Annotated in this window: 46 protein-coding genes (1 of these 46 running past the window's edge); 24 read left to right on the top strand and 22 right to left on the bottom strand. The window is 61.6% G+C overall.

The window, feature by feature from the left end; translation table 11 throughout:
• Positions 1-1145 carry the 3' portion of a TonB-dependent siderophore receptor gene (locus HB680_RS28350; protein WP_213941633.1) on the top strand. It extends 1279 nt beyond the left edge of the window, so the window shows 1145 of its 2424 coding nt (coding positions 1280-2424); its start codon lies beyond the left edge, outside the window; its stop codon occupies positions 1143-1145.
• A gap of 93 nt (positions 1146-1238) precedes the next feature.
• Here the strand turns inward: HB680_RS28350 and HB680_RS28345 are convergent, their stop codons facing one another.
• The 3 genes from HB680_RS28345 to HB680_RS28335 all read right to left on the bottom strand — a co-directional run bounded on the left by HB680_RS28345 (position 1239) and on the right by HB680_RS28335 (position 4471).
• Positions 1239-2390, bottom strand: coding sequence for an MFS transporter (locus tag HB680_RS28345; RefSeq protein ID WP_213941632.1), 1152 nt, complete (start codon positions 2388-2390; stop codon positions 1239-1241).
• 108 nt (positions 2391-2498) lie between these two features.
• Positions 2499-4079: a glucan 1,4-alpha-maltotetraohydrolase domain-containing protein gene (locus tag HB680_RS28340; RefSeq protein WP_213941631.1), complete on the bottom strand. Its 1581-nt coding sequence runs from the start codon at positions 4077-4079 to the stop codon at positions 2499-2501.
• 140 nt (positions 4080-4219) lie between these two features.
• Positions 4220-4471 (bottom strand): hypothetical protein, encoded by a 252-nt coding sequence (locus tag HB680_RS28335; RefSeq protein WP_213941630.1) that lies wholly within the window; start codon positions 4469-4471, stop codon positions 4220-4222.
• A gap of 92 nt (positions 4472-4563) precedes the next feature.
• On the opposite strand from HB680_RS28335, the gene HB680_RS28330 reads away from it, so the two are divergent.
• Positions 4564-5343 carry a helix-turn-helix transcriptional regulator gene (locus HB680_RS28330; RefSeq protein WP_213941629.1) on the top strand — a complete coding sequence of 260 codons (780 nt, stop codon included), beginning with the start codon at positions 4564-4566 and terminating at the stop codon, positions 5341-5343.
• Between the two features lie 45 nt (positions 5344-5388).
• Positions 5389-6381: a diaminopimelate epimerase gene (locus tag HB680_RS28325; protein ID WP_213941628.1), complete on the top strand. Its 993-nt coding sequence runs from the start codon at positions 5389-5391 to the stop codon at positions 6379-6381.
• Positions 6382-6512: 131 nt separating this feature from the next.
• Here HB680_RS28325 and codA read toward each other — a convergent pair whose 3' ends face one another.
• From codA to HB680_RS28295, 6 genes are all read right to left on the bottom strand, one after another.
• Positions 6513-7760, bottom strand: a complete 1248-nt coding sequence (gene codA / locus HB680_RS28320; RefSeq protein ID WP_213941627.1) for a cytosine deaminase — start codon at positions 7758-7760, stop codon at positions 6513-6515.
• A 13-nt stretch (positions 7761-7773) separates the two neighbouring features.
• The gene (gene codB, locus HB680_RS28315; protein WP_213941626.1) at positions 7774-9045 is read right to left on the bottom strand and encodes a cytosine permease; all 1272 of its coding nucleotides are present in this window, start codon (positions 9043-9045) and stop codon (positions 7774-7776) included.
• Between the two features lie 240 nt (positions 9046-9285).
• Positions 9286-10110: an alpha/beta hydrolase gene (locus HB680_RS28310; RefSeq protein ID WP_213941625.1), complete on the bottom strand. Its 825-nt coding sequence runs from the start codon at positions 10108-10110 to the stop codon at positions 9286-9288.
• Positions 10111-10297: 187 nt separating this feature from the next.
• Positions 10298-10750, bottom strand: a complete 453-nt coding sequence (locus tag HB680_RS28305; RefSeq protein ID WP_213941624.1) for a GNAT family N-acetyltransferase — start codon at positions 10748-10750, stop codon at positions 10298-10300.
• A 111-nt stretch (positions 10751-10861) separates the two neighbouring features.
• Complete coding sequence (gene queD, locus HB680_RS28300) at positions 10862-11218, bottom strand: 6-carboxytetrahydropterin synthase QueD (protein ID WP_017736453.1); 357 nt, start codon at positions 11216-11218, stop codon at positions 10862-10864.
• A gap of 85 nt (positions 11219-11303) precedes the next feature.
• Entirely contained in the window at positions 11304-12383 is a 1080-nt protein-coding gene (locus HB680_RS28295) for a patatin-like phospholipase family protein (protein ID WP_213941623.1), read from the bottom strand.
• 267 nt (positions 12384-12650) lie between these two features.
• Between HB680_RS28295 and HB680_RS28290 the strand changes: the two genes are divergently transcribed.
• The 4 genes from HB680_RS28290 to HB680_RS28275 are packed head-to-tail and all read left to right on the top strand — an operon-like array spanning position 12651 to position 15246.
• Entirely contained in the window at positions 12651-12959 is a 309-nt protein-coding gene (locus HB680_RS28290; RefSeq protein WP_213941622.1) for a PepSY domain-containing protein, read from the top strand.
• On the top strand, positions 12959-13264 hold the full coding sequence (locus tag HB680_RS28285) for a PepSY domain-containing protein (protein ID WP_213941621.1): 306 nt from the start codon (positions 12959-12961) through the stop codon (positions 13262-13264). Before HB680_RS28290 ends, HB680_RS28285 begins: the two co-directional genes overlap by 1 nt.
• Before the next feature lie 3 nt (positions 13265-13267).
• Positions 13268-13936 (top strand): response regulator transcription factor, encoded by a 669-nt coding sequence (locus HB680_RS28280; protein ID WP_133840332.1) that lies wholly within the window; start codon positions 13268-13270, stop codon positions 13934-13936.
• On the top strand, positions 13933-15246 hold the full coding sequence (locus HB680_RS28275) for an ATP-binding protein (protein ID WP_213941620.1): 1314 nt from the start codon (positions 13933-13935) through the stop codon (positions 15244-15246). The genes HB680_RS28280 and HB680_RS28275 overlap by 4 nt, the downstream gene beginning before the upstream one ends.
• A 129-nt stretch (positions 15247-15375) precedes the next feature.
• Here HB680_RS28275 and HB680_RS28270 read toward each other — a convergent pair whose 3' ends face one another.
• On the bottom strand, positions 15376-17052 hold the full coding sequence (locus HB680_RS28270; protein WP_213941619.1) for an MFS transporter: 1677 nt from the start codon (positions 17050-17052) through the stop codon (positions 15376-15378).
• Positions 17053-17404: 352 nt separating this feature from the next.
• Positions 17405-19552, bottom strand: coding sequence for a methyl-accepting chemotaxis protein (locus tag HB680_RS28265; protein WP_213941618.1), 2148 nt, complete (start codon positions 19550-19552; stop codon positions 17405-17407).
• Positions 19553-19894: 342 nt separating this feature from the next.
• Here HB680_RS28265 and HB680_RS28260 point away from each other — a divergent pair, with 342 nt between their 5' ends.
• Together HB680_RS28260 and HB680_RS28255 are read left to right on the top strand one after the other, a co-directional pair.
• On the top strand, positions 19895-21211 hold the full coding sequence (locus HB680_RS28260; protein ID WP_213941667.1) for a Na+/H+ antiporter NhaC family protein: 1317 nt from the start codon (positions 19895-19897) through the stop codon (positions 21209-21211).
• A 211-nt stretch (positions 21212-21422) separates the two neighbouring features.
• On the top strand, positions 21423-23105 hold the full coding sequence (locus HB680_RS28255) for a methyl-accepting chemotaxis protein (protein ID WP_213941617.1): 1683 nt from the start codon (positions 21423-21425) through the stop codon (positions 23103-23105).
• A 98-nt stretch (positions 23106-23203) separates the two neighbouring features.
• Here the strand turns inward: HB680_RS28255 and HB680_RS28250 are convergent, their stop codons facing one another.
• Complete coding sequence (locus tag HB680_RS28250; RefSeq protein WP_213941616.1) at positions 23204-23473, bottom strand: short-chain dehydrogenase; 270 nt, start codon at positions 23471-23473, stop codon at positions 23204-23206.
• Positions 23470-23754: a DUF3077 domain-containing protein gene (locus HB680_RS28245; protein WP_213941615.1), complete on the bottom strand. Its 285-nt coding sequence runs from the start codon at positions 23752-23754 to the stop codon at positions 23470-23472. The genes HB680_RS28250 and HB680_RS28245 overlap by 4 nt, the downstream gene beginning before the upstream one ends.
• 377 nt (positions 23755-24131) lie before the next feature.
• On the opposite strand from HB680_RS28245, the gene HB680_RS28240 reads away from it, so the two are divergent.
• A complete protein-coding gene (locus tag HB680_RS28240; RefSeq protein ID WP_213941614.1) occupies positions 24132-24608 on the top strand; it encodes a hypothetical protein in 477 nt (158 codons plus the stop codon).
• 23 nt (positions 24609-24631) lie between these two features.
• On the opposite strand, the gene HB680_RS28235 is transcribed toward HB680_RS28240, so the two are convergent.
• Entirely contained in the window at positions 24632-25567 is a 936-nt protein-coding gene (locus HB680_RS28235; protein WP_213941613.1) for a LysR family transcriptional regulator, read from the bottom strand.
• Between the two features lie 234 nt (positions 25568-25801).
• Between HB680_RS28235 and HB680_RS28230 the strand changes: the two genes are divergently transcribed.
• The 3 genes from HB680_RS28230 to HB680_RS28220 all read left to right on the top strand — a co-directional run bounded on the left by HB680_RS28230 (position 25802) and on the right by HB680_RS28220 (position 27079).
• A complete protein-coding gene (locus tag HB680_RS28230; RefSeq protein WP_213941612.1) occupies positions 25802-26296 on the top strand; it encodes a DMT family transporter in 495 nt (164 codons plus the stop codon).
• 2 nt (positions 26297-26298) lie between these two features.
• Positions 26299-26751 carry a DMT family transporter gene (locus HB680_RS28225; protein WP_213941611.1) on the top strand — a complete coding sequence of 151 codons (453 nt, stop codon included), beginning with the start codon at positions 26299-26301 and terminating at the stop codon, positions 26749-26751.
• A 163-nt stretch (positions 26752-26914) separates the two neighbouring features.
• Positions 26915-27079 (top strand): metallothionein, encoded by a 165-nt coding sequence (locus tag HB680_RS28220; RefSeq protein WP_213941610.1) that lies wholly within the window; start codon positions 26915-26917, stop codon positions 27077-27079.
• A gap of 76 nt (positions 27080-27155) precedes the next feature.
• Here the strand turns inward: HB680_RS28220 and HB680_RS28215 are convergent, their stop codons facing one another.
• Positions 27156-27383, bottom strand: coding sequence for a DUF6555 family protein (locus HB680_RS28215; protein ID WP_054051602.1), 228 nt, complete (start codon positions 27381-27383; stop codon positions 27156-27158).
• Positions 27384-27528: 145 nt separating this feature from the next.
• Between HB680_RS28215 and HB680_RS28210 the strand changes: the two genes are divergently transcribed.
• The 3 genes from HB680_RS28210 (at position 27529) to HB680_RS28200 (ending at position 29684) form a co-directional block, all read left to right on the top strand.
• Positions 27529-28311 (top strand): helix-turn-helix transcriptional regulator, encoded by a 783-nt coding sequence (locus HB680_RS28210; protein WP_213941609.1) that lies wholly within the window; start codon positions 27529-27531, stop codon positions 28309-28311.
• A gap of 211 nt (positions 28312-28522) precedes the next feature.
• Positions 28523-28696, top strand: coding sequence for a DUF1427 family protein (locus HB680_RS28205; protein ID WP_082356724.1), 174 nt, complete (start codon positions 28523-28525; stop codon positions 28694-28696).
• A gap of 31 nt (positions 28697-28727) precedes the next feature.
• Positions 28728-29684 carry a zinc-binding alcohol dehydrogenase family protein gene (locus HB680_RS28200; RefSeq protein WP_213941608.1) on the top strand — a complete coding sequence of 319 codons (957 nt, stop codon included), beginning with the start codon at positions 28728-28730 and terminating at the stop codon, positions 29682-29684.
• A 137-nt stretch (positions 29685-29821) separates the two neighbouring features.
• Here the strand turns inward: HB680_RS28200 and HB680_RS28195 are convergent, their stop codons facing one another.
• Together HB680_RS28195 and HB680_RS28190 are read right to left on the bottom strand one after the other, a co-directional pair.
• Positions 29822-30856 (bottom strand): purine nucleoside permease, encoded by a 1035-nt coding sequence (locus HB680_RS28195; protein WP_213941607.1) that lies wholly within the window; start codon positions 30854-30856, stop codon positions 29822-29824.
• Between the two features lie 9 nt (positions 30857-30865).
• A complete protein-coding gene (locus HB680_RS28190; protein WP_213941606.1) occupies positions 30866-31822 on the bottom strand; it encodes a nucleoside-specific channel-forming protein Tsx in 957 nt (318 codons plus the stop codon).
• 482 nt (positions 31823-32304) lie between these two features.
• Here HB680_RS28190 and HB680_RS28185 point away from each other — a divergent pair, with 482 nt between their 5' ends.
• The 3 genes from HB680_RS28185 (at position 32305) to mnmH (ending at position 45214) form a co-directional block, all read left to right on the top strand.
• The gene (locus HB680_RS28185) at positions 32305-42825 is read left to right on the top strand and encodes an autotransporter-associated beta strand repeat-containing protein (protein ID WP_346657421.1); all 10521 of its coding nucleotides are present in this window, start codon (positions 32305-32307) and stop codon (positions 42823-42825) included.
• A 251-nt stretch (positions 42826-43076) separates the two neighbouring features.
• On the top strand, positions 43077-44111 hold the full coding sequence (gene selD / locus HB680_RS28180) for a selenide, water dikinase SelD (RefSeq protein ID WP_213941604.1): 1035 nt from the start codon (positions 43077-43079) through the stop codon (positions 44109-44111).
• Positions 44111-45214, top strand: a complete 1104-nt coding sequence (mnmH, locus tag HB680_RS28175) for a tRNA 2-selenouridine(34) synthase MnmH (RefSeq protein WP_213941603.1) — start codon at positions 44111-44113, stop codon at positions 45212-45214. Before selD ends, mnmH begins: the two co-directional genes overlap by 1 nt.
• A gap of 138 nt (positions 45215-45352) precedes the next feature.
• Here the strand turns inward: mnmH and HB680_RS28170 are convergent, their stop codons facing one another.
• Together HB680_RS28170 and HB680_RS28165 are read right to left on the bottom strand one after the other, a co-directional pair.
• Entirely contained in the window at positions 45353-46408 is a 1056-nt protein-coding gene (locus tag HB680_RS28170) for a permease (RefSeq protein WP_213941602.1), read from the bottom strand.
• Positions 46409-46500: 92 nt separating this feature from the next.
• Positions 46501-47175, bottom strand: a complete 675-nt coding sequence (locus tag HB680_RS28165; protein ID WP_213941601.1) for a histidine phosphatase family protein — start codon at positions 47173-47175, stop codon at positions 46501-46503.
• Between the two features lie 304 nt (positions 47176-47479).
• Here HB680_RS28165 and HB680_RS28160 point away from each other — a divergent pair, with 304 nt between their 5' ends.
• The 3 genes from HB680_RS28160 (at position 47480) to hemB (ending at position 50373) form a co-directional block, all read left to right on the top strand.
• Positions 47480-48178 (top strand): glutathione binding-like protein, encoded by a 699-nt coding sequence (locus HB680_RS28160; RefSeq protein ID WP_213941600.1) that lies wholly within the window; start codon positions 47480-47482, stop codon positions 48176-48178.
• A 24-nt stretch (positions 48179-48202) separates the two neighbouring features.
• Positions 48203-49045 (top strand): PhzF family phenazine biosynthesis protein, encoded by an 843-nt coding sequence (locus HB680_RS28155; protein WP_213941599.1) that lies wholly within the window; start codon positions 48203-48205, stop codon positions 49043-49045.
• Between the two features lie 353 nt (positions 49046-49398).
• Complete coding sequence (gene hemB / locus HB680_RS28150; protein WP_213941598.1) at positions 49399-50373, top strand: porphobilinogen synthase; 975 nt, start codon at positions 49399-49401, stop codon at positions 50371-50373.
• 266 nt (positions 50374-50639) lie between these two features.
• On the opposite strand, the gene HB680_RS28145 is transcribed toward hemB, so the two are convergent.
• Both HB680_RS28145 and HB680_RS28140 read right to left on the bottom strand, forming a co-directional pair.
• Positions 50640-52169: an FAD-dependent oxidoreductase gene (locus HB680_RS28145; RefSeq protein ID WP_213941597.1), complete on the bottom strand. Its 1530-nt coding sequence runs from the start codon at positions 52167-52169 to the stop codon at positions 50640-50642.
• 255 nt (positions 52170-52424) lie between these two features.
• A complete protein-coding gene (locus tag HB680_RS28140) occupies positions 52425-54638 on the bottom strand; it encodes a TonB-dependent siderophore receptor (protein WP_213941596.1) in 2214 nt (737 codons plus the stop codon).
• Between the two features lie 358 nt (positions 54639-54996).
• On the opposite strand from HB680_RS28140, the gene HB680_RS28135 reads away from it, so the two are divergent.
• Positions 54997-56088: a DUF1615 domain-containing protein gene (locus HB680_RS28135; protein ID WP_213941595.1), complete on the top strand. Its 1092-nt coding sequence runs from the start codon at positions 54997-54999 to the stop codon at positions 56086-56088.
• A gap of 188 nt (positions 56089-56276) precedes the next feature.
• Here HB680_RS28135 and HB680_RS28130 read toward each other — a convergent pair whose 3' ends face one another.
• Positions 56277-56675, bottom strand: a complete 399-nt coding sequence (locus HB680_RS28130; RefSeq protein WP_213941594.1) for a hypothetical protein — start codon at positions 56673-56675, stop codon at positions 56277-56279.
• A 226-nt stretch (positions 56676-56901) separates the two neighbouring features.
• Between HB680_RS28130 and HB680_RS28125 the strand changes: the two genes are divergently transcribed.
• Positions 56902-57522: an isochorismatase family cysteine hydrolase gene (locus tag HB680_RS28125; protein ID WP_213941593.1), complete on the top strand. Its 621-nt coding sequence runs from the start codon at positions 56902-56904 to the stop codon at positions 57520-57522.
• The last annotated feature ends 149 nt before the right edge of the window (positions 57523-57671 follow it).

The raw sequence follows: 57671 nt of genomic DNA, 5'->3' as shown, positions 1-57671 counted from the left end.
AACCGCGCGTATCCCATGTGTTCGATGTCGGTCCGACCACCCAGGAAGTCAGTGTCGGTTATCGCTACCTCAAGGAAGCCATGCACGAACAGGCCAGCCGCCTGGCGCTGGTCAACAACGAGCCGGTCGCGCTTCCGGGTTCGGACGGGCATGTGTATCAGGACCGCACCGGCGGTACTGAAGCCAACGCGGTGTACCTCGACAACAAAATCGACGTCGGCAACTGGACTGTGACCCCGGGCATTCGCTTCGAACACATCAGCACCGACTGGCATGACCGCCGCGTTCTCGACACCGCCGGCAAACCGGTGCCGGAGAAGGATCGCAGCATCGAAAGCAACGAACCGCTGCCGGCGCTGAGCGTGATGTATCACCTGTCCGATGCCTGGAAGCTGTTTGCCAACTACGAAACTTCGTTCGGCAGCCTGCAATATTTCCAGCTCGGCCAGGGTGGTTCGGGTGACAGCACCGCCAATGGTTTGAGCCCGGAAAAGGCCAAGACTTACGAGATCGGCACGCGTTACAACGACGATGTGTGGGGCGGGGAAGTGACGCTGTTCTACATCGACTTTGATGACGAACTGCAATACATCAGCAACGATGTGGGCTGGACCAACCTCGGTGCGACCAAGCACCAGGGCCTTGAAGCGTCGGTGCATTACGATATGTCGGCACTTGATCCACGGCTCGACGGGCTGACCGCCAACGCCGGTTTCACCTACACCCGCGCTACGTATGAAGGCGAAATTCCGGGCTTCAAGGGCCGTGACTTGCCGTTCTATTCCCGTCAGGTGGCCACCGTCGGCCTGCGCTACGACGTGAATCGCTGGACCTACAACATCGACGGTTTCGCCCAGTCCAAACAGCATTCGCCGGGTACTGGCGTGAACGCGGATGGCAGCTTCACCGGCAACTACATCACCGATGGCAGCGCCGACGGCCAGTACGGCAACATTCCGGGCTACGTGACGTGGAACGTGCGCGGGGGCTATGACTTCGGTGCGCAGCTGTCGAACCTGAAACTCGGGGCCGGGGTGAAAAACGTGTTCGACCATCAGTACTTCACCCGCTCCAGCGACAACAACTCGGGCATCTATGTCGGCGCACCGCGCACATTCTTTGTGCAGGCCAGCGTCGGTTTTTAACGCCTAGGATCAAAAGATCGCAGCCTTCGGCAGCTCCTACATTCGGTGGTGTATACCCTGTAGGAGCTGCCGAAGGCTGCGATCTTTTCGCTTTTAGACTTTCAACACCTTCCCGCCAATGGCCACGGCCACCAGCAACACCGCCATCAACCCGAACGCAAAGCTCAAGCTGCTGGCATGGGCGACGAACCCGATCAGTGCGGGCCCGGCGAGGATGCCGGCGTAGCCGAGGGTGGTGATGGCCGGCACGGCAATGCTTTGCGGCATGACGGTCTGTTTGCCCACGGCGGTGTACAGCACCGGCACGATATTCGAGCAACCCGCGCCGACCAGCGCATAACCCACCAACGCGACCTCCCAGTTCGGTGCGAATGTCGCCAACGCCAGGCCCACTGCGGCTGTCAGCCCACCGAACACCATCACTTTGGTCGCGCCCAGGCGCCGCACAATGGCATCCCCGGTCAAACGCCCGGCGGTCATGGTCAGGGCAAATGCCGCATAACCCAGCCCGGCATACGCCGTGTCGATCCCGCGCTCGGACGCCAGGAACACCGCGCTCCAGTCGAGCACCGCGCCTTCAGTCAGGAACACGATGAAACACATCATGCCGATAAACAGCACGATGCCATGGGGCACGGCAAAGGCTGGGCCGGAGCTCTCACTGCCGTAAGGCAACAGATGCGGCACCGCTTTCAGCAATGCGGCGATCAGCACCACAATCACCACCAGCGTCGCGCCGAGTGGCGAAATACCCAGGCCGAGCAGGGCGCTGACACCCGCCGCGCCGACGATCCCACCGAGGCTGAACAAGCCATGGAACCCCGACATCATGGTCTTGCCGCTGGCCCGTTCGACAATCACCGCTTGCAGGTTCACCGTCGAATCCACCGTGCCCAGCCCCGCGCCAAACATGAACAGCGTCGCAATCAACGCCGGAATCGACGACACCGTCGCCAGCAGCGGCAGGGCCATGCAAATCAACAGAACCCCGGCGGCCACCACCCGGCGACAGCCGAAACGTGTGGCCAGCAGCCCCGCAATCGGCATCGCCAGAATCGATCCGACCCCCAGGCACAACAGCAACAAACCGAGCGTCCCTTCATCCAGCCCGGCCCGCGCTTTGGCGTATGGCACCAGCGGCGCCCACGCCGCGATACCGAGGCCGGCGATAAAAAAGGCGATGCGGGTGGACATCTGTTCCAGGCGTCCGGGAACAAATGAGGTGGGGGTGTTGAAGGCAGTCATGAAAAATCCTTGGTGTTGCGGTTTGCTGACGTTATGCAGGGCAACATCCTTGCATATCAACCTGCAGGCCGCGACCCTGGTTTTTTCATGAGTGCTGATGTCCCCCTTTTAAAAGCTTCCCGAAGTCTCACCGCCTGCACTGCTGGTGAAGTTGACATTGGGGTCCGGTTGCCAGCGTACGACCGCGGACGAATCGTTATCGCGCACGATGCATTTCCATTCGACGACGTGTTGCGCGGGCACATCGACCGTGCCTGTCCAGCGATTACCTTGCAATGAGTTGCCCAGACGAATGGCATGGGCGGGGTCCCAGGCGCCCAGTTCCAGCGACGAACCCACCGCATAGACACTTTGCCCCGGCTGGGTGCTGGCGTTGTTACACGTGAAACGAACACTCACGGGCGCAGGTTCGGCCGAAACGCTCCAGATCCGGATTTTGCCGTCGTCCCACGTCAGTACTGGTTGGGCCAGCTCCGGGGGCAACTTTGTCAGGTCGGAGTCCAGGGCGATCACCAGGCTTTTGCGGGCACCGGTGCTCGTGGCGACCAGCCCCGAAAACTGGGTGTGGAACCGAATCGGTGAATCTGCCTTGATCCCCGCGCCCTTACGAAGACTGATCAACTGGCGAATCAGATCGCCCCGTTGCCAGTCATACATGTCGGGCCAGTACACCGACGGGGTGCCGGGACTGCTCAGGATGTAGGCGTAGGCCTGGTTACGGCGTGATTCAACGAGCGGCCAATGATGTTGGCCTTGATTGAGTCCGGGCGAATAGCCGGTGTCATGGTTGTCAACGAAGGTGACAGCGACCTTGCGCCACTGCGGATCGGGATTCCCGTTCAACCCGTCTCGCCACTGGGCAATCGACCCATTCTGCATGCGCTCCTTGAGGGCGAAGTCGAAAACCATACAGTGCGAACGGTCCGACCAGTCCTTGAGCGCATCTTGCCAACTGGCCTGGCGATGCCAGTCGCCCTCGGGGTATTCACCGGGGCCCTTCCACATTTCGCCGACACACAATTGCTGGTTGCCGAACCCCGTCATCCAGCGGTCAACCGTTTCCGGTGCATAGCCTCGGACGAAATCGAAGCGCAGGCCCTTGGCCCCGTAGTGGTCGCGCAGATTAATGAACTCGTTTTTGAAGCGGTCGAATACTTCGGCATTGGCGGTATTCAGATCAGCGCTGCCATCCATGAAGGGATCGCCCTCATCGCACTCGCCACAATCGTGACGCCACTCGTTGCTCCGTCGGGGGAACATGGAGTGGACCGCAGCGCTGTCGTCCATATGGTTCGGCACTACGTCATACACAACTTTCACCCCTGCACTGTCCAGCTCGCCAGCGGCTTGTTTGAGTTGATCGTCGCTGCCGTACTGGCCGTTTTTCTCGAAGTCGCGCCAGAAGTACCCCTCGCCGCCGCCGGAGGCCGTGCTGCTCTGCCAACTGGACGTGTCCCGCCAGGGAGGCGGCATCCAGATCGCAGTGAATCCGTCCTGACCGATTTGCCCGGCCATGCGCGTCAGTACCGCATACCATTTTTCAGACCCATTGCGACTGGCGTTCCAGTGGAAACCCTGCAGCAGGATTTCTTCGCCTGTGCCATTGCGCACGAGGGCTGTTTCACTGGCGTGTATAGCACCGACGAATGTCAGGGTAATCAACAGACCCAGGAGTGTCTTCCTGTTCATGATCGCGCTCCGAGCGAATGAGTTCAGGGACACTCTGAGCCTGGGAAGAAGACCTGTCTGCTGTCATTAATGACAGGTTTTATCGATCAATTGGCAATAAAAAGGTACGGGGCAATAACTTGGGATGCGGTTGTCTCACGCTATTCCCCGGCACAGAGCGCCCGAAGTGTCGGGTCACGCACCTCCAGTACTTCAAACACGCCAAGCGCTCGAAGCGCCGGTAATGCCTGGAGAATGTCCTGACGTGCAATCGTGCGCAGATGTTCGGGTGAGTGGGCGTCACTCAACACCCGTGCATTGATCAGAAACGCCCCGACCGTGCCTTTGCGCACCGTGGTGCCATTGAATTGGCCTTGATTGATATCGTCGGGAAGCAGGTCTTCGGCGCGCATATCGGTGACTCCTGTGAAATGAGTGCTCAGCCTAAAGCGTCGTTCATGGCTAAACTGCCTCATTCCGGTCATTCGATAACGTGAAACGGCCAATGACTAAACCCCTGATATCCACCGAACTGGCGCAGTCGTCCACCGCTGCGCGAGTGATCGCCGTCACTCTGGACAGCCCGGTCGAGCGCCAAAGTGCCTTGCATCAGCACGCTCGCGGTCAATTGCTGGGGGCGCGGCGCGGATTGTTGTCGGTGGACGCGGCGGACCATCATTGGGTGGTGCCGGCCACCCACGCGGTGTGGATTGCGCCGGACTGCCTGCACGGCTTGCGCTCCCACGGCCCGTTCCATGGCTGGAGCGTCTATGTGGCGGCGCCGGATTGCGTCGAGTTACCGAAACAGCCGTGCATCATCGCCACCTCGGGGTTACTGCGCGAAGCCGTAGATCGCGCCGCGACCTGGGGCGAAGGCGCACTGGATCAGCGTCAGGAACGGGTGGCTCAAGTCATCCTCGATGAAATCGCGGCGCTGCCCAGCGAGCCTTTCGGCCTGCCGCTGCCCCAGGACCCGCGATTACACCGGATCACCCGGGCGTTGACCGATGACCTGGCCGACAACCGCTCGCTGGAACAATGGGCGCAGTGGGGCGGCGTGTCGGCACGCACCCTGGCCCGACGCTTCGTCAGCGAAACCGGCTTCACCTTCAGCCAATGGCGCCAACGCGCGCGGTTGTTGCGAGCGTTGGAATTGCTGGCGGCAGGGGAGGCGGTGACGACGATTGCGCTGGAACTGGGGTATGAGAATGTCAGCGCGTTTATTGCGATGTTTCGGCGCACGTTTGGGGTGACGCCGGGACGGTATTTCATCGCCGGGCTTTGACGCCTACAGTACAGGCACTTTTTACACTGACTTCAGGACCGATCCATGACGCCGTTCTACGATGCCCGGGGGAATATTTACGCGGTTGTGAGGCCCGACGCTGTACGACGCCTCGGTATCCCTGTGCCGGAGCAGGCCCGCGACGCCGCACAAACCCGCGAAAACTGGGCGTTGTCGGCTATCGAAGCGTTCTGCGGCTGGGCTCCCGGAACCCGGCCACCCGGCAGCAAGGACCATCGCTGCGACGGCTTGCTGGTCGGCCCGTTTCAAGCCGCGCCACCCTTTGATCTGTTGATCGTCAACACCGACGGCACCCTGGCCGAGCGCAGTGGTAACGGCTTGACGATTTTCTCTCAGGTGCTCAGTGAACAAGGGCTGCTGCCGGCGGATAACGGTTGTTTGTTGAGGGTTCATCACGACAAAACGGATACGTCATCGCCCGTGGAAACGTCGATCAAACCGGCCGAAGTCGATGGCGTGCAAGGCTTTTGGCTGGACTTGGGCAAGCCGTTATTCGGGCCACAAGCGGTGGGTGCAACAGGAGTTGAAAGCGTGATATTGAACGACCGCGACGTCAGCCATGTGCAACCGTTGTCAGCGCTTGACCCGGCGTGGTGCCGCAGCCAGTTTGTGCGGATCGGCAATCCCCATTGCGTGACGTTGGTCACCGGTGTCGAAGCATTGCCGAGCAATCAGCAGATGCGCGAACCGGGGTTGTCCGAAGGGCTGAAGCGCATCGCCTACGCGACACCGAGCGGGGCCGGGCGGCCCTGTGCCGCCGGGGTGAATTTGCAATGGGCGATGCTTGAGTCTGAAGGGCGGGTCGTGGCGCGGGTGTTTGAACGTGGGGAAGGGCCGACGGCGTCATCGGGCACCAGCGCCAGTGCGGTGGCTTGCGCGGCTTGGCGAGTGGGTTGGGTGACGGCGGGTGAGGTGAAGGTAGTGATGCCCGGCGGCACGGCGCCGATTTTGCTGGAAGAGCAGGGCGGTCAATTGAGTCGGGTGAGGTTATTCGGCACGGCGCGGTTGATGGGGTGATTGTTAGACCGCCATCGCGAGCAAGCTCGCTCCCACATTGGATCTGTGTCGAACACAGAATCTGTGTCCACTGAAGCTCAATTGTGGGAGCGAGCTTGCTCGCGATGGCGTCAGATCAAGCAGCCAAAACCTCAGCTCAAATCACCTCTGAACTCCACCACCGGCATCTGCCGCTTCATCAACACTTCACCCCCGCGAATCGAATACAGCGGCAAGCCCTGGCTACGAATCACTTCGTAATCACTGTCCGCCGACAGTATCAGCAAATTCGCCGGCCGACCGCGCTCCAGTCCATAACGATCCCCCAGGGCCATGGCTTTGGCGCTGTTATCCGTCACCAGATCCAGCGCACTTTGCAGGTTGCGATAACCGAGCATGTGGCAAATATGCAGGCCCGCTTCGAGCACCCGCAGGATGTTGCCGTTGCCCAGCGGATACCACGGATCAACGATCGAATCCTGGCCGAAACACACGTTCATCCCGGCTTCCAGCAGCTCATTGACCCGGGTCACGCCACGGCGTTTCGGGAAGTTGTCGAAGCGTCCTTGCAGGTGAATGCTTTCGGTCGGGCACGAGACAAAACTGATCCCGGAATGCCCGAGCAAGCGGAACAGCTTGGCGCAATAAGCGTTGTCGTAGGAGCCCATCGCTGTGGTGTGACTGGCGGTGACGCGCGAACCCATGTCGCGGCTGCGGGCTTCTTCGGCCAGCACTTCGAGGAAGCGCGAATGCGGGTCGTCGGTTTCATCGCAGTGCACGTCCACCAGGCAACCGGTACGTTCGGCCAGGTCCATCAGGAACTTCACCGAACTCACGCCCTGGTCCCGGGTGTACTCGAAATGCGGGATGCCGCCGATCACATCGGCGCCCATGCGAATGGCTTCTTCCATCAATTCCCGGCCGTTACGGTACGACTCGATGCCTTCCTGAGGGAATGCGACGATTTGCAGGTCGATCAGGTGACGGCTTTCCTCGCGCACTTCGAGCATGGCTTTGAGCGCGGTCAAGGTCGGGTCGGTGACATCGACGTGGGTGCGCACATGCTGGATGCCGTGGGCGGCCAGGGTCTGGATGGTTTTCTTGGCGCGGGTCTTGGTGTCTTCCAGTGTGATGGTGGCCTTGCGCTCGCCCCAGCATTCGATGCCTTCGAACAGCGTGCCGCTCATGTTCCAGCGCGGTTCGCCGGCGGTGAGGGTGGCGTCGAGGTGAATGTGCGGCTCGACGAAGGGCGGCACTACCAGGTTGCCGCCGGCGTCCAGATCATTGGGGCCCAGGGTCGGGGCTTCGGTCTGCCGGGCAATGTTGCCGATCAGGCCGTTTTCCAGGTGCAACTCATGCAGGCCTTCTTGGTTGCGCAGGCGGGCGTTGATGATGTGCATCAGGCGAATCCTTTTAGAGATCTTGTAGTGGTGCATCGGCAGTGCGGACACCCAGCACGCCGGTCAATATCACATACGTTAGCGCGGCAGCGGCGATACCTACCAGCGGTGCAACCCACGGTGAGCCGAACGCGGCGACCGTGCCGACCGCATAAGCACTCAGCCCGGGCCAGTTGAACGCCGGCAGCCGCGCATCGGCCAATCGTGGATATTGACCGCGATAACGGAAGAAAAAGTCCGCCATGATCACCCCGCCGATCGGCGGAATCACCGTGCCGAGCAAAATCAGGTAGGGCACGAGCATGTCGTACATGCCCAGCAGGGCCAGCAAGGTGCCGATCACGGCGCCGGCCAGGGTCACGGTTTTGCGTCGGCCGGTGCGCAGCAGGTTACAACCGGCCACGGCGAAGTTGTAGATGGTGTTGTCCTGGGTGCTCCAGATATTGAGCAGCAACATCGCCATCGCCGCCATGGCAAAGCCCTGCAGCAACAGCACTTCGACCACGTCCGGCTGCTGATAGACGATGGCCCCGTAGGCGCCGATCAACACCATCAGGCCATTGCCGATGAAGAAACCGATCAGGCTCGCCAGTACCGCGACCCGCGCCGAACGCGAGAACCGCGTCCAGTTGGTCGCTTGGGTGGCGCCGCTGACGAAGGTGCCGAACACCAGGGTAATCGCCGTCGACCAATCCAGCGTGCCGGTCGGCACCACGGCGAGCAAACCGTCGAGCCCGCCGACCTTGACCGTGGCCACCCACATCGACAGCGTCAGCAGCAACATCATTGCCGGCACCGCGACGTACGACAAAATCTCCAGCCCGCGATAACCGACATACGCCGTGGCGCAAAACACCAGGCCGAACAGCACCATCAGCCCGAGCACCGTGGCTTGCTCCAATTCGAAATACTTGCCCAGCACCACGGCGGCCGTGGCCGTGCCCCAGGCGTACCAGCCGATCTGAGTGAAGCCGAGGATCAAGTCACTGAGCTTGCTGCCCACTTCACCGAAACAGAACCGGCCCATCAACACCGAATTGAGGCCGCTCTTGAAGGCGATATAACCGAGCCCTGCGGCGTAGATCCCCAGCAGCAGATTGCCGACGATAATCACCGCCATCATCTCGCCAAAACTGAACGCCACCCCGAGCTTGCCGCCGGCAAACATGGTCGCGGTAAAGAAGGTGAAACCCAGCAGCACCATGGCCGTGGAGGCCAGGCCTTTGCGGGCATGCATCGGGACTTCGCTGAGAGGGTAATCGTTACCCGGATCGTTCTGCGTCATGGGGCGTTCCTTGCTGGATGAGAGACGCGGGGAGGGTTGCAGTGGTCGTGCCAAGCGTGGGGTGGTGGGGTTATTTATAGACGAGGCGGGGGATTGGGGCGCGAAAGCGGTGCAACTGGCGGAACGCAAGACCCATGTGGGAGCGGGCTTGCTCGCGAAGAGGCCGTGTCAGCCGATGATGATGTCGACTGACACGACGCCTTCGCGAGCAAGCCCGCTCCCACAGGAGATTGGGTTTCTTCAGGGAGATTGCGGTAGAAACCGCAGCAGTGCAGCGACGATCGCTTCCGGCGCATCTTCCTGTACCAAATGCCCGGCATTGGGGATGGCATGGAAACGGGAGCCAGGAATCATTGCATGCAAGGCGCGACCGCGCTCGATGGGAATCCACTGATCATCCTCACCCCACAAAATCTGCACCGGGCAACGGATCGTCGGGTACAGCTTTTCGGCCTCTTGGGTGTAGCGCTCGTCCATCTGCGCGATCTGCCGATAGAACGCCGCTTGCCCCGGCTCCCCCAGCCACGGTTGTACGTAGGGCGCCAGTTCATGGTCGGGAATCTCGCGCTTGATCGCCCCGCGAATATAGGTCGGCACGATGGCGCGCTGGATGTAGTCGGGCAAGCCGCTGAACGCCGTTTCATGCTGGCGCACATGCTGCACGAATGGCGAGCCCCAGGGCGTCAGCGCCACCGGGTCGATCAGGGTCAGGCTGCGGTAGTTTTTGCCGTTCAGCAGATGCGTGCGCAGGGCGGTGGCGCCGCCGAAATCGTGGGCCACCACGTCGGGTTGCTCCAGGCCCCAGTGGTCCAGCAACTGGGTCAGCAGCTCGTTTTGCACACCGAGGGACACATCGCCCGGGATTTTCTCGGATTGCCCATACCCCAGCAGATCAAAGTAATGCACCCGATGCGTGGCGATGAAGTGCGGCGCAATCCGGTGCCACACGTAGGAAGAAAAGGGCGTGCCATGCACAAACACCAACGGCGGGCCGTCGCCACGTACGGCGTAGCGAACCGAGTGCCCGTTGAAGCGATAGGTTTGAGGCAGAGGCCAGTCAGTCATGGGGGTGTCCTCTTGGCGTGGGGGAGCCAAAAAGCATAAGCAAAAGGTGGCTGATACAGCAACTGACGAAACGCATTTCCCCTTGTGGGAGCGAGCCTGCTCGCGAAGGCTTTGGCACATGCAGCATCAATGTGACTGACAGACCGCTTGCGCGAGCAGGTTCGCTCCCACAGGTGTTGAGCAGGTTTCAGCCCAGCACTTTACTCATATGCACCCGACGCAAGCCGTTCTCTTCTACCCGATGGGTTTCGACATACCCGCGGCGGGTGTACAGCGCGATGTTTTCGCTCATGGCTTCGTTGGTGTAGAGCCGGATCGTCGGGTAACCCGCTTCCCGCGCGTGGCGTTCGGCGAATTCCAGTAACTGCCGGCCAAGGCCTTGCCCCTTGACCGCCGGGCTGACCGCGATGTTGTCCAGCAGCAAATACTCTTCGGTGTCGATCAACACCACAAAGCCGAAGAGTGCCTGTTCGTGCGCGAGCACATGCACGCGCCTGGCCAGCACCTGGCTGGCGTAGTCATCCAGCATCGGCGCCGGTTTACGGCCGATACGTTCGATGTAAGGCGAGTAAGCCGCCTCGACGATGGCCTCGATCTGCGCGATATCCTCAAACGTAGCGGGACGAATAAGCGGTGACATGAGACGGGCTCCTTTGGGCCAAGGATGGGGCCTGACTGTACTCGGCGCGGGGGCGAAACGACAGGCATAAAAAAACCACCGTCGCCGGTGGTTCTTCTGAATCGGGTGTTTTTATTCGCCGCGATAGATGCAGCCGCTGGTGCACGTCTCGTGGATACGAATTGCGCTGAGTTCCGGCAGCAGTGGCTTCAGCTCAGTCCAGATCCACTTGGCCAACACTTCACTGGTCGGGTTTTCAAGGCCAGGAATGTCGTTCAGATAGTTGTGGTCCAGACGCTCATACAGCGGCTTGAAGATCGCCTTGATTTCCGAGAAATCGCGAATCCAGCCAGTATGCGGATCAAGGTCGCCGCTCAGATGGATCGCCACTTTGAACGAGTGACCGTGCAGGCGACCGCACTTGTGGCCGTCCGGTACGTGGGGCAGGCGGTGGGCGGATTCGAATGTAAACTCTTTGAAGATTTCCACAGTGATTTTCAGCTCTGTCAGGTGGCGATCGCCGCGGCGATGTGGGCAGGCGGCGAGTTTACCAGAGCGCCGGGCAAAACACTGACTAAAGGGTCAGCAAGCGCTCGCCGAGGCGACCACTGGCGGCCAGTTCGAGGAACTCGTCGCCCATGCGGCGGCTTTCTTCCATCGCCGCACGCCAGTATTTCTGCCGGCTCGGCGCATCGCCCATGAAGCGCTTGAAGTCGTTCCGGTCCGGCAACTTGCCGTAGGGCAGGCGCGACAGGTAATCCTTCGACGGCGCCAGCAGCAGGACATCCTGCAAACGCGTCGGACAGGCGCGGCGCCACGGCAAGGACTTGTCAAACCAGCCGGGAATGATCCGGTCGGTGAAGTGCGGGTAGAGCACGATGTCTTGGCCGCTGTAGGGCAGGTCCAGGTGATAGTCCAGCAGACCGCCGTCGCGGAACGTTCCGGTGCCAGCCCCCGGCAAGTCACGCACGCCTTCCATGACCATCGGGATCGAGCCCGACGCCAGCAACGCCTGGCGCAGATTGCCGGCATTCAGGGCGACGAAGCGTGACGGGAAATCATTCAGTGCGTTAACCGGCGGTGCGAGGCGCGGGTCGTGGATGATCAATCGTTCGAAATGCCGTGACAGCCGCGCGCGACCCCGCAGGTTGTCGGCGATCACCGATGACAGCCCCAGCCCCAGGCGACCGCGATGGTCATGGGCGAGCAGGCCGTGACTCTTGACCACCATGATGTTGAGTCGGTAATGGGCGTTGTCCAGAATCGTGGCGTCGCGTCCGTCCAGCAGCTCATCGAGCATGCGCCGGGAGCTCTGGCTGATCTGCGCCATGGTTACGCCCTTGTCGAAATTCTGCTCGGTGTACAGATGACCGAGGCGCCGAATGCCTTCGGCGGCGTCCGGCAGGCACGCACTTGCGAAGCGCCAGGAACCCACCGAAGCCCCGATCAACGAACGCTCGCGAGGCGCCGCCGGCAGCCATTCGCCGAACAGCGCCAGGTCCAGACCTTGAATCCCCAACGCCTTGGGTCCACCGGCCGCGCCTGGCAGCGTGCCGACGTCGGCGGCGCTCAGCCCGTTTTCACGAATGCGCGCAAAGGCCCGGGGGCCGGCCTTGAGGGTCAGGGCAGGGAACTTGATGTGGATAGCGGTCATACCGGTCTCGATGTCGGGCAAGCGAGGGATTATAGACGCCCCGCAGCCGATCATTGTAGGAGCTGCCGAAGGCTGCGATCTTTTGATCTTGATCTTTGACGGCCATGAAGCCGCCGAAGATCAAAAGATCGCAGCCTTCGGCAGCTCCTACAGGGTTTGGTGTCAGTCGGTGTTGTCATGACCAATGATGGCAATTCAGTTTCAGTTAAGTTCGCCCCGTTAAGGTGCACCCCGTACGCAACACATAAAAAAATACGGAGACACTCCATGAAAACCCTGACTGCCCTGTTCACCGCCGCCATCATCGCCATGACCGCCAGCCTCGCCCACGCCCGTGACCTGGGCCCTGACGAAGCCCTGAGACTGCGCGACGCTGGTACCATTGTGTCTTTCGAGAAGCTCAACGCCACCGCACTCACCAAACACCCCGGTTCCGAAATCACCGAAACCGAGCTGGAGGAAGAGTACGGCAAGTACATCTACCAGGTTGAAATGCGCGACCCACAGGGCATTGAGTGGGACCTGGAATTGGACGCTGTCAGCGGGCAGGTTCTCAAGGATCATCAGGATACGTAATGAAGGTGCTTTCCGTTTCACGCATGACGCTGGTGCTTCTGGCATTTTGCTCGGTGGTCATGGCCCGCGACCTGGATCAGGACGAGGCGTTGCGCCTGCGTCAGCAGGGCGTGATCCTGCCGCTCGAGCAACTGCTGCAACAGGCCCTGGACCGCTATCCCGGGTCCAAGTTGCTGGAAGCCGAGCTTGAAGAAAAACACGACGTCTACATTTATGAAGTCGAGCTGCTGACCACCGACGGCGTGGTCCGCGAGCTGGACATCGAGGCCGCCACTGGCCATTTATTGAAAGACAAGGAAGATTGACCGATGCGATTGCTGCTGGTGGAAGATCACGTGCCCCTGGCCGACGAATTGATGGCTGGCCTCAATCGCCAGGGCTACGCCGTGGACTGGCTGGCCGACGGGCGCGACGCGGTGTACCAGGGCAGCAGCGAGCCCTATGACCTGATCATCCTCGACCTCGGTCTGCCGGGTTTGCCGGGGCTTGAAGTGTTGACCCAATGGCGCGCCGGCGGTTTGTCGACGCCGGTGCTGATCCTCACCGCGCGCGGTTCCTGGGCCGAGCGCATCGAAGGCCTCAAGGCCGGCGCCGACGATTACCTGACCAAACCGTTTCACCCCGAAGAACTGCACCTGCGAGTCCAGGCGTTGCTGCGCCGGTCCCACGGCCAGGCCAACCAGCCGACGCTCAAGGCCAACGGCTTGCACCTGGATGAAGGTCGCCAGTGCGTGACCCGCGACGGCGCCGACATCCAGCTCACCGCTGCTGAATTCCGTTTGCTGCGCTACTTCATGCTGCACCCGGAACAGATCCTCTCCAAAAGCCACCTCGCCGAACACCTCTACGACGGTGAAACCGAGCGCGATTCCAATGTGCTGGAAGTTCACGTCAACCACCTGCGGCGCAAGCTCGGGCGCAGCGTGATCGAAACCCGTCGCGGCCAGGGTTACCTGTTCGGCGGGCAAGCCCAGTGAGGTCGATCCAGCGCCGCTTGAGCCTGGGCCTGATCAGCGTGATGGTGATTGTCGGCCTGGTGCTGGCGCAAACCAGTTTGTGGCTGTTCGAAATGGGCTTGCAGCGCTACCTCGAAGCCGGGCTGCGCAACGACAGTGAAAACCTGCTGGTGGCGCTGGTGCGCGGCCCCCAGGGTTTGCAACTGGATGAGCGACATCTGTCACCGGCCTATCAGCGACCGTTTTCCGGGCATTATTTCCGCATCGATTTCGCCGACAGTCACTGGCGTTCCCGCTCGTTGTGGGATCAGGAACTGCCGCAACTGGATCACGCCGGGCTGCACAGCAATCTGCAATTGGGGCCGGAAGGCCAGCAACTGCTGATCCTGCGCTCGGATTACCGTCGACTGGGTCAGCAGATTTCCATCAGCGTGGCCCAGGATTACACGCCGGTGCGCGAGAGCTTCCAGCGCATGCAGCAAGTCGGGCTCGGCCTCGGGTTGGCAGGGCTGCTGCTGATTCTGCTGCTGCAACGGATCACCGTACGCCGCGCCTTGCGTCCACTGGAAAAGGCCCGGGAGCAAATCGCGCAACTGCAACAGGGCCAGCGCTCGCAACTGGATGATCAGGTGCCGGTGGAGCTGGAGCCGCTGGTGGCGCAGATCAACCATTTGCTGGCCCACACCGAAGACAGCCTCAAGCGTTCGCGCAATGCGTTGGGCAACCTCGGCCATGCCTTGAAAACCCCGCTGGCGGTGCTACTCAGCCTGGCCTCCAGCGAAAAACTCGACCCCCACCCGGAGTTGCGCAAGGTCATCCAGCAACAGCTGGAACAGGTCCAGCAACGCTTGAATCGCGAGCTCAACCGCGCCCGGTTGTCCGGCGATGCCTTGCCGGGTGTGCTGTTTGATTGCGATGCCGAGCTGCCGGGGTTACTGGCCACATTGAACATGATTCACGGCGAACACCTTGAGCTGAGCTACCGCGCACCGGCCGGTTTGGCGCTGCCCTGGGACCGCGAGGATTTGCTGGAACTGCTCGGCAACCTGCTGGACAACGCCTGCAAATGGGCGGACGCCGAGGTTCGCTTGAGCGTGGTCGAAATGGCCGACAAATTTGAACTGAGCGTGGAAGACGACGGCCCAGGGATTCCCGAAGACCAGCGTGCCCAGGTGTTCAGTCGCGGCACGCGGCTGGATGAACAGACCGACGGGCATGGCCTGGGCTTGGGCATCGTGCGCGACATCGTCGATACCTGGGGCGGGACGTTGTTGTTGCAGGAAAGCGAGTGGGGCGGGTTGAACGTCGTGATCGAATTGCCCAAGCGCTGACACGAGTGCTGTATCCACCCCCTATAGGAGCAAAGCTTGCTCGCGATCGCGGTTGATCAGTCGACATCATTTTTGACTGACCCATCGCCATCGCGAGCAAGCTTTGCTCCTACAAAAAAAGCTTTCTGCTTACGTATGATGAATCTCCCGATCCTTGGTTTCCGGCATAAAGAATATCCCCAGCACTGCCGTCATCACCGCAATCACTATCGGGTACCACAACCCGTAATAGATATCCCCGGTGGCCGCGACCATGGCGAACGCCACCGTCGGCAGGAACCCACCGAACCAGCCATTACCAATGTGATAGGGCAGTGACATCGAGGTGTAGCGGATGCGCGCCGGGAACAGTTCCACCAGCCACGCCGCAATCGGGCCATAGACCATGGTCACGTAGATCACCAGGATGGTCAGGAGCAGAAGCACCATCGGGTAATTGGTCTTCGCCGGGTCAGCCTTCTCGGGATAACCGGCGTCCTTGAGCGCTGTGCTGAGGGTGACGGTGAAGGCATCGTTTTTAGCCTTGAAATCCGCGGCAGGCATGCCGGTGCCCTCGAAACTCGGGATCACCTTATCGCCGATGCGCACTTGCGCGACGGTGCCCGGTTCGGCCTTGTCATTCTTGTAGGGGATCGCGCGCTTCGCCAGCAGGGTCTTGGCCAGGTCGCAGGAACTGGTGAATTTGGCCTTGCCCACCGGGTCGAACTGGAACGAGCACTGGTCCGGATCGGCGATCACCGTGACCGGGTTCTTCTCCTGGGCGACGAACACGTCAGGGTTACCGTACTGGGTCAGCGCGTGGAAGATCGGGAAGTAGGTCGCCGCGGCGAGAATGCAACCGGCCATGATGATGCCTTTGCGGCCGATGCGGTCGGACAGGCTGCCGAAGATCACGAAGAACGGCGTGCCGATCAGCAGCGAGCCGGCAATCAGCAGGTTGGCGGTCTGCGGGTCGATCTTCAGTGTTTGCAACAGGAAGAACAGCGCATAGAACTGCCCGGTGTACCAGACGACGGCCTGACCGGCAGTGCCGCCGAGCAGGGCCATGATCACGATTTTCAGGTTGTCCCAACGGGCGAAGGATTCGGTCAGCGGCGCCTTGGAGGACTTGCCCTCGGCTTTCATTTTCAAGAACACCGGCGACTCGCTGAGTTGCAGGCGGATGTACACCGAGACAATCAGCAGCAGGATCGACAGCAGGAACGGAATCCGCCAGCCCCAGGCCTCGAACGCTTCGGTGCCGAGAATCGTGCGGCAGGCGAGGATCACCAGCAGCGACAGAAACAGGCCAAGGGTCGCGGTGGTTTGAATCCACGAGGTGAAGTAGCCGCGTTTGCCTTTGGGCGCATGTTCCGCGACGTAGGTCGCCGCGCCACCGTACTCACCGCCCAGCGCCAGGCCTTGCAGCAGGCGCAGGGTGATCAGGATCACCGGCGCCGCGACGCCGATGGTTGCGTAACCGGGCAGGAAGCCCACCACGGCCGTCGAGACACCCATGATGACAATGGTGATGAGAAACGTGTGCTTGCGCCCGATCATGTCGCCCAACCGGCCAAACACAATCGCACCGAACGGTCGCACGGCGAAACCCGCGGCGAACGCGAGCAAGGCGAAGATGAAGGCGGTTGTCTCGTTGACGCCGGCAAAGAAGTGCTTGGCGATGATCGCGGCGAGGGAGCCGTAGAGGTAAAAGTCGTACCACTCGAACACAGTGCCCAGGGACGAGGCGAAAATAACCTTGCGCTCCTCCTTGGTAATCCCGTGGTGGGGCGCGCTGCCCGTGGTTGTGCTGTCGATTACGGCCATGGGTCTTCTCCGTCTTGCGCTTGTTGTAGGCCGGAGCACCTCATTACTCTTATTGTCGCACCCAGGCCATGGGGCTGATGTCATGGGATTGCGTGAAGCATGGATCTGACAGCCTCGCGTTGCGGCGAAGCTTCCTAAAGCATAATCACGTTCGCGCAAATATCCACTCGCCAACCCGCAAACCCTGGAGCCTGTTAAAAAACCTGTGGGAGCGGGCTTGCTCGCGAAAGCGGTGTGCCAGCCAACATTGATGGTGACTGACACGGCCTCTTCGCGAGCAAGCCCGCTCCCACACGGGGATTGGGGTGTTTTGATCGTTCCCACGCGCGTGGGAACGATCAATTACCTGGAATCAGACCCGGAACTGATCCATCAAGCTCTGCTGCTGATTCGCCAGGCTGTTGAGCGACTGACTCACCCGCGCCGACTCATTCGCCTGCCCCGACAACGACTCGGTGACGTCGCGGATGGTCGCCACGTTGTTGTTGATCTCCTCGGCCACCGCGCTCTGTTCCTCGGCGGCGCTGGCGATTTGCAGGTTCATGTCGCTGATGACCGTCACCGCATCGCCGATCTGGCGCAACGCGGTCACCGCTTGGCCGACCTGTTCAACGCTACCCTGAGCCTGGCGATGGCTGTTGTTCATCGAGCTGACCACGTCCTGGGTGCCGCTCTGCAACTGCTCGATCACCTGACGGGTTTCCTCCACCGATTCCTGAGTGCGCCGCGCCAGGTTGCGCACTTCATCGGCCACCACGGCAAAACCACGTCCGGCTTCACCGGCGCGGGCCGCTTCGATGGCGGCGTTGAGCGCCAACAGGTTGGTTTGCTCGGCGATGGCGCGAATCACGTCCAGCACCGAACCGATCTTCTCGCTGTTCTCCGCCAGGCCTTCGACTTGCACCATTGCCGCGCTCATGTCGGCGGCTAGGTTGCCGATGCTGGCGGTGGTGCGGTCGATCACGGTCAAACCCTGGCGGGTCGCCTGATCCGCATCCCGCGCCGCGTGGGCGGCCTGGGCCGCACTGCGGGCAACGTCCTGGGCGGTGGCGCTCATTTCGTGGGAAGCGGTGGCCACCTGATCGACCTGACGGTATTGCTGCTCCATGCCGGCGCTGGTCTTGGTGGCGATGGCGGAGGACTGGTCCGCCGTGCTGCGCGCGTCCTGCACCGAGCGTTTCACCTCGGCGATGATCGGTTGCAGCTTGTCGAGGAAGCGGTTGAACCAGCCGGCCAACTGGCCCAACTCATCTTTCTTGTCGTAGGCCAGGCGCCGGGTCAGGTCACCTTCGCCGCTGGCGATGTCTTCGAGCATATGGGCCACGCCGAGGATCGGTTTGGTCACGCTGCGGGCCATCAACCACACCAACAACAGGCCGATCAACGCGGCGAGCACGCCCAGGCCGAGCTCGACCAGCGAGCCGGCGCGGTTGCTGTCGTCGAGTTGTTTTTTCAGCGCTTCCGCCGGACCGACCAGGACTTTCTCCGGCACGTCGAGCAACACGCCCCAGGGCTTGCCGCCCGGAATCGGCTGGAACGGCGACAGCACTTTCAACTGCGCGTTGCTGTGCAGGCTGGCGGTCTTGCTGCTGGCGGCGAGCATCCGAATCAGCTCGGCACCGTTGGTTTTGTCCACGGCATCCAGGCGCTGGCTGAGTTTGCTGGCGTCCGGGCTGTAACCGGCGAGCAGGCCCGCCGGGCTGAGGATGCTGACGCTGGTCTGGCCGTCATAGAGCTTTTTGCTCGCGCCCTGGCTGACCGCTTGCAGGCTGTTGAGGTTGATGTCCACCGACAGCGAGGCGATGACTTTGCCGTTGACCATCAGCGGGAACACGATGCTGGTCATCAGCACGTTCTGGCCGTCGATCACATAGAAGTAGGGTTCGATCACGCACGGCTTGAGCGTGGTGCGCGGGCAGGTGAACCAGGCGTTGGCTGCCTCGCCGCTGGGGCCGGTGCGGGTGTCGGCCATGTCGCTTTCGGGCAGGGCCATCGACGTCACTTTGCCCGGCGTCGGTTGCGACCAGTACAGGGCGAAGCGGCCCTTGTCATTGCTGCCGAGCTCAGCCTGGCCGGTGAACAGTTCGTCCTTGCCGTCCAGCGCATTGGCTTCGAACACCAGGGACAGGCCGAGCAGTTCCGGGTTGGCTTGCAGCGCCGATTTGACCTGGCGGGTCAGGTCTTCGCGCAGGTCGAAGGCGTCAAGAAAGCGCTTCTCGGCCTGATCCCGCAGGAACAGCACCTGGCGCGAGAAACCGTGGCCGTATTGATAGGCGTCCATGAATTGCTGGCGAATGTTCAGCGCCTGGTTTTCACCTTGGGATTCGATCCGCGCCTGGGCGGATTCGGTGAGCATCTCCATGCTCGACGCTTTCACCAGCGCGGAGCTGTGCTCCATGCGATACAGCGAAAGACCCACCAACAGCGTCACGATACCCGCCAGGCAAAGCCCGGCCAGCAGGGTGATTTTCCATTGGATGGAGAGTTGTCTGAGCGACATGGAGACGTCCTTATTCGATATTTATCTGAGACTTTGCACTTTAACGGCCGCAAGTCACTTTTCTTAAGGGCGAACCGCACCCTGTAGGAGCGAGGCTTGCCCGCGATGGCGGCGACACATTCAACATGGATGTGACTGACACACCGCTATCGCGAGCAAGCCTCGCTCCTACAGGAAGCGATATCACAAGCCGTTACACATTCATGGGCCCTGATCGCTTTGACAAGGGGGCGACCGTGCGGCACAGTGCGCGCCCTCTAATAAAACCCATTCCTCAACCCCGTTGGCGGCTCTTCGCAGACTGCCGGCCGGGCTCATTTCGCTTGCCTGGAGGTAACGATGATTAATGCTGTAATTACCGCGGTTGGCGTCATGCTGGTGCTCAGCCTGTCCCGCGTGCACGTAGTGATCGCGCTGATTATCGGGGCCCTGGTCGGCGGCCTGACCGGTGGCCTGGGGATCGACGCGACACTCAAAGCCTTCAATAGTGGCCTCGGTGGCGGGGCCACGGTGGCGTTGTCTTATGCCTTGCTGGGCGCCTTTGCGGTGGCGATTGCCAAGTCTGGACTGGCCCACGCCCTGGCGGACAAAGCCCTGACAATGGTTGATCGCCAGCACGCCAGCGGCGGCGGTTCAGTCAAGTGGTTGCTGATCGGCCTGCTGTGGGGGGTGGCCATCGCTTCGCAAAACATTCTGCCGATACATATCGCCTTTATTCCGCTGCTGGTGCCGCCGCTTTTATATGTGCTGACCAAGTTGCAACTGGATCGCCGTTTGATCGCCTGCGTCATGACCTTCGGCCTTATCACGCCGTACATGTTCCTGCCGGTGGGCTTCGGCAACATCTTCCTGAATGAAATTCTGCTGGCGAACGTGGCGCGTAGCGGCGTGGACATCAGCGGCATCAACGTTACCCATGCCATGGGCATTCCGGCCTTGGGCATGGTCGTGGGGCTGGCGGCAGCCTTTATCAGCTATCGCAAGAAACGCGTCTACGACCTGGAAAAGATCGAAAAAGTCGAGCAAGTCGCGGTGGAGTACAACCCGCTGAGCCTGATGGTCGCGGGTGTGGCGATTGCCGCAGCATTCATCGTTCAATTGCTCCTGGACTCGATGATCATCGGCGCGTTGGTGGGTTTCCTGATCTTCTCGGTGTCCGGCATTGTGAAGTGGCGTGACACCGACGACCTGTTCACCGAAGGCATGAAGATGATGGCGATGATCGGCTTCATCATGATCGCTGCCTCGGGATTCGCCGAAGTGATGAAAGCCACCGGTGAAGTGCAGACGCTGGTGGAAGCCTCGGCGTCGTGGATCGGCCACAGCAAAGGCATCGGCGCGCTGTTGATGTTGCTGGTGGGGCTGCTGGTGACGATGGGCATCGGCTCGTCGTTTTCCACCGTGCCGATTCTGGCGGCGATTTTTGTGCCGTTGTGCGTGCAACTGGGGTTCAGCCCGATCGCCATCGTGTGCATCGTCGGCACGGCCGGCGCTCTGGGTGACGCCGGCTCGCCGGCCTCGGACTCGACCCTGGGCCCGACCTCCGGGTTGAACATCGACGGCCAGCATCACCACATCTGGGACACCGTGGTCCCGACCTTCCTGCACTACAACCTGCCGCTGCTGGCATTTGGCTGGGTGGCGGCGATGGTGCTGTAACCCACTCTCTTCCTGACCTGCATTGATCAAAATGTGGGAGCGAGCTTGCTCGCGATAGCGGTCTTTCAGTCACATAGATGTTGAATGTGCCACCGCTATCGCGAGCAAGCTCGCTCCCACAGGGGATTGGGCTGTTCAGGGATTCAACTTTTGATCTGGCCTGCCGTTAAAGCCTTTAACCACGCCAACAAAATCAAAAGAGTGAACCGTCATGCGCATGAGCCTGAAGGCTAAAGTCCTGTCCCTTGCCGTTCTCCCGGTGTTGCTCTTTGCCCTGGTCATCAGCCTGACCACGCTATTCATTCTTCAGGAACAGGCACGCAAGGAGGTCGAGGAAACCCGCCAGAACCTGCTCAAGGACGCCAAGGCCACCCTGCAAAGTTACGTGGCCGTGGCCATGACCGCGATCAAACCGCTTTACGACGCCGCCGCTCCCGGCGATGACGCGGCGCGGGCCCAGGTGGTCAAGTTGCTGTCGAGCATCAGCTACGGCAAGGACGGCTACTTCTTCGGCTACGACTCCAACACCGTGCGTCTGTTCAAGTCCAACAGCCCCGAAGGCGTGGGCCAGAGCTTCAAGGACAACCGTGACCCGAACGGCGTCTACGTCAACCGTGATCTGGTGAAAGTCGCGAAGGACGGCACCCACTACCTCGAATACAGCTCGCCACTGCCCGGCAACACTCAGGTGCTGGTGCCCAAGCTCGGCTACACCGAATACTTGCCGAAGTGGGACATGGCGGTCGGCACCTCGGTCAACCTCGACGGCATCGAAGCCCAGGTTGCACTGGTCCAGGCCAAGGTCACCGAACGGATGGAAGGCGTGGTGCTGAGCATCGTCGGGATTGCCGTGGTGGTGTTGCTGGTGATTGCGGCGGCGGGGATGCTGCTGGCCAACACGATTCTGCGTCCGCTGAACCTGATGAAAGCCAACCTCGATGACATCGCGGCGGGCGAGGGCGACCTGACCCGGCGCCTGACCATCACCAGCGAAGACGAACTCGGTCAACTGGCTGGCTCGTTCAACCGCTTCGTCGACAAGATCCACGGTCTTGTTCGACAAATCACCGAAATGACTTCGCAACTGACCGGGCTGGTGAACCAGGTGTCCGACCAGGCCCAGCGCTCGGATCAGGCGATGGAGCGTCAGCGTCACGAGACGGATCAGGTCGCCACGGCGATCAACGAAATGTCAGCCGCCGCCCAGGAAGTGGCGAAAAGCGCGCAAAACGCCGCCGTCGCCGCGCAGCAGACCGACGCCGAAGGCCAGACCGCCAAACGAGTGGTGGCTGGCAGCATCGTGAAGATCCATGCGTTGGTGGACGACATTCGCACCAGCGGCGTGTCCCTCGACAGCCTGCAAAAAGACGTGTCGTCGATTGTCAGCGTGCTCGGGGTGATTCGTTCGATTGCCGAGCAGACCAACCTGCTGGCGCTCAACGCCGCCATCGAAGCCGCCCGCGCCGGTGAGGCCGGTCGTGGCTTTGCGGTGGTGGCGGACGAAGTGCGGGCACTGGCCAGCCGTACGCAAATCAGCACCCAGGAAATCCAGGGCATGATCGACCGCTTGCAGGCCGGCACCCAGTCGGCGGTGGAAGCCATGCGCCGTTCCAGCGAGGCCGGCGACGGCACCTCGGCCCAAGCCAACGAAGCGGGGGCTTCGCTGGACACCATGGCCCAGCTGATCGGCACCATCAATTCGATGAACGCGCAGATTGCCAGTGCTGCTGAAGAACAGACTGCCGTGGCCGAAGAGATTAATCGCAGCGTGCATCAGATTGCGGTGGCGGTGGACAGCGTGGCCGGCGAAACCCAACTCGGTGCGCAGACATCGCGTAGCCTGGCGGATCTCGGTCAGCGCCTCGGTAAACTGGTTGGCCAGTTCCGGATCTGAATCCCACCGCTAGCCGCTAACTGTAGGAGCCAGGCTTGCCGGCGAAGGCGTACTTGAGGGCGCCTTCGTCGGCAAGCCTGGCGCCTACAGAATGACTGCTAAACCATCGCTGCCCGAATCTGTCGCCCCAACACATCCATGACATCACATCCGTCTCGCAACAACATCGCCGCCGCGTGGGCCAATTGCTGCACATCAGCGCCCTTGGCCTGGGTGATATCCAGGCTGGCCAGGCTCTCCATCATCTGCGTCCCCGCTAGAAACCGAGTCGCGGCATTGCTGTGCAACACGTCCAATGGTGCTTGCGTGGCCACCAGCAACACCGGGATGTCGCATTCGTTTTGGGTCATCGGCATATGCGGGTTCATGCCTCACCTCCCGCTTGCGCGGCGTGCATGCCGTCGATGGACGCCTGAAGCAACGAACTTGCAGTGCCGAGCATTTGTTTGCTGGCCCAGCGTAACGTTGCGATGTGTTCCGGGCGGGTGGCGTTGGGGGCTTGATGGGCGAGGGCTTCGGCGCAGCTGAGGTAGACCGAGGCGTGCTCCAGGGCGTCGAGCAGGGGAATGCCGGGTTGGACGGCGAAGAGGTGATGGTCGACGTGGTCGCAGGGGGCGAAGGGGGTGGATTTTGTGGTTGCGTTGGTCATGGGTGTAGCTCCTTAGTCATCAAGAGCTGCCACTTGGTCGCCGTCAAACGATGGGGTGGCAACTGTGCGCAGGTTGACGGACCGGTCTAAGGTACCCGGCGCACTCGAAAGTGCCCCGCGCACAGTCACCATTAAGCTTTGTGTCGAGCACACACACGTGCACGAGCAAAGTTGGAGAACAATGCGCACCTTAAAACCGCCGAGCCGTCAAACCCGATCACGAATGAGTCGTGACAGGCGCGAGGATAGGGAGTGAGGGCAGGGCAGTCAACCGGCCTAAGGCCGGAAATAGCAACTGTGCTTGTAGGTATGTTCCGGTCCTGTTTTCATGGCCGCTGCCCTACAGGCTATGTTCGAGGGATATACCGAGGCGAGTGATGACAAAAAGGATATTTGCGAATAAACAGTGGTTGTTCGGGGTGGCTGTTGTGGTGCTTGTTAATGCCGCGGTACTGGCGTGTGTTGCGCTCAATAATGTATCGAGTGGCCACGATACGAAAATACTCAGAACCAGAGAGCCTATGCTTATCGAGGGGCCAAATAGTGACGAGAGCTACTACGTGCTACCTGCTGGCACAACGCTTTACTACGACAAAAGCTTCTCTGAAGGACATGATCGCTACATTGTCTACTTCTATCATAAGGGTGTAATTGCTTATGAAGATGTCCCGATGAAGCCTGAGTATAAGGGGAACTTTGTTTCACCTCTTTGGATGTCAAATGTTGATGCAGATGCTTTAAAGAAAATGTTTAAGCGTTTTCCTCTATCCAAGGAAGACGTCGCTGCTGTAGTAAAGGCCAATGGAATCACCAAGGACGATATGGCTGACATCATCCGTTCTATGCCAGATTAATCTCAGTCCGGGTGGGCAGGCCGTTACGGTCTGTCCCAATACGGCACGGTTCCAAAACACTCCACATAAAAATCAATCACCGTCCTGACCTTCACCGACAACCGCCGGCTTCCCGGCCACAGCACGGCAATCTGTTGCGGCTCCAGGCTGTTGGACACTTGATAGTCCCCCAGCACCGGCACCAGCGTGCCTTCGCGCACCGCTTCGCCAATCAGCCACGATGGAAACATCACCAGCCCCAGTCCCTGCTCGGCGGCTTGGGTCAGGGTGTCGGCGTGGTTGCCGGTGATCGGTCCCTTCACCGAGTACGGCGTCCAGTCCTCCTGCCCCTGACGAAAGAACCAGCGCTGCTGACCGGTCACGCCTTTGTAGGCCAGGCATTGGTGGGCGGCGAGGTCTTCGGGGTGTTGCGGGATGCCGTGGTGTTTCAAATAGGCAGGACTGGCCGCGACTTGAAAGCGGTGAGGCGCCAGGATTCGCGCCTGCATGCTCGAATCGTGCAGCGGGCCTATACGGAATAACAGGTCGGCGCCTTCCTGCAACGGGTCGACGTAGCTGTCGGTCTGCTGGATATCCAATTGTAGCTTCGGATAACGCTCGCACAACTGCCCCAGCCACGGCGTCAGGTGCCGCTGGCCAAACACCACTGGCGCATTGATCCGCACCAGTCCGCTGGGTTCGCTTTGTTGTTCCTGCAAGGCTTGTTCGGCTTCTTCCAGTTGCACCAGCACCAACCGCGCGTGATGCCCGAGCATGCGCCCGGCTTCCGTCGGCGTGACCGCGCGGGTGTGGCGGTAGAGCAATTGCTGGTTGAGCGCCTGTTCCATCAGCTGGATTTGCCGGGAAATCGAAGAGGGCGCCAGGCCTTCGCGGCGGGCGACTTCGGAAAAACTGCCGTGGTCGAGCACCGCGACAAACAGCCGAAGTGCCTTGAATCCCAGTTCGTTGAGGCCGTGCATGGTGATTCCTGCTGTGCGAGTTGCGCAAAAGTGTTGTCTGGATGCTCCCATTTATTGCAAAGGATCGCCAGCCGATAATGCGCTCCACTTCCGGACACCATGGACCCTGTGGGAGCGGGCTTGCTCGCGAATGCAATGTGTCAGCCACACCAATGTTGAATGACATACCGCATTCGCGAGCAAGCCCGCTCCCACAGGGTTCGTGCCATAACTGATCAATCGCAGGTTTCTCTTATGCAATCCTCTTCAATCGATACCGCTGGCGTTATCCCGACGCCAACCACCAAACCCGGTCTACGGCTATTGCTGCTCCCCCTGGTCATCCTCGCCGGCATGGGCCTGTCCGTGGAGGCCGGTTTGCTCGGACCGCTCGGGGTTCAGGTCGGGCATCTGTGGGCGACCCTGAGCATCTTTGGCGTCGGTTCGGCGATTCTGTTTCTGTTGCTGCTGTTCAGCGGCCCGCAACAAGGCCCGGCCCTCGGTGAATTGCCGCGCTGGCAGTTGATCGGCGGGTTTCTCGGGCCGATGTACGTGGTGGTGCTGACCCTGGCCACGCCGCACATAGGCATCGCCATGACCATGATCGCGATCCTCTCCGGGCAGGTTGGCAAGAGTGTGCTGATCGACCACTTCGGCTGGTTCGGCGCTGCCCGCAAAAAGGTCAACGGTGAACGTTGGCTGGCCTTGCTGCTGATTGTCGCGGCACTTGTTCTGATCGCTCGGGGTTGATGATGAATCTGATTATTTTGTTGGCAGTGGTCGTCGCGGCCGGTGCGGTGTTGAGTGTTCAGGCCGCGATCAACGGGCGTCTGGGGGAAACCGTCGGCGTGTTGCGCAGCAGTTTGCTGACCTTCGTGGTCGGCGCGGTGAGCACCGGGTTGCTGATCGTGTTTTTTGAACCGGCCCACGCCATGAGCCTGTTGGACGTGCCGAAATGGCAGCTCAGCGGGGCGCTGTTCGGTGTGGTGTACATGATGGTCATGGTCGGCGCGGTGCCCCGGGTCGGCACGGCGGTGGCGACCGTGGCGGTGATCGTCGGGCAACTGGGCATGGGCATGTTGATCGACAACTTTGGCTGGCTCGGTAACCCGGCGATTGAATTGTCGGGGAGCCGGATCTTGGCGATGGTGTGCCTGGCGCTGGCGTTGGTGTTCATGTATCGCAGCAGCACCCGTCGGGCATGACGCGATCCTGTGTAGGAGCTGCCGAAGGCTGCGATCTTTTGATCTTGAAAAGATCGCAGCCTCGTTTCACTCGTCAGCGCCTACCAGCTCCTACGCAGCTCCTACACTGGTAATACGGTGCGCATCCGTCGCACTGGACGACCATCACAACGGAGTCCGACTCATGATTGACAGTGAAAGTATATGCGACTGCCCCAAATGCTCCTGCAAACTGGGCCAGCATCCGATTGCGCGACATGGCAAACACTACTGCTGCGAAGCCTGCGCCAAGCATCATGAACACGGTGAAGAGTGCACCGGCAAGGGCTGCAAATGTGCCCACGGCTGACAGCTCATCAAAAAAAAGTGGAGCCGCCGGGGCTCCACTTTTTGTTTCTGACGCTCCTTGTCCTCCTTGATCCTGTTTAGCTCGCCGGTCGCCAGGTGACGTTCTCGACGCCAAATTTCTCCGCCAGCGGTTTGCTGGTCTTTTGCACCTTTTCACGGCCAAAACGCGGGATGCGGCCCACGCCGGCATCGCAACTTGCCCAGTGCCAAGCCTCGGCGTTATCCATCTTGTCCAGACGGATAATGAAAGACTTGGGGGCGCCATGAAGGGTGTATTCAATGACGAAAAGTTTTGCGTTGTTCATAAAGCCCGTATTCCTCCCTGTGGTAATAGAGGGATCCCCGGTGGCGGTAATAATTCATTCGGATTGTCGGACGGTGACCGTCACTGGCGACAATCCGAGCGCCTCGTTACCATGTCGGCTCCCCGAACCCCAATGATCCTTGCTCATGGCCCTTGCCGCACCGCCCGACCTGACTGACACCGATGTGCCCGTGCAACCACTGGCACGCACCTATCCGCGTGGTCTTTACATCGAGCCCCATGAGCATGCCTGGGGTCAACTGCTGTATGCCATGAGCGGGGTGATGTGGGTCGAGACACCGCATGAAGCGCTGGTGGTGCCGCCGCAACGGGCGGTGTGGTTGCCGCCGGGCGTGCCCCATGGGATTCGCGTGGTCTCGGACTTGCAGATGCGCAATATCTACCTGCGCCCGGCGCTGGCGGCGACCCTGGATGACAGTGTGCAGGTGATCGAAGTCGGTGGGCTGCTACGCGAATTGATCGTCGGGCTGGTGGAGCAGGGCGATGACGGTGCGCCGGAGTATTACGAGGCGCTGGTTGGCCTGGCGTTGCTGGAACTGAAACGGGCCAAGCGCTCGATGCTGAAAATCCCGTTACCGGACGATTCCGATCGTCGTCTGCTCAACCTGTGCCAGGCTGTCATGGCCGCGCCGTCCCTGGCCATTCCCTTCGAACAACACGCCGAAAACGCCGGGGCCAGCGTGCGCACCCTGGCGCGATTGTTCAAGGACGGGCTCGGAATGGGCTTCGCCGAATGGCGGCGGCAGGTGCAACTGGCGACGGCGACGGCGGAGTTGATCCAGGGCGTGCCGGTCAGCGCCATCGCCCGGGAACTGGGGTATTCGCCAAGCAGCTTCAGCGACATGTTTCGTCGGGAGTTGGGTGTGGCGCCTTCGCAATTCACGTCAGAACAACCCGCACCCCTGTAGGAGCTGACGAGTGAAACGAGGCTGCGATCTTTTGATTTTGTTTTTTAAAGGCAAGATCAAAAGATCGCAGCCTCGTTTCACTCGTCAGCTCCTACATAGTTCAACACAGCTCCTACACTGCGTTTTGTCCGATATTCAGAAGCCCTTGGCCGACGGGTTTCGTCGCCCTTCTCTAGACTTCTCGCATACCCCCTGTGCCACGGAGTCTGTCATGAACTACCTCATCTCGCTGGGCATCGGCCTCGGCGTCGGTCTGCTTTACGGCGCGCTGGATTTTCGTTCCCCGGCGCCACCGGCCATCGCGCTGGTGGGGCTGCTGGGCATGCTGGCCGGCGAGCAGTTGTGGCCCATGGGCCGGCAGTTGATCGCCGGTTGGCTCTCCTGAAAACCCTTTATCCATTCCAATGGAAACGTCCATGAAAGCTCTGCAATTCGATAAAACCGGCGACCTCTCTTCCCTGCGATACGTCGAGGTCCCAACCCCCGTGGCCGGTGCCGATGAAGTGCTGGTACAGATCAAGGCCGCGGGCCTGAACCCCAGCGATGTGAAGAACGTGCTGGGGCGGTTTCCCTACACCACGCTGCCACGGATTCCCGGTCGGGATTTCGCCGGGGTGGTGGTGGAAGGCCCGCAGGCGTTGATCGGTCAGGAGGTCTGGGGCACCGGTCGCGACCTCGGTTTTTTTGCCGACGGTTCCCACGCACAATTCGTCAAGTTGCCGGCCAATGGCGTGGCCCTGAAACCGACGCACTTGAGTTTTTCCCAGGCCGCCAGCCTCGGCGTGCCGTACACCACGGCGTGGGATGCGCTGGAGCGCAGTCTGGTGACGTCCGGTACGCGCTTGCTGGTGATTGGCGGTGGGGCGGTGGGCAGTGCGGCGCTGGCGCTGGCGAAAATCCGTGGCGCCCAGGTATTGGCGGCGGCGCGGCGGGTAGAGCAGGTCAAGGAGTTGCAGGCGCTGGGTTATCAGACCCTGCAACTGGACAAGCCTGAGGACCTCGGCGCGCAGGTGAATGCCGTGTATGCCGGCGGCGCTGACGTGATCTTCGACACCACCGGTTTCTGGCTGCCGGCCTCGGTCCCGGCACTGGCCCCGTTTGGCCGTATCGCGATCATTGCGGCGCCGGTGGACGGCCTCGTGCAATTGCCGGCGCTGGCGTTGTATCGCAAGGGCGGTTCGGTGGTGGGGATCAACTCGCTGCTGTATGGCGTGCAGGCCTGTGCGGCGATGCTGGATCAGTTCGGGAAGTTCTTCGATCAGGACTTGTTGCCGTTGCCGGAAGGGCTGGTGGAATCGCCGTTGGCTGAAGGGGTGGCGCGGTATGCCGAGGTGAATCAGGGCAGTGGTGACAAGGTGATTCTGTTGCCATAACCGATAGATGTGTTGGATGAGCTGGCCTCTTCGCGGGCAAGCCTCGCTCCTACAGGTTTTGTGTCGATCACAATGATGATATCGACGCAAAACCTGTAGGAGCGAGGCTTGCCCGCGAAGGCGTCCTCGAGCCGAACTCAGGCCTCGGGCACCCCTTTCTCCCAAGCCGACCAATTCTTCAGGATGTCCTGCACCAACGGGTTCCCCGTCCGATAGAGGTTTTCCAGTGCCGGCACAAACCCGCCCTGGTCCGCATATTTGAGCAGGTTATCCACTTCACTCTGCCCCGGCGCCGGCCGGTCGAAGTCGGAACCGGCGCGCACCACCGCCAGACGTTGCACATCCACCAGACCTTCACGACTGGCCCGCAGCAACGCTTCATAGGTGGAGTTGTCTTCCTGCTGGGTCGTGCAGTATTCGCCTTTGTTATCGGTGAGCAGCTTGGTCCAGACTTCCGCGCGCTCACTCAAACGCGTCCCGGAAAACCAGGTATTGCCCGCCAGCGTGTCGCACTTCGTCACCACCGGCGGTTGATTGGCCGGGGCCGACGGGTACTTCACGCGCCAGGCCGCCGATTCCTTGCTCTCGGCCAGTTCGACTTTATGCGACAGGGCAAACGCCTTGGCCTGCAATTTCGGATTGAGTTCGAAGACTTCGGTCTTGTAGTCCAGCGGCGGTTTTTCGTTGGGGCCTTTGGTGTTGATGCCGATGTAACCGGTCGGCCAGTCTTTCGGCGCGTCCCGGGAATCGATCTCCCACTGGGTGCCAAACTCCACCAGATAATGCGCCCAGGCAGCGGTGCCGATCGTCCCGTGTTTGGGGCTGATGCCGGCAATCCCGGCGATCAGGAAATAACTTTTGCGCAGGTCGAATTTCGGCGACAGCGCCAAGGCCAGGGTCGATGCGGCAGCGTTGGTCTGGCCCATGCCGGTGACCATCAAACACACCTGCCGGGTGTTGCAGCGAATGTTCGGGTACTCGGCGGACAGGCCCGGCACGCGGACTTCCTGCTTGAGTTCCAGGCGCTCGATCCAGTTCTGCGCCTCGGGGGCGAACATGGTGATCAGCATCACTTTCGGCTGGATCGGGGCTTCGCGAGCCCACGCGGTGGAAGCGAGCAGGGTGCCGCAGGCCAGGCCGACGGACAGGGACAGACGCGTCATTGCTTTCATAAAACCTCCTTAGAATTGATAACCGATGCCGGCGTAATAACCCCAGCCGTTGGAGCGCGCGCGGAAGTCGCCGTCGCCGAAATTCAACTCGCTGCCATCGTCCCAGTTGCCGCCGTTGTGGAAGTAACGGCCGACCAGGGTGAAACGCAAATGGGTAAACGAGTAGAGCAACACGTTGGTGGCCACGGTGGCGTTGGCGGTGCGGGCCGGGTTGTCCTTGTGCAGGTCCGAGCCGAAGTCGAAGTTGGTGAAGCCGATGTAGGTCAGTGACGCGCCATTGCTGAAGCTGCTGATGGGCACGATGTATTTCAACTGGGCGCGGTAGCCGTCCCAGGAATACTCGTTGCTGGCGCCGTAGTTTTCCCACTGGTAACGACCGTAGAAGTTGGCTGACAGGTTGACCCGCGAGTGGGTGTCGATGTCGGTGCCCAGGCCGCTGTATAGCGTGTTGGCGCGGTTGCGGGTGTTGCTGCCGTGATCGTAGATCCAGTCAAACGCCACGTACCATTCCTTGAACGGCCCGACGGCCAGGCTGCGGCCGGCCAGGTAGTCGATGGAGATGCGCGGTTCGTGCTCCATGAACAGCGGCGAGCCATGGTCCCACGCGCCTTTGTCATGGCTGTTGCCGATGTCGAAGATTTTCGGGATGTCGACGTAGCCGTACAACTCGAACGGTCCCTTGCGACCGAAGTATTCGTATTCCAGGTACACATCGTCGGACGGTTGCGGGCCGAAGCTGATGTCCTTGCTGCCGATGACCGTCAGGTCCTGGTTGAACCAGTCGGACAGGTACGCGCCTTTTTTCGGTGGGCTGGCTTCCGGGCTGAGGGTTTCGCCCTGGGCGGATTCTTCGGCGGGGGCGGGTTGCGCCAAAACGGTGCTGCTGAGTAGTCCTGTAACGCTGGCCAGTAGCAAAGAAACGGCAAAGGAGCGCGAGCAAGTCACGCGGCTGGACATGCGGTGCATTAAAAGTCCCTTTTCGTGCGGATCGAAGGCCCGTGTTTTCGGGCTTGCGCGGTTATGTAGCAAAAACGCCGTTATTGACGGCTCGCAAACGTTTGCACATCCAGTGCCAATTGTTTCAATTGCATGAAAAATCGAAGAAATCGGCGGTTTTACTGTCCTTTTGATCAGGTAATGCGATTGCCGATACAACGCTGATCCCCTGGGGGAGCGGGCTTGCTCGCGAAAGCGGTGTATCCGCCAGCATTGATGGCACTGTCATGGCCCCTTCGCGAGCAAGCCCGCTCCCACAAGGGGTTTGTGCACGAAAGTATTAATGCTAATTAACCCGCACCTGATCCCGGTCCATCAACTAACGTGCCGGAATGAAAAGGTTTTTTCAGCCGGTCGCTGTCTTGATTCGCGTGTGGTTTGTTTCATGGCCAGGGTGGCCGAAGTAGCGCGCCTTTCAAGGAAGAATGGTTAACCACGAAAAGGAATTGCCCGTGGACTTGAGATCTGTCATTGCCCCGATGTTCCGTGTCTGCCCTCTTTTTCTCGCTGTTCGCCTCGGTATGGTTGGAGTGTTTGTCGGCGTCCTCAGCCCACAAGCCATGGCCGCCTGTACGCCTGGCAGCCCGACGGCGGGCGGGACGGTGACCTGTAGCGGCGTGCCGTCGTTGCCGCTGTTCCTCAATACCTTTTCCAGTGCGGTGAATGACCTGACCGTCAACGTCGGGTCCGCCACGCAACTGAACGCCACCCTCGGCGGGCAGGTGCTCAACCTCACGGGCAACAACATCACGCTGAACAACGCCGGGCTGATCGACCCGGCCTTGCTCGGCGCGGTGACCGTGCTCAGCGCGGGCGCAGTGATCGGCAACGCGGGTGCCTCGGTGGTGAACATCACCAACGCCGCCACCGGCATCATCCGTGGCACCGGCGACTTGCTTGGCATCAACCTGGCCAGCCTCAACGGCATGGCGCTGAACCTCAATAACAGCGCTGGCGGCAGCACCAACATCGTCAACAACGGCACCATTGGTTCGACCGCTTTGTTGAACCTCTCACTGTTTTCCGCTGACACCCCGATTGTCGCGGCGCGGGGCGGCGCCCAGGTCAACGTGATCAACGCCGGCACCATCAACGGCCGGATGGCCTTCGAGACCTCGGCCAGCGGCAACACGTTCGTCAACTCCGGCACCATTAGCGGTGGCGTCTCGATGGGCGATGGCAGCACCAACACCTTCACCGCGATTACCGGTTCGACCATTTCCGCCGGCGGCGGCATCGGCCTGGCACTGGGCGGGTTGATTGGCGTCAACCTGACCTTCGCACCCACCGGCCAGATCGATGGCGGGGCCGGGGGCATCAACGCGCTGATCCTGCAAAATCCCATCGGCATCGGCGGTGGCACCTCCGGGGTTGGCGTGGTGTCGAGCGCCAACTACGTCAACTTCAACAACCTGACGATCAACAGCGGCACCTGGACCCTGCAAGGTCCGCTGATCAGCGGCAGCACCACGCTCAATGGCGGTGTCGCCCAGTTCAACAACAACGCGACCTTCGGCAGCGGCGTCCTGACCGTCAATGGCGGCGGTGTCCAAGCCAGCACCGGCGGTTTGTCGTTGAGCAACCTGATCAATCTCGGCGCCAGTGGCATGCAGTTTCTGGGCACCAACGCCATCACCGTCGGTAACGTGATCAGCGGCAGCGGCGGCATCACCAAAAACGGCACCGGCCAACTGGTCCTCAACGGTGCCAACACCTACCTGGGCGCCACTTCCCTCAACGGCGGTTCGGTGCAACTGGGCAATAACCTGGCGTTCAGCACCGGCACGGTGACCGTGGGCGGTTCCACGGTTTTGCAGGCGCCGGGCACCATTACCCTGAACAACAACCTTGTGCTCAACAGCGCCGTCGGCACGTCCGGTGTTGGCAGTCTGACCCTGGCGGGGTTGATCAGTGGCGCGGGCGGTATCTCGAAAAACGGCAGCGGCACCCTGGCGCTGACCGGCAACAACGCCAGTTATACCGGCAGTACCGACCTCAACGCCGGCACACTGAGCCTGGGGAACAACAATGCGATCGGCAGCGGTTCGCTGAACGTCAACGCGGCGGCGAGCCTCAATACCACCACTGGCGTAACCCTGAACAATTCGGTGGGGCTGAACGGCAACCTGACCGTCGTCGGCAGCAACACGCTGACCCTCAACGGCCTGATTTCCGGCTCCAGCGGCTTGATCAAGAATGGCTTGTCGACCCTGACCCTGACCGGCAACAACACCTACCTCGGCCCGACCGCGCTGAACGCCGGCGCGCTGCTGTTGGCATCCAACACCGCGCTGGGCACTGGCGCGTTGAACGCGGCGGCGGGCACGTCCCTCGACACCAGCGTTGCGGTGACACTGGCCAACGCCGTCAACCTCGGCGGCGACCTGACCCTCGGAGGCACCCAGGCGTTGGGCCTGACCGGTGCCATCAACGGCGCGGGCGGACTGATCAAGAACGGCAGTGCCGCGCTGAACCTCAGTGGCAACAACGGCTACGCCGGGAACACCACGTTGAACGCCGGCACGCTGATTCTCGGCTCCAACACGGCGCTGGGCCTGGGCACCTTGAACACCGCCGCCGGCACCACGCTGGATGCCAGTTCCACGGTCGCGGTGACCAACGCGGTGAACACCACCGGTAACCTGAACATTGGCGGCACCGCCAACCTGACCCTCGGTGGCGTGGTCGGCGGCTCTGGCGGTCTGATCAAAAACGGCGCCGCCAACCTGACGCTCAATGGCGCCAACACCTTCCTTGGCGGCACCACCCTGAACGCGGGCACCCTGACCGTCGGCAACGCGAATGCCTTGAGCAGCGGCGCGCTGACCGTGGCCGGCGCTTCCACGCTGGACAGCAGCTCCGGCGTCGCCATTGGTAATGACATTGCGGTGAACGCCGACCTGAGCGTCGGCGGCACCAACCAGTTGACCCTCGACGGCGTGCTCAGCGGCACCAACCAGTTGATCAAGAATGGCGCGGCCAACCTTGCGCTTAATGGCGTCAACACCTTTCAGGGTGGCAGCACGCTGAATGCCGGCAGCATCACCGTCGGCAACAGCGCGGCGCTGGGCACCGGCGGCCTGACCGTGGGCGGCGCGAGCACGCTGACGAGCAGTTCGGCCCTGAGCCTGGCCAATGCCATGACCCTCAACGCCAACCTGACTACCGGCGGCGCCAACGCGCTGACCCTCGATGGCATCATCGCCGGCGCGGGCGGGCTGATCAAAACCGGCGCTTCCAGCCTGACCCTCACCGGTGCCAACACCTACACCGGCACCACCGCGCTGAATGCCGGCACCCTGATCGTCGGTTCCAATACCGCATTGGGCAGTGGCGCGTTGAACGCGTCGGGTGGCACCACCCTCGATGCCAGCACCGCTGCAACCCTGGCCAACGTGGTCAACCTGGGCGGCAACCTGACTCTCGGCGGCACCAGTGCGCTGGTCCTTAACGGTGTCGTCAGTGGTATCGGCGGGCTGATCAAAAACGGCGCGGCCGATTTGACCCTCAACGCCAGCAACAACTACCTCGGCAACACCGCGCTGAATACCGGCAAACTGATTGTCGGCGCCAGCGGTGCCTTGGGTGCCGGTGCATTGAACGCAGCGGCCAACACCACCCTCGACAGCAACGCCGCCGTCAGCCTCAGCAACCAGGTCAACCTGGCTGGTGCCTTGAACGTCGGCGGCACGGCGGACCTGACCCTGACCGGGTTGGTTAACGGCGCTGGCAGCCTGGTGAAAAACGGCACGGCCAATCTGGTGCTCAACGGTGCCAACGGCTTCCTCGGCGGCACCACGTTGAACGCCGGCACATTGACTGTCGGCAACGGCTCGGCGCTCGGCCTTGGTGGCTTGATCGTCGGCGGCGCGGCGACTCTCGACAGTAACGCCCCGGCCAGCCTCGGCAATACCGTGGCGCTGAATGCGGACCTGACCGTCGGCGGCACCTCGAACCTGACATTGGGCGGCGCCGTCAGCGGCACCAACCAGTTGATCAAGAATGGCGCGGGCAACCTGACCCTCAATGGCGTCAACACCTATCAAGGCGATACCACCCTGAACGCCGGCACCCTGACCCTGGGCAACGGCGCGGCACTGGGCACTGGCGCGTTGATCGTCGGCGGTACGTCGACCCTCGATAACAGCGCGGCCTTCACCGTGGCCAATGCCATGACGCTGAATGCCGACCTGAACGTGGCGGGCAACAACAACCTGAACCTCGGTGGCGTCATCGACGGTGCCGGTGCGTTGAACAAAAACGGCCTGTCGGACCTGACCCTCAGCGGCAACAACAGCTTCACCGGGGCCTTGAACATTCTGTCTGGCAGCGTTACCGCCGCCAGCACGGGCGCACTGGGCAACACCTCCGGCGCCAACATCAGCGCTGGCGCGAGCCTCAACCTCGGCACCGATGCCAGCCTCGCCGGCCTCAACGGCAGCGGTGATGTGCTAATCGGCTCGGGCAACACTTTGTCGGTGGGCGGTGTCAGCACCACCAGCACCTTCGACGGCGGCTTGTCCGGCCCTGGCGGTTTGACCAAAGTCGGCACCGGCACCCTGAGCCTCACCGGTATCAACGGCCTCACCGGCGACACCGCCGTCAACGGCGGCACCCTGGACCTCAGCGGTTCGCTGGGCAGCGCCAACGTCAACGTCAACACCGGCGCCACCCTGACCGGCACCGGCTCGATACTGGGCACGTTGAACGTGAACAACGGCGGTCACCTGGGCCTGAGCAGCGGCAATACCTTGTCGGTCGGATCGCTGGCCCTGAACAGCGCTTCCAATATGGACGTCGCCCTCGGCACACCGTCCACCAACTCGCTGCTGAACATCGGCGGTAACCTGACCCTGGACGGCCTGCTTAACGTCAGCGATGCCGGCGGTTTCGGCGTCGGCGTGTATCGCCTGATCAACTACACCGGCAGCCTCTTGAACCTGGGCATGAACGTCGGTGCGATCCCGATCGGCTACAGCCTGGCGGACCTGGCGCTGCAAACGGCGGTCGGCAACCAGATCAACTTGCTGGTGACCGCGCCTAACGCGAACCTGCGTTTCTGGGATGGCAGCCAGACCCTACCCAACGGTTCGGTGGACGGCGGCAACGGCACCTGGAATGCCGGCAGCACCAACTGGACTTCGGTCGATGGCTTGACCAATCAAACCTGGGCCAGCGATTTCGCAATCTTCCAGGGCACGGCGGGCAACGTCACGGTGCTCGGTCCTCAGACCTTCACCGGCATGCAGTTCGTCACCGATGGCTACAACCTGTTGACTGGTGCGGCAGGCAAACTCACCGCCGTCAATGGCACCAGCGGCAACACGGCGATTCGGGTCGATCCGGGCTCCACGGCGACCATCAGCGTGGCCATCGACGGCGCGGGCACCCTGGCCAAACTCGACAGCGGCACCCTGGTGCTCAACGGCGCCAACAGCTACACCGGTGGCACCTTGCTCAACGGCGGCACGTTGGTCGTGGGCAGCAACACGGCGCTGGGCAGCGGTCTGCTGACCACCGCTTCGGGCACCACCCTGGACAGCAACACCGCCGTGACCCTGGGCAATGCCGTGGATCTGGCCAGTAACCTGAACATCGGTGGCTCGAATGCCCTGACCCTCAACGGTGCGATCAGTGGCGTCGGTGGTCTGGTCAAGGCCGGCGGCGCCAACCTGACCCTCGGCGGCAATAACAGCTTCCTCGGTCCGGTGAGCCTGCTTTCCGGTGGCGTGGTTCTGGCCTCCGACTCGGCACTGGGCGCCGGTGCGCTGAATGCCGCCAACGCCACCACGCTGGATGCCGCGACGGCGGTGACGGTCAGCAACGTGATCAACCTGGCCGGCAACCTCACCGTCGCCGGCACCGCAGACTTGACCCTCGCCGGTGCCGTCAATGGCGCCGGTAGCCTGAGCAAAGCGGGCGCGGCCAACCTGGTGCTCAATGGCTTCAACGGCTTCCTCGGTGGTGTCGACCTGAACGCCGGGACCCTGACGGTCGGCAATGCCTCGGGCCTGGGCCTGGGCAACCTGACCGTCAGTGGCGCCGCGACGCTGGATAACAGCACAACGCTGAGTCTGGCCAATAACGTTGGCCTGAACGCCAGCGTGGCGGTGGGCGGCAGCAATGACCTGACCCTCGGCGGTGTGATCAGCGGCGCTGGCGGGCTGAGCAAGAATGGCGCGGCGAACCTGACGCTCAATGGCGTCAACATTTATCAGGGTGACACCACACTCAACGCCGGCACCCTGACCCTCGGCAATGCCGCGGCGCTGGGCACTGGCGCGTTGACCGTCGGCGGCGCGTCGACGCTGGACAACAGTTCGGTGCTCAGCGTGGCCAACAACGTCAACGTCAATGCGGCGTTGAACGTGGTCGGCACCAATGACCTGGCCCTGTCCGGTGTCGTTGCCGGTAGCGGCACGCTGAACAAAAACGGCGCGGCCGACCTGAGCCTCAGTGGCAACAACACCTTCAGCGGCACCTTCAACGTGTTGGGCGGCAGCTTGAGCACCACCACCGCCACGGCCCTGGGCAGCAACGCCGGGGTCAATCTGGGCGCGGGCACCAGCCTCAACCTCGGCGCGTCCGGCAGCCTCGCCAGCCTCAGTGGTACCGGTCTCGCGCTGATCGGCTCGGGCAATACGTTGAGCATCGGCGGCAACAATGCCAGCAGCACCTTTGACGGTGTACTCATGGGCAACGGCCTGCTCGACAAACTCGGCAGCGGCACCTTCAACCTCACCGGCATCAACACCCTGACCGGCGATACCAGCATCAACGGCGGCACCCTGAATGTCAGCGGTTCGCTGGACAGTGCCAACGTCGCGGTCAATAACGGCGGGACGCTTGCCGGCAGCGGCAGCCTCATCGGCGCAGTGAATGTCGCCGATGGCGGTCACGTTGCATTGGCCACCGGCAGCACCTTGTCGGTGGGCTCGCTGGCCTTGAGCGACAACTCCAACCTTGACGTCGGGCTCGGTGTGCCGGTGTCCGGCGGCGGCAATGCGCTGATCAATGTCGGCGGCAACCTGACCCTCGACGGTCGCTTGAACGTCAGCGACATCGGCGGTTTCGGCAGCGGTGTGTATCGCATCATCAACTACACCGGGGCTTTGACCGATAACGGCCTGCTGATCGGCACCGTGCCGGGCAGCGTCACGCCGGGTGATCTGCAAGTGCAGACCGCCGTGGGCAATCAGGTCAACCTGCTGGTCACTGCACCGAACACCACTGTGCAGTTCTGGGACGGCGCGCAACTGGCCGGCAACGGCGCGATCAATGGCGGCAGTGGCACCTGGGGCAGCGGCACCACCAACTGGACCAATGTCGATGGCACGGTGAATCAGGCCTGGGGCAACAGTTTCGCGGTGTTCATGGGGCCGGCGGGCAATGTCACCGTCAACGGTGCGCAGGGCATCACCGGCATGCAATTCGTCACCGACGGCTACAGCCTGTCGAACGGCACGGCGGGCGAACTGACACTGGTCAATGGCGCCTTGGGCAACGCGACCGTTCGGGTCGATCCGAATGCCACCGCCACCATCGGCGTCGCCATCAACGGCGCCGGCACCCTGGGCAAATATGACACCGGCACCCTCGTACTCAACGCCGCCAACGGCTACACCGGCGGTACGGCGCTGAACGGCGGCACACTGGTGGTGGGTAACAATGGCGCCCTGGGCAGCGGTGTATTGACCGCCGCCAACGGCACTGCGCTGGACAGCAACACCGCGGTCAGCCTTGCTAACGCGGTGGTCCTGAACGGCGGGATGAGCGTCGCAGGCTCCAACGCACTGACCCTTGGCGGCGTCGTCAGCGGCGTCGGCAGCCTGATCAAAAACGGTGCTTCCAGCCTGACCCTCAACGGCAGCAACACTTACTCCGGCGGTACGCAGTTGAACGCCGGTTCGTTGGTCCTCGGCAACAATAGCGCCATCGGCACGGGCGCGCTCGGCGTCGGCGGCAACGCGCAACTGGACAGCACGGCCGCCCTGCAACTGGCGAATGCCATTAACCTCGGCGGGCAATTGAGCCTGGCGGGCACTCAGGACACCACCCTCAGTGGTGTGATTGCCGGTACAGGCAGCCTGGTGAAAAACGGCAACGCTGCGCTGTTGCTCAGCGGCACCAATACCTACAGCGGCGGCACGACCCTGAACGGCGGCAGCACCAGCGGCAGCACCGCCAGCCTGCAAGGCGCCATCCTCAACAACGCGGCACTGACCTTCGAACAAACCAGCAACGGCAGCTACACCGGCAACCTCACCGGCAGCGGTACGCTGACTAAAAACGGCACGGGTGACTTGTTGCTGACCGGCACCAACGGCTTGACCGGCAACACCAACGTCCAGGCCGGCTCATTACTGGTCAACGGCACGCTGAACAGTGCCAACGTGAACGTGGCGAGCGGGGCGAAAATCGGTGGCAGCGGTCAACTCGGCGGTGCGGTGCAACTGGCCAACGGCGCGACGCTGATCGGTGGCGGCAACGCCACACCGCTATCGGTCGGTTCCCTGGCCTTGTCGTCGGGTTCCAACCTGGACTTCAGCCTCGGTGCGCCGACCAGTCCCTCCGTGGTCGACGTCGCCGGTAATCTGACCCTCGACGGTACCTTGAACGTCATCAGCGCCGGCAGCTTCGGCAGCGGGGTCTATCAGCTGTTCCGCTACGGTGGCAGCCTGGCCGACAACGGCCTGGACTACGGCACATTGCCGGGCGGTGTATTGCCATCGACCCTGACGTTGCAAACCGCGCTGGCCAATCAGGTCAACCTGCTGGTGCAAAGTTCGGTGGGTGAAGCGCAATTTTGGAACGGTGGCAAAACCAATGCCGACGGCACCATCGTTGGCGGTAGTGGCGTCTGGGGCCCGAGCACCAATTGGACCGACGCCAGCGGCACCGCGAGCCTGGGTTCGAATCGCCGGTTCGCGGTATTCGGCGGCCTCGGCGGCGGCACTGTCACCGTGCTCGGCAACCAAGGCTTCACCGGGTTGCAGGTCCTCGACAACGGTTATCGCCTGGTTCAGGGCACCGACGGCAGCCTGACCCCGACCAACGCGGCCGATGGCAGCCTGGCCACGGTGCGGATCAACGGCGGCGTCACCGCGGAGATTTCGGCACCCTTGGTAGGCACCGGCGGGATCGAGAAACTTGACTCCGGCACCCTGGTGCTCAGCGGCGCCAACACCTACAGCGGCGGTACCACCGTCAGTGGCGGTACGCTGGTCGGTAACACCACCAGCCTGCAAGGCCGGATCCTCAACAATGCGCGGGTGCTGTTTGCCCAGTCCGGTAACGGGGTCTTCAACGGCGTCCTCAGTGGCACCGGTGATCTGGTCAAACAAGGCACCGGGTCGCTGCTGTTAGAGGGCGATCATCCGTTCAGTGGCACCGTTGAAGTCGAGCAGGGCCTGTTGATCGTCGGTGATCCACCGGCAACGTTGGCCGGGCAGGTCACCGTATTCAATGGCGCCGCCCTGACCGGTAACGGCAGCGTCGGTTCGGTGGTCAACCACGGGGTGTTCTCGTCCGGCGCGAATGGAGAAATCCTGAGAGTGACGGGCAACCTGACCAACGCTTCGGACGGTTTGCTGGCGCTGACACTCACCTCACCAACGATTACACCGTTGGTCGTGGGCGGCACCGCGACCCTCGATGGCGGCCTGGTGGTGAACAACCTTGTACCGTTCACCGGCAACACCACTTACGCGCTGATTACGGCGGGCGGCGGTGTTAACGGAACGTTCAGCGCTACCGATCTGCCGGATACCGCGTTCCTCGATACCTCGCTGATCTACCGCGCCAACGAAGTCGATCTGGCCGTCAGTCGCAACCAGACGTCCTTTGCCGATGTCGCGGCCACGGGCAACCAGCGAGGTGTGGCCTCGGCCTTGACCCGCAATGGCCCGGCCGGTGCAGCGTTGCAGAACCAGATCGTCAACCTCAGCGGCGCCGGTGCCCGTGCAGCCTTCGACAGCTTGTCGGGGGAGATTCACGCCAGCACCGCCAGCGCGATTCTCGAAGATTCGCGCTACATCCGCGACGCGGTCAACGACCGTATGCGCCAACCGTCCTGCAGTGGGCCGGACGATCCACGCCGTGCCTTGGCACCCAGCGAAAATCGCCTGACCAGTGGCGGCTGCCACGGTGAAATGGTCGGCTGGATGCGCGCACTTGGCGCCTGGGGCGAGATGGATGGCAACAGCAACAGCGCCAAGCTGGATCGCAACCTCAGCGGCTTCATGCTCGGTACCGACAAACAGATCGACGATCAATGGCGTGCCGGGATGGCCGCCGGTTACACCCGCAGCGACCTGGATGCCCATGACCGTCGTTCTGACGCCACGGTCGAAAGCTACCACCTGGCGGCGTACCTCAACTCGCAGTTCGACGCCTTGGCCGTACGCCTGGGCGCCGCTTACAGCTGGCACGACATCGAAACCAAACGCGACGTCAGCGTCGGCAGTTACAACGATCGCTTGAAAGGCGACTACGACGCTCGCAGCGCCCAGGTGTTCGGTGAAGTGGGTTACACGGTCGAAGCGGCAGGCATTGCGCTGGAACCGTTCGCCGGCCTGTCCTACGTCAACTACGACAGCGACACCGTCCGTGAGAAAGGCGGAGTGGGGCGTCTGAAGGCTGATTCCAGCCAGGACATCACCTTCTCCACCCTGGGCCTGCGCGCCGGCAAAGTCATCACCCTGGCCAACGGCGGGCAATTCACCCCGCGTGCGGCCATCGGCTGGCGCCATGCCTTCGGCGACACCAAACCGGACGCCGACCTGAGCTTCATCGACGGCGGCGCCTCGTTCAGCACCCAGGGCGTGCCGATTGCCAAGGACAGCGCGCTGCTTGAAGCGGGCGTGGACTTCCAGATCAGCCCGACCGGCAAACTCGGCCTAGGCTACTCGGGGCAGGTGTCGGGTAAAAACGAAGATCATGCGATGACGATCAGTTTCAGCCTCGGGTTCTAATCGCGGTCGAAGCACTTTTAGCCGCCCGGAAGGGCGGTTTTTTTTTTTGCCTGTCTGTCAGTGAGGGATGTGGTGGCTGTAATGCCGCCTTCGCGAGCAAGCCCGCTCCCACAGTGGATCTTCAGCGGATACAAATAGGGTGCCCGGCACAGATCCACTGTGGGAGCGAGCCTGCTCGCGAAGAGGCCCTCACAGTCACCGTTGAGGTCGTCTGCTAGAATCGCCCCCATTGAATCCACAAGGTGCACCCCATGAGCGAGCCGATTCGTCTGACCCAATACAGCCACGGCGCAGGATGCGGTTGCAAAATTTCCCCTCAGGTCCTGGAAGTGATTCTGGCGGGCAGCGGCGCGCAGAACCTGGACCCCAAGCTCTGGGTCGGCAACGCCTCGCGCGATGATGCGGCGGTGTATGCCATCGACGACGAGCGCGGCGTGGTGTCGACCACCGACTTCTTTATGCCGATCGTCGACGACCCGTTTGACTTCGGTCGCATCGCTGCCACCAATGCCATCAGCGACATCTACGCCATGGGCGGCGATCCGTTGATGGCGATCGCGATCCTCGGCTGGCCGGTCAATGTGCTGGCCCCGGAAATCGCCCGGGAAGTGATTCGCGGCGGGCGCTCGATTTGCGACGAGGCGGGCATTCCCTTGGCCGGCGGGCATTCCATTGACGCCCCGGAACCGATCTTCGGCCTGGCCGTCACCGGTCTGGTGCAAAAACGCCACATGAAACGCAACGACACCGCCACCGCCGGTTGCCTGCTGTACCTGACCAAACCCCTGGGCATCGGCATCCTCACCACCGCCGAGAAGAAGGGCAAGTTGCGTCACGCCGACATCGGCCTGGCCCGCGACTGGATGTGCACCCTGAACAAACCCGGTAGCCGTTTCGGCAAACTCGAGGGCGTGACGGCGATGACCGATGTCACCGGTTTCGGCTTGCTGGGGCACCTGGTGGAAATGGCCGACGGCAGCCAACTCACTGCCCGCATCGAATACGACCGCGTACCACGTCTGGCGGGTGTCGAGTATTACCTCGAACAGGGCTGCGTGCCCGGCGGCACCTTGCGCAACTTCGACAGCTACGCCAGCAAACTCGGGCGCTTGCAGGAACTGCACAAACGCGTGCTGTGCGATCCACAGACCAGTGGTGGCCTGCTGATCGCGGTCACGCCCGAGGGCAACGATCAATTCCTCGCGGTCGCCGCCGAACTGGGCTTGAGCCTTGAGCCAATCGGCGAACTGGTTGAGCGACAGACCAACGCGGTCGAGGTGTTTTGATGTCAATCGACTGCACCGATTACCGCGACATCTTCCTCAACGACCGGCCCATGATGGATGCTCGCGCGCCGGTCGAATTCCTCAAGGGCTCGTTCCCCGGCGTGGTCAATCTGCCGCTGATGAATGACCACGAGCGGCAACGCATCGGCACCTGCTACAAACAGCACGGACAACAAGCGGCCATTACCCTGGGGCATCAACTGGTGTCCGGCGGGATCAAGGCCGAACGGGTCCAGGCCTGGGCCGAGTTCGCTCGGGCTCATCCTGACGGTTATTTGTATTGTTTTCGCGGCGGCTTGCGCTCGCAGATTGTCCAGCAGTGGCTCAAGGACGAGGCGGGCATCGACTATCCGCGCGTCGGTGGCGGCTACAAGGCCATGCGTTCCTTTTTGCTGGAAACGACGGACCAGGCGGTAGCCCAGTGCGATTTCGTCTTGCTCGGCGGCATGACCGGCACCGGCAAGACCGAAGTGCTGACCCAGTTGAGCAACGGACTGGACCTGGAAGGCTATGCCAATCACCGGGGTTCCAGCTTCGGCAAACGCGCCACCGGCCAACCCTCCAACATCGACTTTGAAAACCGTCTGGCCGTGGATCTGCTGAAGAAACGCGCTCGTGGTATCGAGCAATTCGTGCTGGAAGACGAAAGCCGCGCGGTCGGCAGCTGTGCCTTGCCGCTGCCGCTGTATCAGGGCATGCAGCAGTTTCCCATGGTCTGGCTGGAAGACAGTCTGGAAGGGCGGGTCGAACGGATCTTGCGCGATTACGTGGTGGACCTGTGTGCCGAATTTATCGGCGTGCATGGCGACGACGGCTTTGCGCTGTTTTCCGAGCGGTTGCTGGAAAGCCTGAACAATGTGCAAAAGCGCCTGGGTGGGGAGCGGCATCGGCGGATGCTCGTACTGATGGAAGACGCCTTGGCGGAGCAGGCGAGCAGCGGCGCGGTGGATTTGCACCGGGGCTGGATTGAAGGGTTGCTGAGCGAATATTACGACCCGATGTATGCGTTTCAACGGGAGAAGAAGGGCTCGCGGATCGAGTTTTCCGGGGAGCGCGGGGCGGTGCTTGAGTATCTGCGGGAGCGGAGCAAGCTTCAGACGTGAGGGTGTTTTTTGCGGGCCTCTTCGCGAGCAAGCCCGCTCCCACAGTAGATCTTCAGTGAACACAGATTTTGTGTCTGACACAGATCCAATGTGGGAGCGGGCTTGCCCGCGAAGGCGCCCTCACAGGCGCCAAATTCCTTAAAGCAACGCAGCCCCGATCAACCCACTGATCACCCCAACCCCCATGGTCATCAGCGCCACGCTGACCAACACCCGGGCATTGAAATCCTTGCGCAGCATCAGCAGCGACGGCAGGCTGATGCTCGGCAGGGTCATCAGCAGCGCGACCGCCGGGGCGGTGCCCATGCCCAGGGTCATCATGGTTTGTACGATGGGAATTTCGGCGGCGGTCGGAATCACGAACAGCGTGCCGATGATTGCCAGCGGTACCAGCCACAACAGGCTGTTGGCCATGGCGCCATCAATGTGCGGAAACACCCAGACCCGCACCGCGCCCAGCACCAGCACTGCCAGGATGTAGATCGGAATGGTGCTCCAGAACAGTTGCCAGATCGTCCGGCCCCAGCGGGTCAGGAAGGGTTGCGTGTTGGTTTCGCTTGCTTCGACCACGGCCTCGACGGCGGCTTCAGGCAAGGTCTCGGGGCCGGCGATACGCTGGGCCACCAGCGACACGCCGAACACCAGCACAATCCCCGCCACCAGTCGCAACGCGGTAAAGCCCCAGCCGAGCACGAACCCCATGAACACCAGCGTGGCGGGGTTGAGCACCGGGTTGCCAATCCAGAACGCCAGCGCCGCCCCCACCGACACGTTCTGCCGGCGCATGCCCGCCGCCACCGGGGCGGCGCAGCATGAGCACATCATGCCCGGCAGGGCGAACAACCCGCCGCGCAAGGTCGACGCGAAACCGGCGCGACCGAACAGGCGCTGCAGCCAGTCCCGGGGAATCAATACTTGCAGCAGGGAGCCGAGGATCACCGCCAGTACGGCGGCTTTCCAGATCGCCAGGAAATACACCTTGGCGTACGCCAGGGCGGCGATCAGTGGGTCGGATTGTTGATCGTTGATGATCGAGGCGCCGATGCTGTGGTTATCAGCCGCGACGAAGGCTTTGAGGTAGTAGGGCGACCACTTCACGTAATAGAGGCCGACACAGGCGACCAGCAGGAACAGCGCGGGTTTCCACCAGAATGACCAGCCCCGGGCGGGGACGGCTGTGGATGAGAGTGACATGGCAAGGTTCCAGGCAAGGGTGAGATGAGCTGATGATAGCCCAGCCCCTTCTTACCCGTGGTGCCGACAGTGCGTGGGACCCGGCCGACCTCTTATGTAGGACAGTTCTGCGAGCCGTTATCCAGCCCTTGTTTATACGTGTGGCTGACCAGGCTGGCCTTGCCGTTGTGCCAGGTCAGGGTCAGTACGTACAGGGAATCGAAGTCGCTGGACGCCCAGTCCTCGGTGATGTTCTGTTTCTCGCCGAGCGCTTCGCCGGCCACCTTGTTGATCAGCTCGGGCAGATAACCGTGGGACCAGGCGGTGTAGATGATCGAGTTGTGGTACTTGTCGTGCAGCAGTTCATCGGCCAGATCGCTGGTGTCGTTGGCCGAGAACTCGATGTTCACCGGTAAGCCGAGCTTGATCGCGCTGGGGCTGATGGTCATCAGGGGACGGATGTAGCTGTAGGAATTGTCCAGTTCACCTTCCTCGACATTGCGCGTCGGATTGGCGGCAAACACGTAGTTGGCCTTGCCGAATTTTTCCGGCAGCAAGGTGGACAGGTTGATCGCACGGTTCAACCCTTGGCAATTGAGTTGGCCCAGGCCGCCGTCGGGTTTCTCCGCGTGGCGCAGGAACACCAGCGTCTGGGTGCCGTCGGCCGGCTGGGCGCGGCTTTCGCTGGACTCAAGCGACAGGAACAGCGCGCTCGCCGCCAGCAACGTGGGCAGAAAAATATAGGCGCGATGCTTGAAGCGTTGGGCGAATTTCAAAAGGTTCTTCATTGAATAAAGGGATCTTCAGCGCAGTCGATTAAGGCTGACAAACCTTTACACCGCGCGCTCCCAGCAGCGGGTGTTTTCCATGTCGTTGGCCGGTCCAGTTCCGTGAAGGGCATTGCTCAGAGTCCTCTGAAGCCCATTTGGTTCGATCCCGGCGAGTGCGCAGCACTTTAGCGGCAACCTTTGATGGGTTGGCAGAAGGTTATCGACAGGATGTTGCGGATTTATGGATCCCGGCACATTTCTGCGCCTGAAGGCCCCGGACCTACATTATGATCAGCGCTCCAAAGTCTGCGTGGATGCTCCCATGACCGATCTCTCTGCGTTCCCGATCAACGAAAAATGGCCGGCCCAGTACCCCGAGTGGATTCAGCTTTACTCCTTGCCGACCCCCAACGGCGTCAAGGTTTCGATCATGCTCGAAGAGATCGGCCTGCCTTACGAGCCGCACCGTGTGGGCTTCGAGACGAACGATCAGTTATCGCCCGAGTTCATGTCGCTGAACCCCAACAATAAGATCCCGGCGATCATCGACCCCCACGGCCCGGGCGACCAGCCACTGCCGCTGTTCGAGTCCGGGGCGATTCTGATTTACCTCGCCGACAAAAGTGGCCAACTGCTGGCCCAGGAATCGGCGGCGCGCTACGAGACGATCCAGTGGTTGATGTTTCAGATGGGCGGTATCGGGCCGATGTTCGGCCAGGTCGGTTTCTTCAACAAATTCGGCGGCAAGGACTACGAGGACAAACGGCCCCGTGATCGCTACGTCGAGGAAAGCAAACGCCTGCTCGGCGTGCTCGATAAACGTCTGGAAGGGCGCGACTGGATCATGGGTGAGCGCTACACCATCGCCGACATCGCGACGTTTCCGTGGGTACGCAACCTGATCGGTTTCTATGAGGCCGGTGATCTGGTCGGTATCCAGAACTTCCCGAACGTTACGCGAGTGCTGGAGCGCTTTCTGACGCGGCCGGCGGTGAAACGCGGACTGGAAATTCCCAAATAAAGCTGTTCTAGACCAAGGAAGGCCATGGCTTCTTTCAATTTCAAGCAAGTCGACGTCTTCAGCCGAACGCCGCTGAAGGGCAATCCATTGGCGGTGGTATTCGGCGCTGACCAGCTCAGTGTTGAGCGCATGGCGGCGTTCGCTTCCTGGACCAACCTCAGCGAAACCACATTCATTCTTGAACCCCGCGATCCGCGTGCCGACTATCGGGTGCGGATCTTCACCACCCAGTCGGAACTGCCGTTCGCCGGTCACCCGACCCTCGGCACCTGTCACGCGTGGCTTGAGGCCGGTGGCGTGCCCCAGGGCGAGGACATCATCCAGGAATGCGGCGTCGGGCTGGTGCGGGTTCGCCGGCAAGGGACGGAGCTCGCATTTCTCGCGCCACCGCTGCTCAGGACCGGCGCGGTGGAGGCTGACGTGCTGGAGCGGGTGCGCCGTGGGCTCCGGCTGGCACCGGGGTCGATTGTTCGGGCGCAATGGGTGGATAACGGCGCGGGCTGGTTGGCGGTGATGGTCGAGGACCGGCAGCAGGTGCTCGATGTGCAACCGGATCATTCGCAGATGCTGGGTTTGGCGGTGGGCGTCATCGCGCCGTGGCATCCCGAGCGTGATGGCGATGATGCACAGTTCGAAGTGCGCGCGTTCATCTCCGGCGACGGCATGCCGGAAGACCCGGCCACCGGCAGCCTGAACGCCGGGATCGCCCAGTGGCTGCTCAGCGAAGGGCTGGCGCCGACGTCTTATGTGGTCAGCCAGGGATTGACGATGGGACGGGCGGGGCGGATTCAGGTGGATCAGGCCGGGGATGAGATCTGGATTGGCGGCGCCGTGGTGACCTGTATTGATGGGACTCTGACGCTATAGCCGGTTAAACACAAAACCCTTGTGGGAGCGGGCTTGCTCGCGAAAGCGATGTATCAATCAATGTATGTGGTGACTGACACACCGCCTTCGCGAGCAAGCCCGCTCCCACAGGGGCCTGCGCCGTTCATCTAATGCGGGTTCGACACAAAACCCTTGTGGGAGCGAGCTTGCTCGCGAAAGCGGTGGATCATTCACCTTGATGCCGGATGTGCCGGCGAATTCGCGAGCAGGCTCGCTCCCACAGGGGAGATTGTTGCCAGGCTGGTAAAGGTTTGTTCGTGAACTGACGTTTGTGTCCTGCGCCGCGCAAGGCATAAGCTTCGCCCCCTACGACTTTTGTCTCAGGAAAACCCATGTCCAGCCAGTTCCCCGAAGCACGTCCACGCCGTCTGCGCCGCAATGCGAGCCTGCGCAGCCTGTTCCAGGAAACCGAGTTCAGCCTGAACGACCTGGTGCTGCCGATTTTCGTCGAGGAAGAAATCGACGACTTCGTACCGATCAACAGCATGCCCGGCGTGATGCGCATTCCCGAGTCGAAACTGGCCGGCGAGATCGAGCGTTATGCCCGTGCCGGGATCAAGTCGGTGATGACCTTCGGCGTGTCCCATCATCTGGACAGTAGCGGCAGCGATACCTGGAATGACAACGGTTTGGTGTCGCGCATGTCGCGCATTGCCAAGGACGCGGTGCCGGAGATGATCGTGATGTCCGACACCTGCTTCTGCGAATACACCGACCATGGTCACTGCGGCGTGCTGCACAACCACGAAGTCGACAATGACCAGACCCTGATCAACCTCGGCAAACAAGCCGTGGCCGCTGCCCGTGCGGGCGCGGACGTGATCGCGCCGTCGGCGGCGATGGACGGCCAGGTCCAGGCGATTCGCCGGGCGCTGGATGAGGCCGGTTTCACCCAGACCGCGATCATGGCCTATTCGACCAAATTCGCCTCGGCACTCTACGGCCCGTTCCGCGAAGCCGGCGGCAGCGCGTTGAAAGGCGACCGCAAAAGCTACCAGATGAACCCGATGAACCGCCGCGAAGCCGTGCGCGAGTCGCTGCTGGACGAACAGGAAGGCGCCGACGCGCTGATGGTCAAACCGGCCGGCGCGTATCTGGACATCATCCGCGACATCCGCGAGGTGTCGCGCCTGCCGCTGTCGGCATATCAGGTCAGCGGCGAATACGCGATGATCAAATTCGCCGCCCAGGCCGGGGCGATCGATGAAGATCGCGTGGTGCGTGAGAGCCTGGGGGCGATCAAGCGGGCCGGCGCGGACCTGATCTTCACCTACTTCGCGATGGATTTGGCTTTGGCCGGGATCTGACCAACATACAGATCCCCCTGTGGGAGCGGGCTTGCTCGCGAAAGCGTCAGTCCAGCCGACAAAAATGTTGACTGACACACCGCCTTCGCGAGCAAGCCCGCTCCCACAGTTGTTTGGTGATGCCCGCAATTTCTGTGAACACCACGGCCCCCTGTGGGAGCGGGCTTGCTCGCGAAGGCGTCAGTCCAGCCGACAAAAAATGTTGACTGACACACCGCCTTCGCGAGCGAGCCTGCTCCCACACTGGATCTTCAGTGTTGTCGGGCTCAGCCCAAAAACGGCCGAATCCCGTGATCCCGGAAATACCGCTCGATCACTTTCGGATCGGCGCTGTTATCGGCAATCGCCACGTACGTATCCGGTCGCAACAGATAAAACCCGTTGCGCGCCAACCCCGCCGCGTCAAACGCCGGCCGCCAGTCGAACACGTGCAGCGGCAAATGATGCTCGATGCACCAGGCGATCATTTCGTCGCTGGTGTCGCCGTAAACATGCACCTGCCATGTCGGGTTTTTCAGGGGTTCGTAATTGTCGCCTTCGCCATCGTGCGCCCAGGGCAAGCGGTCGCCGCCGTGGACATGGCCGGTGGCACCTTCGCTCAACGGCATGCCGCGATAGTTGAGGGTGATCTGCGACACCGTGCGAAACAGGAACTCCCGGCTCGCCCCGAACGACGTCATTTTGGGAATCAGGAACGGTGCCAACCGCGTGCGCAGCAGGTCGGCGACTTTGCCCTCGGCGGTGACGAAGCTGAACACACGGTCGGTGGTGGACACCAGGCGCCGGGCGAAGGCGATGCGTTCGGTTTCGTAGCTGTCGAGCAGTTTCGCGGTGGCGCCGCCGCTCAAGACCGCAGCGAGTTTCCAGGCCAGGTTGATCGCGTCGCCGATCCCGGTGTTCATGCCCTGGCCGCCTGCGGGGCTGTGGACGTGCGCCGCGTCGCCGAGCAGAAACGCGCGATCACGGCGAAAGAACTCCGCGACCCGGTGATGCACACGGTAGGTCGAGAACCAGTTCACCTGTTCAATCTTGACCTTCAAATGCTCGATGGCCCGGCTGCTGATGTCTTCGAATTGCAAGGTTTCGGCATGCTCGGCACGTTCGTCGCGCACGGTGCCGATCAGCCGCGCATGACCTTCGCTGGCCAGCGGAAACACCGCGAGAAAGTCCGCTTCATCGAGGTCCACGTGCAGTTCGCCGTTGAACGCCGGGCCGCTGGCCTGGACATCGGCCACGTAGAAAATCTGCTGGTAGGTGCCGCCGGGAAAACCACTGTCGAGGGTCTTGCGCACGATCGAACGCGCACCGTCGCAACCGGCGATATAACAGGCCTGGCAGGTTTCCTCCTGGCCATCGGGCAGGCGTAATTGCGCGGTGATGCCGTCGCCGGTTTCCGTGAAATGTTCCAGTTCGGTATTGCGTTCCACGCGGGTGCCGAAGGTTTCGAGGCGTTCGATCAGCAACTGTTCGTGTTCGTCCTGGGGAAAGATTTCCAGGAAAGCGTAAGGCGTCAGGCCTTCGCCGACGCGGGTCAACGGCAGGTGCGCCACGGCTTCGCCCTTGACCCAGAAATTTGCCGCCGCTACCCGATGGCCATTTCGCACGATGGTGTCGGCGAGGTCGAGCTGACGGTACAACTCAAGGGTGCGCGCCTGCACGGCCAGGGCTCGTGAGGTGGTGCCGGGGGCCGACGTCTTGTCGATGATGCGCACCTGAACGCCGAGCTTGCTCAGCCACAACGCCAGCACCAGACCGGTCGGGCCGGCGCCGATGATCAGCACGTCACTTCGGTTCATGGGGACACTCTCCGAAAGGTGTGTCGGACAAGTATGGTTCAGGCAGGGCTATCAAGCTTGGGCAAACACAAACCCCCTTGTGGGAGCGGGCTTGCTCGCGAAGGCGGTGTGTCAGGCAACATTCATATTGACTGATCCACCGCCTTCGCGAGCAAGCCCGCTCCCACAGGAGGTTTGTGTTTGTATTGTTTTTTGGGTAACAAAAAAGGCCCCGCAGTCATAAAACTACGGGGCCTTTTTGTTGAGCTGCGGTGCTTAGAAGTCGATGGTGCCGGACAACTTCGCCACCCGTGGCTCGCCCTGGGTCAGGTAGCCGGCCTGGGCCGATTCCCAGTATTTCTCGTTCGCCAGGTTTTCGATGTTCAGACGCAGGGTGATGTCTTTCTGATCGACTTTGAAGCCATAGCGCGCACCGGCGTCGAAGCGGTTCCAGGTCGGCAGGCTGAGGTTGTTGGCCGCGTCGGCGTATTGGCCGCCGGTGCGCAACATCCGCGCGTTCAACGCTACGCCTTGCAGGCCCGGCACGTCCCAATCCACACCCGCGTTGAACTGGAAGGTCGGTACGCCGATGGCACGGTTGCCGTCGTTGGCGCCGTTCTGGGTGTTCTTCAGTTCGGTGTCCATCAGGGTCAGGCCGCTGATCAGGCGCAGACCTTCGATCGGCTCGCCGAAGACATTGAGCTCGACACCTTTGTTGATCTGTTCACCCTGGCGAACATATTCCGCCGTGGTGGCGCTGGTGATGACCGAGTAACCATCGCTCGGCTGCTCGATGCGATAGACGCCGAGGCTGGCGCCGTAAGTGCCCATGTCGACCTTGACACCGGCTTCGACCTGTTTCGAACGGGCCGGGGCGAACGCCTGGTTGCCGTTGGTCACGATGCGATTGCCCGACGTGGTCGGCGAGGTCGGGCCTTCCGCCAGGCCTTCGATGCGGTTGGCATAGAACGACACATGGTCCCAAGGCTTGAACACCAGGCCATAGACCGGCGTGGTGATCGATTCGTCATAGACAGAAGTGCGGCTGCCAGAACCGTAAGGCGCGTAGCCATAGCCCTGCACCACCAATTGCTGGCGACGCAAGCCAACGGTCAGCAACAGTCGGTCATCGAAGAAGCCGAGGGTGTCGGACACCGCGCCGCTGCGGGCGAAGGTCTTGCCGACGATGCCGGGATCGCTCAGGTCGCCGCCGGAGAAGTTGCTGACGGGGGATGGCGTCTCCACCGGATGGTAGATGTTGTTCGCGTAACGGGTCAGGTCGAAATCGTAGGCGCTGCGCTGTTCGGTCCAGATGCCGGACAGGCCGAAATTGAGCTTGTGGGTGACCGGGCCGGTGGCGAATCGACCGTTGAGGCCGGCCATGACGCTGGTGTTGTCTTCGTCGTGGGGAATGAACGAACCGGTGGTGGTCGAAGCCCCGTCATTACCCACCAGGGTGGTGGAGTTGTAGCGGCCGGTTTCACGGGTGTGCTTGGCGCCGCCAGCGGCGTAGGCCGTCCAGTTGTCGTTCAGGTCGTACTCGGCGCGCAGCATGCCGAAGGTGTCTTCGATGTCGGTGAAACCCCATTTCGGCGCGTAGTTGGTGTCGGCCGATGGCGCATCCGGAATGTGCGTGGCGTTGCCCAGGTTTACCGTGTTGCGACCACCGTTGACCCGTTGTTTCTGGTAGGCGAAATCACCGGAAATGCGCAGGGCGTCACCGCGATAATCGAGGCCGATGGAGAACAGTTTCGAGCGCTGGTTTTCGTGGTCGATGCCGGTGTCGCCTTCGCGCTGGGCCAGGTTGACCCTGGCGCCGAAACGGTTGTCTTCACCGAAGCGCTGGCCGAGATCGAGGTGCTGACCGACGCGACCTTCGTCGTTGATGTCGGTGGTGAAGCGGCGGGTTGGCACGTCACCGGCGCGCTTGGGTTGCAGGTTGACCCCGCCGCCGATGCCGGATCCGGTCGGGGTCACACCGTTGATGAAGGCGTTCGGGCCTTTGAACACTTCCACGCGCTCCAGGGCGTCGGTGGAAATGATCTGGCGCGGCAGCACGCCATACAGGCCGTTATAGGAAATATCGTCGCCGGTCAGTGGCAAGCCGCGGATCATGAAGATCTGCGCCTGGTTGGAAAAACCGGAAGCCTGGCGCACCGACGAATCGTTGAGCAGCACGTCGGCGACGTCTTCGGCTTGCTGGTCCTGGATCAGTTGTTCGGTGTAGGACGTCATGGTGAACGGCACGTCCATCATGTCCTGATTGCCCAGCACGCCCAATTGACCGCCGCGCGCCACCTGACCACCGGCGAACACCGGGGGCAGGGCAGCCGTCGTGGTCGGGGCCTGGGCGTTGACGTTCACTTCGTCCAGCACCAGCGCTTTGCCGTCGTTATCGGTGGTTGCGGCTTGGGCAGAAACGGACAGGGCGCAAAACAAGGCGAGAAGGGTCGGGCGAAAGGGAACGCCGAGTCGGGCTGGAGTGGGCATGTTCGATCCTGGCGGCGCGCCGCCGATGAGAAAAAGAGATAACGGCGCGGGGAACTCCTTGCGCAAATGCGACTCCAGGCGCAAATGATATGTTTTCTCAGTAACGTTCTGCAATGAGTTTGTCATCAGCGGACGAACACGCTGGAAAAGCTGCACAAAACCTTGTGGGAGCGGGCTTGCTCGCGAAGGCGGTGTTCAATTAATGCATGTGGTGACTGACCCACCGCTTTCGCGAGCAAGCCCGCTCCCACAGGGGTTATGTGTAGGGCAAAGGAATTGTGCGGAACAGCCACAGTCATAGCCTGCACCCGGCCATTGATCGTATGGTTAACCCGGCTAAACGGATTATTGGAGCACCATGCACGCCCAACGATTGATCATGAGCCTCGCTGCCTTGCTGGTCCTGGCCGGTTGCGGCACACGACAGGCCCAGGAAGCACCGGCCCGCAAGCCCGCCGAGGTGAAGGCGCAGATCGTGCGTCTGTTGCCGGCGAAAACCGTCGACCGCGAGGGGTGGGCGACGGATATCTACGCCGCGTTTGCCGCCCAGGACATTTCCCCGACCACGCAAAACCTGTGTGCGGTGCTGGCGGTTACCGAGCAGGAATCAACCTTTCAGGTCGACCCAACCGTTCCGGGCCTGGGCAAGATCGCCCGTGATGAAATCGACCGCCGCGCCGGCAAGGCGCATATCCCCAGCCTGTTGGTCAGTGGTGCGCTGCAAGTTCGTTCGCCCAACGGCAAAAGTTACAGCGACCGGTTAAACGCCGCCCGCAGCGAAAAAGAACTGAGCGCGATTTTCGACGACTTCATCGGCATGGTGCCCATGGGCAAGACCTTGTTCGGTGGCTTCAACCCGGTACACACCGCCGGGCCGATGCAGGTCAGCATTGAGTTCGCCGAACAGGAGACGCGCAATTATCCCTACCCGGTGACGGGCTCGATTCGTCATGAGGTGTTCAGCCGTCGCGGCGGCATGTACTTCGGCATTGCCCATTTGCTCGGTTACCCGGTGAGCTACACCCAGCCGTTGTATCGTTTTGCCGATTTCAATGCCGGGTGGTACGCCAGTCGTAATGCGGCGTTCCAGAACGCCGTCAGCCGTGCGTCGGGCATCCCGCTGGCGCTGGACGGTGATTTGATTCGCTACGACTCCATCATGCCCGGCACCACGGAGCTGGCGGTGCGCACCCTCAGCAAGCAATTGGGCATGCGCAACCCGACGATTCGCGATCAATTGGAAACGGGTAAAAGCCTGGAATTCGAGGAGACAAGGCTGTACCAGAAGGTCTTTGCTCTGGCGGACAAGGCTGAAGGTCGTCAGTTGCCCCGTGCGATGTTGCCGGGGATTACGCTGGAAAGCCCGAAGATCACCCGCAAACTCACCACGGCATGGTTTGCCAAGCGGGTTGATGAGCGCTATCAGCGGTGCATGGCGAAGGGGCGTTGAAGATCAAGATCAAAAGATCGCAGCCTTCGGCAGCTCCTACAGGGTCATGTGTACACCGTAGGAGCTGCCGAAGGCTGCGATCCTGGCGAATGGCCAGACACCACATCAATAACGGAGATTCGCAGGCGTAAAAAAACCCGGCAGATGAGGCCGGGTTTTTCGTTGAGTAGTGCTTTAAAGGCATTCATTCATGCAGTGCGGTTCTGGATCAGACGGTCGGAACCACCTTCAGCAACGCGGTTCTGAATCAGACGGTCGGAGCCACCTTCAGCAACGCGGTTCTGGATCAGACGGTCGGAGCCACCTTCAGCAACGCGATTCTGGATCAGACGGTCGGAGCCACCTTCAGCAACGCGGTTCTGGATCAGACGGTCGGAGCCACCTTCAGCCACACGATTCTCGATCAGACGATCAGAACCACCTTCCGCAACACGATTCTCGATCAAGCGATCCGAACCACCCTCAGCCACACGGCTTTCAATCAGGCGATCCGAGCCGCCTTCAGCGACCATGGTGTGAGAAGAAGCGGCGAAAGCATTAACTGCGAAAACCGAGAAAGCGATGCTGAGAAGGATTTGGCGTTTCATGAGGGTGTGCTCCGGGGTGCTTATTGGTTGGGTATGGAGCGGATGTTACGCCGAGGATTTTTTATGAGAACTTCATTGACGTGATGGTGACCATCGACGGCAATGATGGTTGCGGCAAGGCACCTCTCGCGGAGCTGATGATGCGGTCGTCGGCTGGGCCGGATGGGGGCGGTGGCGGGTTCTACACTGGATAGCTGCGCATGCCTTTGTCCCTGAGGAGCCGATCATGAATGCCAGTTTCTATGTGCCTGCCCAAACCGGTCTGCTGCTGGTGGATCCGTATAACGACTTCCTCAGCGAAGGCGGCAAACTCCATGGCCGTGCCAAACCGGTGGCCGACAGCGTCGGCACCCTGGCCAACCTGAAGGCCGTGGTGGCGGCTGTGCGCAAGGCCGGCCTGCAGGTTTTCTACGTGCCGCACCACCGCGCCGAACCCAACGAACTGGCGCGCTGGAAACACCCCAGTCCTTATCAACAGGGCGCCAGTCACGCCCAGGTGTTTGCCGCCGGCACGTGGGGCGGGGAGTGGCACCCGGACTTCCAGCCTGAGCCCGGTGATGTGATCGTCAAGGAACACTGGGGCGGCAGTGGTTTTGCCAACACCGACCTGGATTACCTGCTCAAACAGCACGGAATCGACAAAGTGGTGATTGTCGGCATGCTCGCCAACACCTGCATCGAAACCACCGGCAAGTTCGCCGCCGAACTGGGCTACCACGTCACTCTGGTACGCGATGCCACCGCTGCGTTCAGCGCCGAAGCGATGCACGCCGCCCACGTGATCAACGGGCCGACCTATGCCCATTCGATTGTCACTACCCAGGAGTTGATTGCGCTGCTCGGCTGAGCGATGCGGTTACCTGTGGGAGCGGGCTTGCTCGCGAAGGCGGCGGCCCATTTAACATGGATGCTGACTGACACACCGCTTTCGCGAGCAAGCCCGCTCCCGCAGGCGTTTTGTGGTCGGTCAAAAATATCCGGCTCAACCTGATCGCG

The sequence above is a fragment of the Pseudomonas sp. dw_612 genome, assembly GCF_018449725.1.
Classification (GTDB): Bacteria; Pseudomonadota; Gammaproteobacteria; order Pseudomonadales; family Pseudomonadaceae; genus Aquipseudomonas.
Note: the sequence above shows the minus strand (reverse complement) of the source record. Positions and strands in the feature narration are given on the sequence as shown.

Bases quoted from the DNA above. Each gene is read 5' to 3' on its own strand.
- HB680_RS28265 (WP_213941618.1), bottom strand. From the start codon at position 19,552: ATGTCGCTCAGACAACTCTCCATCCAATGGAAAATCACCCTGCTGGCC.
- HB680_RS28285 (WP_213941621.1), top strand. From the start codon at position 12,959: ATGAAGGTGCTTTCCGTTTCACGCATGACGCTGGTGCTTCTGGCATTT.
- HB680_RS28130 (WP_213941594.1), bottom strand. From the start codon at position 56,675: ATGAAACGCCAAATCCTTCTCAGCATCGCTTTCTCGGTTTTCGCAGTT.
- HB680_RS28305 (WP_213941624.1), bottom strand. From the start codon at position 10,750: ATGTCACCGCTTATTCGTCCCGCTACGTTTGAGGATATCGCGCAGATC.
- HB680_RS28195 (WP_213941607.1), bottom strand. From the start codon at position 30,856: ATGAAAGCAATGACGCGTCTGTCCCTGTCCGTCGGCCTGGCCTGCGGC.
- HB680_RS28330 (WP_213941629.1), top strand. From the start codon at position 4,564: ATGACTAAACCCCTGATATCCACCGAACTGGCGCAGTCGTCCACCGCT.
- HB680_RS28325 (WP_213941628.1), top strand. From the start codon at position 5,389: ATGACGCCGTTCTACGATGCCCGGGGGAATATTTACGCGGTTGTGAGG.
- HB680_RS28140 (WP_213941596.1), bottom strand. From the start codon at position 54,638: ATGCCCACTCCAGCCCGACTCGGCGTTCCCTTTCGCCCGACCCTTCTC.
- HB680_RS28310 (WP_213941625.1), bottom strand. From the start codon at position 10,110: ATGACTGACTGGCCTCTGCCTCAAACCTATCGCTTCAACGGGCACTCG.
- HB680_RS28340 (WP_213941631.1), bottom strand. From the start codon at position 4,079: ATGAACAGGAAGACACTCCTGGGTCTGTTGATTACCCTGACATTCGTC.
- HB680_RS28290 (WP_213941622.1), top strand. From the start codon at position 12,651: ATGAAAACCCTGACTGCCCTGTTCACCGCCGCCATCATCGCCATGACC.
- HB680_RS28345 (WP_213941632.1), bottom strand. From the start codon at position 2,390: ATGACTGCCTTCAACACCCCCACCTCATTTGTTCCCGGACGCCTGGAA.
- HB680_RS28190 (WP_213941606.1), bottom strand. From the start codon at position 31,822: ATGCACCGCATGTCCAGCCGCGTGACTTGCTCGCGCTCCTTTGCCGTT.
- HB680_RS28225 (WP_213941611.1), top strand. From the start codon at position 26,299: ATGAATCTGATTATTTTGTTGGCAGTGGTCGTCGCGGCCGGTGCGGTG.
- HB680_RS28230 (WP_213941612.1), top strand. From the start codon at position 25,802: ATGCAATCCTCTTCAATCGATACCGCTGGCGTTATCCCGACGCCAACC.
- hemB (WP_213941598.1), top strand. From the start codon at position 49,399: ATGTCCAGCCAGTTCCCCGAAGCACGTCCACGCCGTCTGCGCCGCAAT.
- HB680_RS28335 (WP_213941630.1), bottom strand. From the start codon at position 4,471: ATGCGCGCCGAAGACCTGCTTCCCGACGATATCAATCAAGGCCAATTC.
- HB680_RS28280 (WP_133840332.1), top strand. From the start codon at position 13,268: ATGCGATTGCTGCTGGTGGAAGATCACGTGCCCCTGGCCGACGAATTG.
- HB680_RS28205 (WP_082356724.1), top strand. From the start codon at position 28,523: ATGAACTACCTCATCTCGCTGGGCATCGGCCTCGGCGTCGGTCTGCTT.
- codB (WP_213941626.1), bottom strand. From the start codon at position 9,045: ATGACGCAGAACGATCCGGGTAACGATTACCCTCTCAGCGAAGTCCCG.
- HB680_RS28200 (WP_213941608.1), top strand. From the start codon at position 28,728: ATGAAAGCTCTGCAATTCGATAAAACCGGCGACCTCTCTTCCCTGCGA.
- HB680_RS28165 (WP_213941601.1), bottom strand. From the start codon at position 47,175: ATGAAGAACCTTTTGAAATTCGCCCAACGCTTCAAGCATCGCGCCTAT.
- mnmH (WP_213941603.1), top strand. From the start codon at position 44,111: ATGTCAATCGACTGCACCGATTACCGCGACATCTTCCTCAACGACCGG.
- HB680_RS28270 (WP_213941619.1), bottom strand. From the start codon at position 17,052: ATGGCCGTAATCGACAGCACAACCACGGGCAGCGCGCCCCACCACGGG.
- HB680_RS28145 (WP_213941597.1), bottom strand. From the start codon at position 52,169: ATGAACCGAAGTGACGTGCTGATCATCGGCGCCGGCCCGACCGGTCTG.
- HB680_RS28220 (WP_213941610.1), top strand. From the start codon at position 26,915: ATGATTGACAGTGAAAGTATATGCGACTGCCCCAAATGCTCCTGCAAA.
- HB680_RS28155 (WP_213941599.1), top strand. From the start codon at position 48,203: ATGGCTTCTTTCAATTTCAAGCAAGTCGACGTCTTCAGCCGAACGCCG.
- HB680_RS28210 (WP_213941609.1), top strand. From the start codon at position 27,529: ATGGCCCTTGCCGCACCGCCCGACCTGACTGACACCGATGTGCCCGTG.
- HB680_RS28295 (WP_213941623.1), bottom strand. From the start codon at position 12,383: ATGACCGCTATCCACATCAAGTTCCCTGCCCTGACCCTCAAGGCCGGC.
- codA (WP_213941627.1), bottom strand. From the start codon at position 7,760: ATGCACATCATCAACGCCCGCCTGCGCAACCAAGAAGGCCTGCATGAG.
- HB680_RS28125 (WP_213941593.1), top strand. From the start codon at position 56,902: ATGAATGCCAGTTTCTATGTGCCTGCCCAAACCGGTCTGCTGCTGGTG.
- HB680_RS28250 (WP_213941616.1), bottom strand. From the start codon at position 23,473: ATGAACCCGCATATGCCGATGACCCAAAACGAATGCGACATCCCGGTG.
- selD (WP_213941604.1), top strand. From the start codon at position 43,077: ATGAGCGAGCCGATTCGTCTGACCCAATACAGCCACGGCGCAGGATGC.
- HB680_RS28245 (WP_213941615.1), bottom strand. From the start codon at position 23,754: ATGACCAACGCAACCACAAAATCCACCCCCTTCGCCCCCTGCGACCAC.
- HB680_RS28135 (WP_213941595.1), top strand. From the start codon at position 54,997: ATGCACGCCCAACGATTGATCATGAGCCTCGCTGCCTTGCTGGTCCTG.
- HB680_RS28235 (WP_213941613.1), bottom strand. From the start codon at position 25,567: ATGCACGGCCTCAACGAACTGGGATTCAAGGCACTTCGGCTGTTTGTC.
- HB680_RS28240 (WP_213941614.1), top strand. From the start codon at position 24,132: ATGACAAAAAGGATATTTGCGAATAAACAGTGGTTGTTCGGGGTGGCT.
- HB680_RS28170 (WP_213941602.1), bottom strand. From the start codon at position 46,408: ATGTCACTCTCATCCACAGCCGTCCCCGCCCGGGGCTGGTCATTCTGG.
- HB680_RS28215 (WP_054051602.1), bottom strand. From the start codon at position 27,383: ATGAACAACGCAAAACTTTTCGTCATTGAATACACCCTTCATGGCGCC.
- HB680_RS28160 (WP_213941600.1), top strand. From the start codon at position 47,480: ATGACCGATCTCTCTGCGTTCCCGATCAACGAAAAATGGCCGGCCCAG.
- HB680_RS28255 (WP_213941617.1), top strand. From the start codon at position 21,423: ATGCGCATGAGCCTGAAGGCTAAAGTCCTGTCCCTTGCCGTTCTCCCG.